This is a genomic window from Colwellia sp. MB02u-10, from assembly GCF_014077185.1.
In the GTDB taxonomy this organism is placed as follows: Bacteria; Pseudomonadota; Gammaproteobacteria; order Enterobacterales; family Alteromonadaceae; genus Cognaticolwellia.
The window spans coordinates 1-57671 of record NZ_JACGVK010000133.1 but is presented as its reverse complement, the minus strand read 5'-3'; the positions used below and the strand labels follow the sequence as shown (position 1 = coordinate 57671).

Below are 57671 nucleotides of genomic sequence, written 5' to 3'. Positions count from 1 at the left end.
GTCATTATTAAAAGATGACAAAAGACATGTGCTATTACAGACATATGATTACAGAGATGAAGGGCAAGCCGTATATAAAGTTAACGTTTATGAAAATGATTTTGATAAGCTATTTGTTAATAAATATAATGTGCATGCTTGGATAACTAATGACAAGGGCCAAGTTCTATTTGGCTACGGCACAGAGAAAAGTAAGAAAGTCACTGATGTAAATACCATTTGGCATAGAAAAGACGAACAATCTGAATGGCAGCTTCTTCATAAACAAAAAGCCTACAGTGGCGAAACTTTTACACCTATTATGGTTGAGAATGATAAATTACTAGTTATAAGTGATTACCAAACTCGCCGACAAGCATTGTGGTCTTACGATATTAAAGCCGGTAAATTTATCAATAAATTGTACGGACATGATAAATATGACATAGCTGGCGTAATATATAACCCTGATAGAAGCCGTGTTATTGGTGTGCGCTATTTTGATGATTATTTACGTGAGCATTACTTTCAGGATGAAGATAATAAAATAGCCTTATTAGTAAAAAATAGCTTTAAAGGCTACCAAGCAACTATATATAGTCGAAGTGAAGATAAAACCAAAATGCTGGTATATGCGACTAAAGATAATAGTCCACAAAAGTTTTTTTGGTTAGACATCAAGAACAACAAAGGTGGCTTGTGGTTTAGTACTTATCCATTTTTAGAAGCCCAAGCAATGCCCAATGTATTACCAATAAGCTTTAAAGCAGATGATGGTGTTGAGCTTACCGGTTATTTGACCTTGCCCGTTACCGGTGACAGTAATAAAAAACCACCACTTGTAGTATGGCCGCATGGCGGGCCTATTGGAATAAGAGACTACCAAACTTTTGATCCATACGTACAATTCTTTGCAAGCCAAGGCTATGCCGTATTGCAAGTAAATTACAGAGGCTCTGGAGGCTTTGGTTCAAACTTTGAGGCAGCAGGTCATCGTGAATGGGGAAAACGTATGCAACAAGATGTTTATAATGGTTTTGATTGGTTGAAATCAAAAAACCTTGTTGACACTAATAAGACTTGTTTTGCCGGTTATAGTTATGGCGGGTATGCGGCTCTTACAGCAGCATTTCAAAAGCCCGAGCAATTTCGATGTGTTGTCAGTATTGCCGGTATTAGTGATTTATATACCTTGGCAGAAAAAGACTATAGATGGCAAGGAAATATTCGAGCACATATTGTTAATGAAGTTGGTGATCCAACGGATGATCGAATCGCTGGAGAGTTACAAAGTTTGTCAGCGAGTAACAATATTGAAAAAATTAAGGCACCAATTTTGTTAATGCATGGTCGTTTCGATACACAGGTTCGTGTCGAACAGTCTGCCGACTTTTATGATAAGGCTAAAGATGCTGGTTTAGATATTGGTTATGTAGAGTTTAAATATGGCACTCACTATTTGGATGAAGCTGATAATCGACTTGAGGCATTCAAACAGCTTAGTGACTTCCTTGAAAAGCATTTAAAGTAATAACAACAAAAGTTTGATGAAAAAGCCAGCAACTCTGCTGGTTTTTTTGTATTTCAATTATGACTATAGCCATAGGTTATTGGCACGACTATACTGAGTGTAGCTCTTATCCTAGACTTAACTTTGATTTATAAGGAAATGTAGATGATGAAAAATTCAATCTGGCTATTGTTAGCGCTTTTGTTAACGGCATGTGCGAACAATATTAATACCCCCAACGGCGCCTCTCAATGGGATTTTGACCATCAAGTACAATTTAAACAAACTGATTTAAAAAATGGTAAATACCATCTACAAGTCATTACAAAACAAAGTACAGAATTTAGTAAATTAGCCACTTTTCTTATGCGACAATCATTACGACTATGCAAAAGTTATGGTTTTAAAATTGAAGTGCTAGAAGGTGTTGAGCGCTTTGATGATAAATTGTCATTTCCTAATATGATCATGCCGTCTTTATCAGCTAATATTGAATGTCCTGCTTCATAATATAGTGTTACCAATCTCACTGGTTTCATGATCATTTTACCGGGTTAAAATAACGCACGACTGCGTTATTTCTTTAATAATTAGAACAACTCGTGAGTACCGTAAATAGCTTATATTGGGTTTTTTTTGCTGTGTATAAAGTAGACCAGATAATTAATGAAACAGGTATGAGCAAATAATAATTACCGAATAGGCATAAAAAAGGGCGACTTTACCGCATGGTAAAGTCGCCCTTTTGCTTAATCGTTTTTAGCTATTTGCTTTCAGCTCTTAAAAGGTATGAGCCTAGCTAGGATCAGCAATGTTAACAGCAACTGATGCTGGTGTTGTTAATGCTTCAAGCGGCGGAGCAAAGTCTGTTAGGTTAATACCGTCTACAGCGCTTTTGTACTCGGCCAAGGTAGGGAAACGACCCAGCATAGACGATAGTACAACTAACGGCGTAGAGCCTAATAATGACTCACCTTTCTTCTCAGTGGTATCGGCTACAACACGACCTTGGAACAAACGTGTTGACGTTGCAATAACGGTATCACCAGGTTCAGCTTTCTCTTGGTTACCCATGCATAAGTTACAACCAGGACGTTCTAAGTACATAATATTTTCATACTTAGTACGGGCGGTGTTTTTAGGCACAGCATCGTCAAATTCGAAACCAGAATACTTCTGTAGTATTTCCCAATCACCTTCCGCTTTAAGCTCATCAACAATGTTGTATGTTGGTGGTGCGATAACTAAGGGTACTTTGAATTCAATTTTGCCATTTTGCTTTTCAATATTACGGAACATTTGCGCGATAATTTGCATATCACCTTTATGTACCATACAAGAACCAACAAAAGCTAAATCAACCGTTTTATCCTTGTAGAACGAAACAGGGCGAATAACGTCATGCGTGTAACGCTTAGACACATCGTCGTTATTTACATCTGGATCGGCAATCATAGGCTCGTCAATCAGGTCTAAATCAACAACAACTTCGGCGTAGTATTTAGCATTTTCATCTGGTGTTAATGCCGGTGTTTCGCCTGACTTTATGCCGGCAATACGTTGGTCAGCTAAAGCGATTAAACCGTTAAGGGTTTTCGCTGCGTTTTCCATACCTTTGTCGATCATGATTTGGATGCGTTTTTTCGCTAATTCAAGTGAACCAATTAAGGTGTCATCTTGAGAAATACAGATTGAAGCTTTTGCTTTCATTTCTGCAGTCCAATCGGTAAAAGTAAAAGCTTGGTCAGCTAATAAAGTACCAATATGTACTTCAATAACACGGCCTTGGAAAACGTTGTCGCCAAATTGCTTAAGCATTTGCGCTTGCGTTGAATGCACAACGTCACGGAAATCCATGTATTTTTTCATGTGACCTTTAAAAGTCACTTTTACTGACTCAGGGATTGGCATAGACGCTTCACCTGTAGCAAGTGCCAGTGCAACAGTACCTGAATCGGCACCGAAGGCTACACCTTTTGACATACGCGTATGTGAGTCACCACCAATGATAATGGCGCGGTCATCAACTGTGATATCATTTAACACTTTGTGAATAACGTCAGTCATTGCATGGTATTCACCTTTCGGGTCACGCGCAGTGATAAGGCCAAAAGCATTCATAAAGCTCATCAGCTTAGGAATGTTAGCTTTTGCTTTACTATCCCAAACAGACGCTGTGTGACAACCTGATTGGTAAGCACCATCAACGATTGGAGAAATAGTTGACGCTGCCATTGCTTCTAGCTCTTGGCATGTCATTGGGCCTGTTGTGTCTTGAGAGCCAACAATATTGACTTTAACACGAACATCAGAACCTGCATGTAAAGCATTTTTAGAGGTTACACCGACCGCGTTTCTATTGAATATTTTTTCAACTGCCGTTAAGCCTTGACCTTCAATTGACATTTCTTTGGCAAGTGCAAAAACTGCTGGCGCTGTAATACCTAAGGTTTCAGCGGCGAAAGTTTGAAGTTTTTTACCAAAGACAACGGCGTAAGAACCGCCTGCTTTCATAAATTCTACTTTCTGCGGTGTAAAAGCTGAAGATACATCAACAAGCTCTTTGTCGCCGTTGTATAGCTTCATCGCTTTAGTATCGATAGTTAATACCGTTCCGGTCGCTACTGAGTAAGCTTGTTCTAGTACAGAATCGCCATTTTCGTCAACAACAGCTTTGCCACTTGCATCGACTTTCTTAACCCAGTTTTTAAGATCAAGACCAATGCCGCCAGTGACATCTACTGTCGTTAAGAAAATGGGAGAAATACCATTAGTACCAGCAACCACAGGGGCAATATTAATAAAAGGTACGTATGGACTGCCTTGTTTACCTGCCAATAGTGCCACGTTGTTAACACCCGACATACGAGATGAACCAACACCCATAGTGCCTTTTTCAGCAATTAACATCACTTTCGCGTTAGGATACTTAACTTGTAATGCTTTTATTTCTTCTTGAGCTTCTGGAGTGCTCATGCATTGGCCGTGCAATTCACGGTCAGCACGAGAGTGAGCCTGATGGCCAGGAGATAATAAATCTGTTGAGATATCACCTTCACCAGCAATATAAGTCACTAGGTCAATTTTTTCTGCTATTTCTGGTAACTTTGTAAAGAACTCAGCTTTTGCATAGCTTTCAAGAATGTCTTTGGCAATGGCATTATTGGCTTTAAATGCTTCTTCAAGACGAGCAGTATCTGCTTCATATAAAAACACTTGGGTTTTTAATACTTCTGCTGCAGGTTTTGCCACTGATAAGTCGTCAGAAAATGCTAAGCTAAGTAGCACTTCTACTGAAGGACCACCTTTCATGTGAGAAAGTAATTCAAAAGCAAAGGGTACTGAGATTTCAGCAACAACACATTCACCTAGAATGATTTCTTTTAAGAACTTGGCTTTTTCACCCGCGGCACTTGTTGTACCTGGCAAGGTATTATAGATAAAGAAATTAAGTGAATCAGCTCTGTGCTCATTATCTTGATCTTTAATTTGTTCGATAATTTCAGCTAATAACTCAGCACCATCAATTGGCTTAGGTGCTAGTGCTAATTCGTTTTTACGATTTTCAATCTCTGCTATATATTCTAGATACAGGCTCATTAAATTCTCTCTTCTTTAGCGATATTATTGCTAATAACATTTGTTAATCATTGTTATTAGCGGGACAAATTATACCCCCTAGTTTACCTGATTTTATGCTGACTACGAATCATTAGATTAAATAAGCATTATTCACCGTGGCTATAGTTAATAGACAATATAGTTATATTGGTTATGTTGGTGTTATTATCAGTTATTATTCATTATTAGCAGGATAAAAAAGTACGGCAACTGCATTATTTAGTAGAAAAGTCTAATTTGCTAGCGGCTGATAATTTCCTATATTAGAGACTAGTTATAGTAAGCATCTATTGACGCTGTTTAATTTTGACCTAACAATCAATAGATAGGACATCAATAGATAAACATTAAATTTTAATCTCAGATACTTAACAACGCTGTCCTAGCCTTGATAATTAAATTATCGAGTCCAACCATAAGTCATATTAAGTATCGCTTCTCTTATTAGGTGAATATCGTGCTTCAAGAATATCGCAACCATATAGCAGAACGTGCCGTTGAAGGTCTTGTACCTAAAGCGTTAGACGCGGAACAAACCGCAGCATTAGTCGAATTAATTAAAAATCCACCCGCAGGTGAGGCCACATTTCTTATCGACTTATTAACCAACCAGATACCCGCCGGTGTTGATGACGCGGCTTATGTCAAAGCCGGTTTTTTAGCTGCAGTTACTAGAAATGAGGCGACTTCAGCAATTTTAAACCCTGAACAAGCAACACAATTATTAGGTACTATGTTGGGCGGCTATAACATTCAACCCCTGATTGAGCTGTTAGACCATGATAAATTGTCGGCCACTGCGGCGAAAGGTTTATCCCATACCTTATTAATGTTTGATGCATTTCATGACGTGCAAGAAAAAGCTGAAGCGGGCAATGCGGCGGCCAAGCAAGTGATGCAGTCTTGGGCTGATGCCGAGTGGTTTACCAGTAAAGAAAAAGTAGCGGAAAAAATTACCGTTAAAGTTTTTAAAGTCACCGGTGAAACTAACACCGATGATTTGTCGCCGGCACCTGATGCTTGGTCTCGCCCTGACATTCCATTACACGCTAAAGCCATGCTTAAAATTGAGCGTGAAGGTATTACACCTGACGAAGATGGTGTGGTGGGTCCTATCGCGCAACTGGCAGAAATGCAAAAAGACGGCATTCAACTGGCTTATGTTGGTGATGTTGTCGGTACGGGCTCTTCACGTAAGTCTGCCGCGAACTCAGTGCTCTGGTTTATGGGCGACGATATCGCCTATATTCCAAACAAGCGCAGTGGTGGTATTTGTTTAGGCGGTAAAATTGCCCCTATTTTTTATAACACCATGGAAGACTCAGGTGCATTGCCGATTGAATTAGACGTGCAAAAAATGCATATGGGTGATGTGATAGACATTTATCCTTATGAAGGTGTAGTTAAAAATGCCGCTGGTGAGGTAATTTCAACATTTACATTAAGCGCAGTATTGTTAGATGAAGTACGCGCTGGTGGACGTATCCCTTTGATTATTGGTCGTGGTTTAACCGGTCGTGCGCGTGAAGCATTAGGTTTGGAAATAACAGATTTATTTGCCACACCCGTTGACCCTGCTGTTTCGACTAAAGGTTATACTTTAGCGCAGAAAATGGTTGGCAAAGCGTGTGGTGTTATTGGTGTGCGCGCAGGGCAATACTGTGAGCCTAAAATGACGACCGTAGGCTCGCAAGATACTACTGGGCCAATGACCCGTGATGAGTTAAAAGATTTAGCCTGTTTGGGCTTTGCTGCCGATTTAACCATGCAGTCTTTTTGTCATACCTCGGCTTACCCTAAACCTGTTGATGTGGTGACTCATCACACCTTACCTGATTTTATGATGAATCGTGGTGGTGTCTCGCTTCGCCCGGGTGACGGCGTTATTCACTCGTGGTTAAATCGTATGTTGCTACCTGATACTGTCGGTACAGGTGGTGATTCTCATACCCGTTTCCCCTTAGGTATTTCATTTCCTGCCGGCTCTGGCTTAGTGGCATTTGCGGCGGCAACCGGTGTTATGCCATTGGATATGCCTGAGTCAGTTTTAGTGCGTTTTAAAGGTGAAATGCAGCCGGGTATTACCTTACGTGACTTAGTGCATGCCATTCCTTATTACGGTATTAAAAAGGGTTTATTAACCGTTGCAAAAGCCGGTAAAGTTAATGAATTCTCTGGTCGCGTGTTAGAAATTGAAGGGCTTAAAGGCTTGTCGGTTGAGCAAGCCTTTGAATTGTCAGATGCCTCAGCTGAGCGTTCAGCGGGCGGTTGTTCAATCAAGCTAGAAGAGGCCGCGGTTAGCGAGTATTTAAACTCTAATATTGTGATGTTAAAGTGGATGATCAGTGAAGGTTACGGTGATGTTCGCACCATTACGCGCCGTATCAAAGGCATGGAAGCTTGGTTAGCTAATCCTTCATTAATGGCAGCAGATAGCGATGCGGAATATGCCCACATTATTGACATTGATTTAGCCGATATTAAAGAGCCTATTGTTTGTTGTCCCAATGATCCTGATGATGCGAAATTATTATCAGAAGTGGCGGGGGTTGCCATTGATGAAGTTTTCATCGGCTCATGTATGACCAATATTGGCCATTTTCGCGCAGCAGGTAAACTGATTGAGAAATTTGGCAAAACCTTACCGACCCGTTTATGGGTGGCCCCACCAACGAAAATGGATAGAGACCAACTTACGGCTGAAGGTTACTATAGTATTTATGGTAAAGCGGGCGCACGTATGGAAACGCCAGGCTGCTCATTGTGTATGGGTAACCAAGCACGGGTTGAAGAAAAATCAACCGTGCTTTCAACCTCGACACGTAACTTCCCTAACCGTTTAGGTAATGGCGCTAATGTTTATTTAACCTCGGCAGAATTAGCCGGTGTGGGGGCAATTTTAGGTAAGCTACCTTCAGTTGAAGAGTACATGCAATATGCGTCACAAATCGATGCAACGGCCGCTGATACTTACCGTTACTTGAACTTTCATCAAATGGAAAGTTATACGAGTAAAGCCGATAAAGTTATTTTACAAGTAGAAGCCTAATTTGATACCTGCTTGTTGTGATAGCAATAAATAACGGCGTGAGCCGTGCTTATCTCGTACCAATATAAGTACGCTAAGCTCTGCGCTTTTACTGGGTTATTTCACCCTATAGCTTATATTTCATAGTAAACAGCCTATGTAAACCCTGTTGATTATTAGAATCAACAGGCGTTTTTTTATTGATAGCTTAAGTTGATCAGTTGATAAATTTATCGCTAATCTAAGGTCTTTTTAAATCGCAGTACCGCCAGCATTAAGCCTAGTAGGGTAAAGCCCATCAGCCATAACATATCAAAAGTCATATCTACTACTGCAACATCACGTAAAACTACCCCACGAATTAATCGAATGAAGTGTGTGGCAGGTAAGCCTTCAGCGATATATTGCGCTACTTCTGGCATAGCTTCGTAAGGAAACATAAAACCAGATAATAATATCGAAGGCAGTAAAATAAACACCGTCATTTGCATCGATTGCAGTTGGTTTTTTGCCAAGGTAGAAATAACTAATCCTAACACCAAGCTAGCGCAAATAAAGAGTAAAGTAGCGAAAGTTAATTGCCATAAACTGCCATTAATAGGCACGTTAAAAAAGAAATATCCTAAGCCTAAAATAATGCTCACTTGAATAGCACCAATAAAAATATAAGGAAATATTTTCCCTATCATGAGCTCAATCGAGGCTAACGGTGTGGTAATTAACAGCTCCATATTACCGCGCTCTCGTTCTCGTACAATCGCGGCTGAGGTGAACATGATCATGGTCATGGTGAGTATAATCGCCACCAAGCCAGGAACAGTATTGACCACACTGCGTTGTTCAGGATTATATAATAAAGTGACTTCAAAGGTTGGGACATTACGATTCACCGGCTTGTCTAATAACTCGGCTAAGGGCATGTTGCGTAAACTTTTTATGCTGCCAGCAATTGCGGTGTCAGCACCATCAACTAACCACTGCGCAATAGGGCGGCTGGTTTCTTCATCGCTTGCGGGGGGTAATCCAAAGCCAATGACAGAATGGCGTACTAAGCGCTGAGCAACATCTTTGGGGATAATTAATACCGCCCTCACATCGCCTCGGTCAATGGCTGCTTGCGCTTGGGGTAACGAATGATAATGGCGGGTAAAATTAACGATACTCGTCGCGGCAACGGTTTGTTGTAAGACACGACTTAAGGCGGTTTGGCTTTGATCGACTATGCCGACGGGGATATGGCGAATATTGGTATTAATGGCAAAAGCAAATAATAACAATTGCACTAAGGGGATCATGATCACCATGCCAAAGGTCATTCGATCACGTCTAAGTTGAATTAATTCTTTGATAACAATGGCTTGAATTCTCAATAAGGATATCATAACTGAGCCTTACGGACCTGTGATGCTGGCATAAGGTGCTTACTTGTTGATAAGACAAAAACATCTTCAAGACTGGCTCTAACGATGTTGAGTTCTGCCTTGCTAGAGATAATACGGCTATGCTTTAAAAAGGCGATAGGGTCAACAATGGTTTTATTGATTAATACCCGTAAATGGGCGCCAAGCTGTGGTGCAGACACCACCTCAGGTAAGGCGATTAATTGTTGTTTTAATTGTCTAAGATTATCGGTTGATACTTCAATAACATTAGCCGGCATGTCAGCCATTAATTGTGCCGGTGAATCATCAGCGCGTTTAATGCCATTGTCTAAAATAGCTAATTTATGGCAGCGTTCAGCTTCATCCATATAATGGGTTGATACTAAAATAGTGATGCCTTGATCGCATAAATCAAATAACTGCTCCCAAAATTCACGACGATTTTCAGGGTCTACCGCAGATGTTGGTTCATCTAAAAATAATAATTTAGGTTTATGCATTACCGCACACGCCAGTGCTAAGCGTTGTTTTTGTCCACCACTTAAGCTGCCGGCTAATTGCTTTTTAAGTTTTGCTAATTGATAAATACTGATGAGTTCATCGAGGCGAGCTTTTTGTTCTTTGGGTGTTAAACCGTAAACGCGAGCAATAAACTGCATGTTTTCCTTGATGGTTAAGTCATCATACAAAGAAAATTTTTGTGTCATGTAACCTATTTGTCTCCGTAAGCTTTCTGCATCTTGAGGTAAATGACAGCCTAAGACGTTAACTGTGCCAGCACTAGGTTTCAATAAACCGGTAAATAAACGAATTGCGGTGGTTTTTCCTGAGCCATTAGGGCCAAGAAAACCATAAATACGTTGCTTTTCTACCTGTAAATTCAATGAAGAAACCGCGGTCACTGAGCCAAATTTACGGGTTAAATTATTGGCATCAATCGCTAACTCAGTCATTAGCGCTCACTTAGGGAGGTTTTTTGTCGTGAATCTTTACTGGGTAAGACGACTTGTGCAGGAATGCCACTAGGTAAGTCAGCGGCATTGTCAGGCAGTATAATTTCAGCCAAGTACATTAAGTTAGCGCGCTCGGTTTGATTAAGTGCGTAATAAGGGGTGAATGCTGGCTCGGTAGCTACCCAGCGAACGTGACCCAGTAGCGGGTGCGCTAAACCGTCAACGTAGACAGTTAATTGATCACCAATATGGACATGAACGCGGTAAGGCTCAGGAATATAAACGCGCGCAAAAGGTGCTTTACCCGCAAGCACAATAGCCACTGGGCTACCTGCAGTGACTCGTTCACCTAGGTTCCACGGTAAGTTATCTAAAATACCATCACGTTTTGCGGTAATGGTTAAATTACTGAGATTTTTTTGCTCACGGGTTAACATCGCAATATTGGTTGCTAAAACAGCTTCAGCAATGGCTAAATCTTCAATGCGAGTACCATTAACTAATTGTCGCAATAGCTCTTTGGCACGGTTAAGCCTAGCTACACTTTCATCGCGCAGCGCTAGGTCATTATCAAGCGTGGCTTGACTGGTTAAATTAGACTTTATCAGGCTTAGTGTTCTGGTGTAATTTGCCTTACTTTGTATCAATGCCGCTTTAGCGCCAGCCACATTAGCTTGTGCCGCAGCAACTTCTTCTGCACGAGCACCATTATGCGCTTTGTTTAAATTTGCTTGTGCTTGTTGTACCTGTGCTTGTGCTTTGGCGACTAAGGCTTTTTGTAAGTCATTATCAAGCTTTACCAGTATCATGCCTTTAGTGACCTGACTACCTGCGCTAACAGGTAAGTCGGTGATCACTTCACTAACGGTGGCGGTATGAGCAATGCGGTCGCGCTCTAATGTGCCTAATGCGACATTTTTTTGATCCTTGTTACATGCGATTAAAAGTAAAAAAACAAAGCAGACTACTATTTTATTAGACATGGCTATTATCTTCCTGAAACAGCTGATAAATTTGATGATGAATATTTAGTATACGCTGTAACCTGCTAAGTTTAAGAACTTATTGTTTAAGGACTTATTCTGCAGCTACTTCTGAGTGTCACTGTGATTGAAAATTGTGCACCATAAAAGTCTGGTTTGATGTTTACTGGCGCTGAAAAGTTTTACTTGAGGGTTAATGCGATTATTGCAGCTAAGTTGACAGAATTATCTCGCTGTTTATCTACCTAGCTTATTTCTTATTTAACTTAGTCCTTAGTTAGTCTAGCCCTTAGTTAGCCTAGTTTTTACCTAGTTTAACCTTGACTTTTTTCATGTGCTCGCGAAAGCTTTTATCAAATTTTGACTCCCCACAGCTAAAAAACTGTGTTGATGAGCCTTCGCTTAGGCCGTAGGCGCTCAAATCCTGAGTTATCGAGCATCTGCCGTCGTCACCCTTGGTAATGGCTATACCTGCGCCCATATTTTTAGTGTTTTTTTCACGTGTTTGTGCTTCATTTTTTAACGGTACTGAATGAGGCACCGTCTTTACGTCGGTATTAAATATAGAAGGCGGTTGATCGCTTTGATAAGGATTATTAGTATTGGATACTGAATTTTGATTAAGTTTACTGCGCAGCCTTTGTAATTGCATGAAACTATCTAGTTTTCTTGGCGTTGGCTCTGGTAACGGCTTTGGTTGTGACGTTTTAGGCCGCACTTTAGGTAATTCGATTACCTTGCTTATTGTATCGTTAAAGGGTTTTTCGAGTGCTTTATCAAGTGTTTTATCGATAAATTTTTCTGTGTTTTTAGGCTTTGATGCATGTTTCGTTTTCGCATTTTTATGGTCTTTTTTGGCCGCAGGCAGGTCCTCAATGAGTATTTCTTTTTCTAGCGGTTTTGTTTTAATGGCCTTTAGCTCGGTTTTATCTAACTTGGCTGCATAATAGATAAAGCTTTTTATTGGCACATGCTTCGATGGTGATTTTACTATTTTTTGTTTGCCCAACGGGGTTACGAACATAACAAAAAGTATTAGGCTATGCACAATTAGTGATAATAAAACGGCGGTGAAAGTTCCTTTTTGCACAACAATATGAATATCAGATAAATAAACGGGTAATTTATAGACGTTGTAACCCAATTTAAGTTCAATGGTCATTTACCCTAGTGACTGGTTTCTAATATAGGGGCTAGGTGTATCCGATTGAACCATAGATGATAAAAAATATCATTGCTAGCACATGTGTTTTAGCTCATGGCGGCTTTACCAACGAGATATAGTCGTCTATAGCACTCATAGGTACTAATTATACTGAGTTGAGGTTGGTTGAATTGCCATTTTTAATGTGATGACAAAAAATAGTAAACAAGTGCGCGTAATCTCGTGTTAAAAACTATGATTTTGCTACAATTAAGCTGCGACAGTTATTGGCTAAACATCGTAAAGTTAAGGTGTAGATTTTCTTGAAAATATGGTGACTATTATATTAATAGCTCTGGTGTTTTTAAGCCTAACTTAAAGCACTGCTGCTGGCGCAAAATAACCATTACCCGTCTTAATACTAAATTGGCTTTAATCATTCTTGCTAAGTGGCCAGTGATATAATCCGTTTGTTATAAATAGGGCTTTCCCAAAGATTTTTCAAAATGAGGTATGTATGGAATATCAATTTATAAAGGATCCAATAACCGGTGGCGCCATGGCTAAGTTTTCACTTGAGCATGAAGTCATCGGACCTTGGTTAGAGGTTGAAGTGGGTGCTGACCCGGTAAAGTTGGCAAATTTATTATCTGTCATTGCCGACATTGAACAAGAGAAAAAATTGGAGGTCACCATAGCCGGTAGTGAATATACCGTGGTTTTTAATCGTGGCGATGTCACAGTGCAAACCAATGCCAGCATGAATGGGGTTGAGGTGTTGCCAGAGGATCTAATGGAAGAAGACATTGATTTTGATCAACATGACTCATCGTCTTGTGGGCTTGAAGATTTTCGGGATATATTATTGTCTTGGGCAAAGTTTCTTAATAAATAGTTATAACGTATAGCCTGGTTGACTTATCAGGCTGAGTTATTATTATTACTATCTTATTAAGATAGTAATAATAAAGATATAAACGTCCTTGGCATAGTCTTTATTAAGCTTTAATTGAGAATTGATGATGAACTCTGCGCTTGAAAATAACCACAAAAAAAACCAACGCATGATCCCACTGCGCTTCGTATTAGCCCCCATCGCTATCATTTTAGTCGCTGTTATCGGCTTAATTATTTTTACCGTCTTGTCACCTAAACCGGCGAAAAAACCTGTCATTATCAAAGCGCCGCTGGTGGAAGTTAAAAATATTGCCAGACAAGATGTTGGTTTTGTTATTGCTAGCCAAGGTAGTGTTTTACCTAGCACACAAACCCAGCTAATTTCAGAGGTTTCTGGACAAATAACCTTCGTCAACGAGAAGTTTAATATCGGTGGGTTTTTTACTCAAGGTGAAGTGTTATTGAGTATTGATGACATTAATTATCAAGTGGCATTATTACAAGCACAGTCGCAATTAGATGCCGCTAAAGCGCTGTTGATTGAAGAGCAAGCGAAAAAAGATCAGGCAGAAGAGCAATGGTTGTTAACCAAAAGAGCTTTGTCTGAAGCGCCAGTACTTGCTTTACGCTTACCACAATTACAAAAAGCGAAAGCTGATATTAAAGCAGCAAAAGCCAATGTTATTAGTGCAGAAGTCAAGCTAGCGCGTACTAAAATAATCATACCTTATGATGCAATAGTAAAAGAAAAACAAGTAGATATAGGTCAATATGTCTCTATGGGTTCGGCCTTAACAACCATATTTGCCGTTGATTATGCTGAAGTTAGGTTACCTATCAAGCCGCGTGATGTCGGCTTTTTGAATTTACCAAAAATTAATGCCAAGCAAAGCAGTCGCTCAACCGTTGATATTTACACTAAAGTTAATGGCACTGAGCATCGTTGGGCGTCAAACTTAACGCGTTATGAAGGCGAGGTGGATAGCCGAAGTCGGGTGCATTATGTCATTGCTCAAATTGATGACCCCTATAGTGTTTTATCATCGAGTAAACACCAAGAACTGCGCATTGGCAGCTTTGTTAATGCCAACATTGCAGGCAAAGAAGTGAAAGATATTGTCACTATTCCCCGTGATGCCTTACATGGCGCCAATAGAATTTACTTAGTAGACGAAGACAATAAACTGCATATTCAAGAAATTAATATCTTACGCAACGATGCTACTTATGTTTATAGCCATGACAGCTTTGGCGCCGGCTTTCGATTGGTCACCACTCAAATGCAAGCGCCTGTCGAGGGCATGGCGCTACGTGTATTAGGAGAGCTAAAAGATACCCCAAAAGCCCCAAGCGAAGATAGCGTTACCAAGGTGGAAGGTGACGACGAATGAGCGAGTTGACTCAAGCCCATAACGACGAAACACACACAGGTATTATTGCTTGGTTTGCGCACAATAGTGTCGCGGCTAATCTCTTGATGGTGTTTATTTTAGTGGCAGGCTACTTTTCTTATCAGGGCATTAATAAAAAAATGTTTCCTGAGTTTAACGCTAATAGTATTCAGGTCATGGTGCCTCATTTAGGTGCCGCACCAGAAGAAGTTGAACAATCAGTCATTTTAAAAGTTGAAGAAGCATTAGAAGATATTGAAGGTATAAAGCGTATTACAGCAACGGCTAGAGAAGGTGTGGGTATTGTCACTATTGAATTGCAATCAGGCTATTCAATGTCAGAAAAACTTGATGAAGTGCAAATGCAAGTTGACGCCATTACCACTTTCCCCGAGCAAGCTGAAAAACCGATAGTGACTAAACAAGAGTTTAAAGGTCAGGTGATGTGGTTGTCGGTTAGCGGCTCAATGGAGCGACGCGCCCGACAAGTGATGGCGCAAAATATTCGTGATGAAATCATGGCATTGCCCAGTGTGAACAGTGCTGAAATTGTTGGCAACCGTGACTATGAAATTAGCATTGAAGTGTCTGAAGAAAAACTACAAGAGTACCAACTGACCTTTGACGACATTACTCAGGCGGTGCGTCTTTCATCGTTAGACATGCCCGGTGGCACAATTAAAGCGCGCGGTGGTGATATTTTGCTGCGCACAGAAGGTCAAGCCTACACAGGAGATGAATATGGCGACTTAGTGTTGCGTACCGATGTTGATGGTACGCGCTTAGTGCTGTCAGACATTGCTAACATTAACGATGGCTTTGTTGAGCAAGCAGACTTTGCCACCTTTGATGATGAAAACACGTCAAGCATTATGGTGCAGTCAACCGGTGATCAAAATGATTTAGAGATTGCTGCCCAAGTGCGAGGCTACGTTGATGAAAAAAATCAGCAATTACCTAAAGGCGCGAGATTAACCGTTTGGGGAGATAGCTCATATTATCTGTCTGAGCGCTTAGACATGATGATTGACAATATGTTGATTGGGGCGTTTTTAGTCTTTATCGTGTTAACACTGTTTTTAAGAATAAAAATCGCTTTTTGGGTGATGTTAGGCATTCCCATTAGCTTTTTTGGTGCCTTGTTAATGATGCCATTATTAGGTGAATGGTCGGTATCAATTAACATGCTGAGCTTATTCGCCTTTATCATGGTACTGGGGATTGTGGTAGACGATGCCATTGTGATTGGTGAAAGTGCTTATGCCGAAATTGAGAAATATGGCCATTCTCGCGATAATATTATTCGCGGCACCATGCGTGTAGCCATGCCAGCAACTTTTGGTGTGCTTACCACCATAGCGGCATTTACACCGTTATTGTTTATTGATGCCACTTTTGCCGCCTTTTTCCGTTCTATTTCTATTGTGGTGAGTTTTTGCTTAATATTTTCACTGATTGAATCAAAGTGGATATTGCCAGCCCATTTATCGCACATGAAATATGTCCCGTTAAGCGCTGAAAATTCAAATTTTCTTGAGCGTTTTCAAATGCGTTTTAAGGAAAAACTTGAAAACTTTATTCATACTGTTTACCAGCCTTTTCTTGAAAAGGCCTTAATTGCCCGTTACAACACCATGGCAATATTTGTGGCGACTTTAATCTTGTCCATTAGCCTTATTACCGGAGCGTTTGTTAAATTAGAAGTGTTCCCTAATATTCCAAGCGACTTTATTCAAGGCAATCTTATTATGGTGGACGGCTCTCCTGCGCATCAACGTAATAAAGCGATAGCACAAATAGAGAAAGCGGTTAAGACCATATCGAAACAAAATAAGTATAATGGCATCAGTTTTATTAAGCATAAAATGATCTTCACTAACGGTAATACCGTTGCCAATGTATTGTTAGAATTAGTCAAACCCGATCAACGTGAGCTCGACGCTTATCAAATAGAGAAACTTTGGCGAGATGAAATTGGTGAAATTCCAGGCGCTAAAGAGTTACGCTTTTTTGCTGGCACTAATGCTGGCGGTGGTGCCGCGATTGAGTTTCAGCTAACCGGTCAAAATGATACTGAACTTGAAGCGGCAGCTGAGGCTATTCAGGCGCAACTGAATAGTTATGATGGTGTTTACGATGTCCGACATTCTTTTAGCCGGGGCAGCCAAGAAATTAAACTTAGTATCAAGCCAGAAGCAGAAGTACTGGGCTTAACCTTGTCGAACTTAGCCAAACAAGTCAGGCAAGCATTTTATGGTGATGAAGCACAGCGTATTCAACGTGGCCGTGATGAGTTGAAAGTCATGGTGCGTTATCCTGAAGCTAGCCGTTTATCGGTATCTGATCTAGAAGAGATGTGGATTAGGACACCTCAAGGTGAAAAAGTGCCATTTTATCAAGTGGCTGATATTGAAATAGGCCAAGGTTTTTCCACGATTACACGTATTAACCAGAAGCGTTCAATCACCATTTCAGCAGATATTGACAGCGATAAGGTTGAATCAAGAAAAGTGGTCAGTGAAATGAATGATGATTATATTCCTGAAATTTTAGCGGACTATCCCAGTGTGGAATACGGTGTTGAAGGGGCGAGTAAAGATCAAGCTGATTTTTTATCTCAACTCGGCTTTGCTGCCATTGGTGCGATGTTTTTGATTTATGGTTTAATCGCTATTCCAACTAAATCATATAGCCAACCCTTGGTGATTATGTCGGTGATCCCTTTTGGTATTATCGGTGCCATTATCGGCCATTGGCTGCTGGGTCGTACGATCAATATGATGTCGATGTTTGGCTTTATTGCTTTAACTGGGGTTGTGGTTAACGACAGTTTAATCATGGTCGACTTTATCAATAAAGCGAAAGGCTCGGGTATGCGAATGTTCGACATTGTGAGTCAAGCGGGTACTCAACGATTTAGGGCGATATTACTCACCTCACTGACCACTTTTTTTGGTGTTTTTCCGCTATATTTTGAACAAAGCTTACAAGCCCAGTTTATTATACCGATGGCGATTTCATTAGGTTTTGGTATTGTTTTTGCGACTGTGATCACACTATTTTTGATCCCGGCGCTTTATTTGATTAAAGAAGATATCGCTAATCTCTTTAGCAAGCAGCCAGAGATCGGGGTTGAAAAAACACCGAATTAATAGTTTTTAGCGATAAGTTTAAGGCTCTCAGCTGTCAGATACTGCTAACTTGTAGTTGGTGTTTATTTTTACTGACAGCTTTCTTTAGTTTTAAGTTTAAAGCTGTCAGCTGTCAGATACTGCTAACTTGCAGGAGGCGTTTATTTCTACGGACAGCTTTTTTTAGTGCTAAGTTTAAAACTGTCAGCTGTCAGATAATGCCAACATGCAGGTGGTGTTATTTTTTACTAATGGCTTATTTTTACTGACAGCTTATAACTTCAAACTGATAGCTTCTTTTATTTACCAACCCATCGCACTAAGCCAACTGATAATAGCTTTGGTTAAGGTTTGTTTCGGATAGTAACCCGTAGCTTGATTACTTAATTGCCTTTGTCGGTAATATATTTTCATGGCTCTTTGGGCAAAATCTTTTCTCATTTTTGCGCTTGCCAGTACTAAACGGTGATCGCGCTGCAAATATAAATCGAGTATAGGATAATCGCTCAGCGCGAGTTGTTGAGCAATTTTATCGTTTTCGGGTAAGGTCGGCATATAACTACTGAGCATCACTAAAGCACTGGGTGCGGCCACCAATGCTTGTTGATAGATATTCAGTAAAACGGCGCTATGATTGCCCTCTACTACCACAATAATGACACCAGGGTAGCTTTTCGCTTTTGTAATGACTGCTTGCATAACCTCAGCAAATTTTTTCTCATAATTTGTTAAGGTCTCAATATCTTCAGTGCTACGCTCTTGCGCGGTGAAGGCTTGTGAAGGGTAGCTTTGCGGTTTATGCGGGGGATGCAAGGTAATGGTGGTCCAGCCATGTTGTGGCATATTGTTACTTAGCTGATTGAGTGCATTAGGTGTTGCTATGCTTTGTTGCCAATCCGGAATTAACACCATCACGCCTTTATTAATTGCTGTGGTGTGTTCATTAATGACCGTAAGGTAGCTGTCAGTACCTACCAGTAATGGCATTATTTTTTCTTGTGCTAAGTAGTGTTTAATATCTTGCTGCTGCTGCTCAAAAGCATCAACAGGTGCGTTGATCATCACTTTATTTGGCTGGCTATCTTCTGTGGACTTTGTTGGCGCAGTGCTAGTCTCAGTCTCAGCTTCAGTACTTTTTGGCGTTGTTGAGCTCGTGTTATCCGTTTGCTTTTCAGGCGGAGCAGTCTCCATTGCCCATGAGTGCGCGCTGTTAACTAATAGACTTAAGGTCGTTAACGCGATAAATAAAAATATTGGGCGTATGTTTAAGCACATCAAAAGCAAACTTCCTCAAATGGGTGACTGAGCAATAACTGCACATTTAGTATCAGTAACTGATGATCGATAACTGATCATTAAGCGCGACAAAATCAGCTCTAGTGATATTATCGACGCTAGTGGGGCTTTCTTTAATTAACTTTTAACTAACTTTTAACTAACTTTTAATTAGCTCTCGCCGCTCTTGGTGTTAATCAAACGGACAGGCTTTTGAAAATGTTAAGGTTTGCGCTGTCACTGGGTGGCTTATTTGTAGCATTTGGGCATGCAATTGTAAACGGCTACTCATCGCCAATGCTTGCTCGTGGGCATAAAGTCGATCACCGAGTATTGGGTGGCCAAGCCACAGCATATGCACGCGCAACTGGTGAGAGCGTCCTGTTATGGGTGTCAGCTCAACTAAGGTGCTAGTTTGACCATCAATATCTTTGCGATAACTTAAGACCTTATAATGCGTTAATGCCGCTTTACCTTGTTGATGATCTATTTTTTGTTTTGGTCTATTAGGCCAATCACCCATTAGGGGTTGCTCAACAGAGCCTTGCGCTTTTTCAATCTTACCAAAGACCCGAGCAATATAGCTTTTTTGCGTTAAGCGTTGTTCAAACTGGCGACTAATAGCCACATGCGCATGTTTATTAAGTGCCATCACCATAATGCCTGATGTCGCCATGTCTAATCTATGCACTATGGTTGCCGTGGGCAATACTTTGTGCACTCTACTTTCTAAACAGTCTTGATGCTCAGGTAAACGGCCAGATACAGTCAATAAACCGCTGGATTTATTGACGACCACAATATCATTGTCGTGATAAATAATATCAAGGTAGGGGCGCATTTGAGGCTGATAAATAAAGTCAGGGTTAGCAGCCATTTTATTTTCTTCCTTTTAAACTGTTGTACTTTTGAACGTTGTACTTTTTGGTGTTGGTAAGCTAGCCATCAGACGACAAAATATGCCCAGCCTGATGGCTTTTTTCAAGAGCTTTTAGTGTTTAGCTTTTAGTCTGTAATGACCTAGTTGCTGACCACAATTAAACGCACTGCTTCAAATTGAATTTTGGCTTTTTCAATATATTCAGCCAAGGCCTTTTTTTGCATCAGAATAAAGTCAATTTCTTGCTGACGCACACTTGGGTTGATCGCTTTTAGCGCGGTTAAGCGTTGATGCTCTTCATCCATAGCTAGGTGCATAGCTTTCAGCGCTTTTTGTTGAATCGAATCAACTTGCTGCTCGGCATGGTCTTCTGCTTTGGCGACTAACGGAGCCACTTGGCTTCTAAGTGCTTTAACTAACTGTAATGCCACTTGCTTTTTAACAGGCGATAATTGTTGATCCAATACGGTTTCGCTAACTTTATCAGCAAGGTTATTGCCGTTTTTGTCGACTAATATACGAATAGGCGTAGTGGGTAAATAACGCCCTAGTTGTAAATTGCTCGGTGCGATGGCGGCTAAGGTAAATATGCACTCTAAGAAAAATGTGCCGGTAGGTAGTGCTGGATTTTTTAAAACACCAATACTAGCGTTACCAATTTCATCACAAAGTACCAGTTCCATCGCGCCGCGCACCATAGGATGATCCCAAGTGATCAGCTGATAATTTTCAACCGCTAAGGCGGTGTCACGATTAAAGGTAATGGTGGTGCCATCTTCAGGTAAGCACGGAAAGTTGGCACATAACATATGTTCAGAAGGCTGTAGGGCAATGGCGTTATCGGCTTTATCATCTTGTTGAATACCAAAAACGTCTAGGACCTGAAACATAAATTGTGGCAAATGAATTTGCTGATCTAGTTGTGCTATTTTCTTCACTAAAGCATGCGCTTTACCTTGGCCAGAAGAATGTAACTCAAGTAGCTTATCACGACCGGTTTCTAAATCTTGTTTGATGGTCAGATGCTGTTCATGGCTTTGCTCAATCAAGCGTTGTGCCTCGTTAGAGTCCCAACTAGCACAAAGCGCAAGCTCAAATAAGCTTTCACCAAAGGCTTTAAACACCGAGTGACCGGTAATACAGGTCTGTTCAAAGGCGTTCAACGCTTGTGTATACCAATTAAACAATAAGCTCTGCGCTGACTCTTCAAAGTATGGCACATGGATACGAATAATTTCTGTTTGACCGATACGGTCTAAACGCCCGATACGTTGCTCAAGCAAATCAGGGTTACGCGGTAAATCAAATAACACTAAATGATGAGCAAATTGGAAGTTACGTCCTTCACTACCAATTTCAGAACACAGTAGCACTTGGGCGCTATCTTCATCTTGGGCAAAATAAGCGGCCGCACGATCGCGCTCAAAAATACTTAAGCCTTGATGAAATACGGCCGCACGCATACCTTCTTTAACACGTAAGGCGTTTTCCAAGTCGATTGCTGTTTGCGCATGTGCACAAATCACCACCACTTTTTCTTTTTTCAACGACTGTAATAGTGCGATTAAATAGTCAACACGTGGGTCAATATCAACCCAGTCTTCATGGCTATCTAAGCTGAACAATATTTCGGGAGTAAACAAGAGTTTTGCTTGTGCTTGCGACTTTAAATCTTCAGTCGCGCCCGACAATAATAGTTCATTGATCGAGTCTTGATAGGCTTCTGGCATCACCAGTGGCGTGGCATGTAATTCACGACCCGGAAAACCTTTAATGGTGTTGCGACTATTACGAAATAATATACGGCCAGTGCCATGACGGTCTAAAAGCTGGTCAAGAATGTGCTGGCGAGCATTTTTTTTAGCGGCTTCTTCCAGATGATTTATCGCTGCGATATGTGTGCTAACGTCAGCTTCGTGCAATAAGTTGGTCAAGGTAGTTATTTGTTCAGTCACTAATGGCTCATCGGTAACCAAGGTATTGGCCGCATTGGCGACTTCGGTGTAATGCAGCTCTTCTTCGGTGAATGTTTGATAGTCGAAAAAGCGATCAGGATCCAGTAAACGCAGACGGGCAAAGTGACCTTCATGGCCTAATTGATCAGGTGTTGCTGTTAACAATAACACCCCAGGAATAGTTTGCGCTAACTGTTCAATACATTGGTATTCGATGCTGACATTATCTTGTTGCCAGTTTAAATGGTGCGCCTCATCAACCACCATCAAGTCCCATTCTTCATCCATAATAGCTTCATACCAACGAGGGTTTTTGGTAATAAAGCCCAGATTGACCAGCACTAGTTGTTCAGAACTAAAGGGATTTTCATCTTCACTGTTAGCGGTGATTTCTTCACAGCGACTTTCATCAAAAATACTAAACGACAAATTAAAGCGGCGTAACATTTCAACCAACCATTGATGCATCAATGACTCTGGTACTATGATCAGCACACGTTTAGCGCGCCCTGTGACCAATTGTTGATGAATAATCAAGCCCGCTTCGATGGTTTTACCTAAGCCGACTTCATCGGCTAATAAAACCCGTGGCGCAAAACGGCTACCAACTTCTTCGGCAATATATAATTGGTGTGGGATCAAGCTCACACGACCACCGCTAAGGCCGGTTAAATCAGATTGTTGTTGGTTAAATTGATGTTGTAAGCAATCTTTGCGTAAGCGAAACCAATCTAGGCGATCAATTTGGCCGTTGAGCAGACGGTCATGAGGTTTATTGAATTTAATGAAATGATCAATCATCATTTCTTTTAACGAGCAGGCTTCACCTGTGTCTTGTCGCGTACCAAAATAAGTCAGTAAGTTTTTGTCTTCTTGAGAAGACTCGACATTAAGTGACCAGCCTTCATGGCTTGGAATACTATCGCCAGTATTAAAAATTACTCGCGTTAGAGGGGCATTATCTATGGCGTATTGTCTTGCATCCCCTGTAGCCGTAAACACGATAGTAACAAAACGACCTTCGACAGCGGTAACCGTACCTAGTCCTTGATCTGACTCACTATCACTAATCCAGCGTTGTCCAGGGTAAAATGACATAGAAAAAAACTCCAACTCAATAACTCGCGCAAAAAATGCACGCCAAAAAAAGGGCGCTATAGTACCGTTAATCATAGAAGTGATCATTAAATAAATCGGTAAAAGGGGATTTTTATTGCTTTAAATTTATAGAATTGAGTTTTGTCTTTAGTAATAGGGCCTTTTCAGTCCAATAATGATTGATATGACTTAGCGCTTAGCCTGCAACAAGCCGCTTGCTTGCGGGCAAGTAAGCTGTCAAAGTGGTTGTAAGCTTAATAGCATGAGCTTTATTAGAATTATTTTTATAGTGGCTTTTTATAATAGCTTTTTTACCGGGAAAGCTATGGTAAAAAGAGCAAGTAATGACATTGTTTTGGTTAGATGAATTATCAATTTTTTGGTTTCTAGCAGCAGTTTTAAGCAATAATACTGTGCAGCCTTCAACTTGTGAAAGGACTTTCATATGACAGAAAATAAAATTATTTATGTTTTAGACACCAATATATTATTACACGAACCCTTCGCTTTCCTCTCTTTTAAAGAACATGATGTGGTGGTACCGATGACGGTACTAGAAGAATTAGATTCTATCAAAGACCGCCACAAAGATGTTAGTCGTGATGCGCGAGTAGCGATTAGAGCGTTGGAAGATACCTTAGTTAATGCCACGCCAGAACAAGTGCTAGCAGGCGTTAAATTACCGCAAAACGATGACCTACACCCCAGTGGCTGTTTATCCATTTTCAACGATTATGCCTTAGACGAGAGTAAGGTGAAATTGTCTTTTAACGAAAATGATAATCGTATTATCAGTAGCGCGATTTATTTACAAGCCAAAAACCCAGATAATAAAGTGGTGCTAGTCACCAAAGATATTAACATGCGCTTAAAGGCAAAAGGCGCTGGACTTGCTTTTGTTGAAGATTACCGCACGGATCAGCTCATTGATGATATTAAGTTTTTAACCAAAGGTTATCATCAATTTCCGGGTGATTTCTGGCAACAGGTCCATGACTGTGAAAGTGAAACAGAGGGCCGTAATACCACGCACTACATCAAGCGTGATTTACTGCCTAATGGCTATATCAATGAATACCTGATTGACGAAGGCGAACACTTCGCGGGTAAAATTACCGGGTTGGACGATGAAAACTTAGCGATAACCGATTTGAGTCGTGAACGTTTAATGGCAAAACAAGCGTGGGGCATTCATCCAAAAAACATCTATCAGGGTATGGCAATGGATGCCTTGCTTGATCCCATGATAGATTTAGTCATTCTGACCGGCCCAGCCGGCTGTGGTAAAACTTTACTTGCCTTGGCAACCGCGCTAGAGCAAGTGGTTGAGCGCGGGCTCTATGATAAAATCATTGTCACCCGTAGCACCCCCGAAATAGCAGAGTCAATCGGCTTTTTACCGGGTACGGAAGAAGAAAAAATGGCACCTTGGTTAGCCGCCATCACAGACTCGTTAGAAGTGTTGCACAAACAAGATGAGAATATGAATGGTAGTCTTAACTATATTATTGATAAAGCGAACATTCAGTTTAAGTCAGTCAATTTTATGCGCGGTCGCAGCATTCAAAATACTCTGGTGCTACTTGATGAATGTCAAAACCTCACGGCTTCACAATTGAAAACCATTATTACCCGTTGTGGTGAAGGCACAAAAATAGTGTGTTCAGGCAACTTAGCGCAAATAGATAGTAACTATTTAACCGCAGTAACATCCGGTTTGACATACATTGTTGAGCGTTTTAAAAATTTTCCGGGTAGCAGTAACATCAACTTAAATGGCGTTGTGCGTAGTCGTTTAGCGTCATTTGCCGAAGAAAACTTATAAATATTTAGCGCGGCGGTGATATTATCTATTTGTTACAATATCACCGTTAACCTTTTCAGTGCTGTCCTCAGTCAGTACTTTGATTTAATATTATGTCATAAAGTTAAAGGTAACTTGCCGATGAGCTAAATTTTAGCGCACTTGCTTTTATATCATTATTAGGACTTGTTAGTGTTAGCAGAAAATTCAAAAGAGCAGCTTCTTCAACGCTACAATAAATCAGTCATTGTGGTTTTTTCCTGCATTATGTTGCTGACTTTTATTATTATCTCTTATAATTATTATCTCGCCCGCCAAGATTATCGAGACTATAAATTAGCTAAGCTGAGTCAATATAGTGTGCAGCTTAATAATAAACTGACCGGTACGGTAGAAACCCTCGCGGGCATACGTGATTTAGCCGAATATTATTTGCGTTTTCCAGCAGAATTACCTAGTCAGACGCCGTCTTTGCGACAAGAAGGTCAGTACTTTTACCTTGATAAAAATCGACAAAATTTAAACACTAATAATCATATGATGAGCGGTAATATTACCGGCGTTGGTCGTATTGACACTTTTAGCCAATCCTTGCTGTATGAGCTAACGATGGCCAATGCTTTAACGCCGGCATTTGTTACCGCAAAAAAGTCAATTAAAGAAGCTAACTGGCTGTATTACATTTCAATGCAACGCTTCGTTAATTTATATCCTTGGGTAACCAGAAGTATCTGGCAATACAATGATCAAAGCTTAAGTAATGAGTTCATGCTGAAGATAAAAACGTCAAAGCACAAGGATGAAAAGCTTTGGGCGCGGCCTTATCTTGACTCGGCGAGTAAAAGTTTAAATACCATGCTAGGTATGGGGGTGTATTTAGACCATGAGATGAAAGGGGCGGTGCTCATTGATATGAATACCGCGGGCTTATATAACTATTTGCCTGAGGTAACCGAAGTAGATCACGGCTATATTATTGTTGATAAGCAAAGTCATGTTTTGTTGCATAAAAATAACAGCAATCTTCCGCTAAATGCACAAACCGCTTTTAGTGACACTGCACCGTCGCAATTAAACCAGTTCAGTTATCAATCGTTACTCAATATTATGCCAAGTGCTGAAATTGGTGATTGGATTGTACAGCAGCAGAAGTTGGTTATTAATGACTGGGTTTTATTGGAGTATCAGCGCAAAGGAAATTTTTATACTACGATTAATCAGCGTTTTTTGTCGATACTGATCAGTATTTCTTTTGGCTTTTTCAGTCTATTAGTTGTGGTTTATTACGTTACCTATCGCTTATTCATCGGGCCCTCTAAAAAATTCATCAGACATATTGAATATTGTTCAGCGGGTGATCCCGGTAAAATAAAACCCTCTGCCGAGTGGCGCCACTGGTTTAAAATTGTTGAAGATTTATTTGGCCAAAATCGCAGTTTAATGCAGCGTTTAAAGGATCAAAACATTGAGCTAGATTTGAGGGTAAAAGAAAAAACTCAAGCGTTATTGCACAAAAGTGAGCAACATCAGCGTGACTATGCGTTGTTACGATCAGTGATGGATGCGATTCCAGACTACATTCTATTTAACGATCAACAAGGCGCTTTAATTGGCTGTAACCAGGCAATTGAACAACTGGTCTTACGAAAAGAAGTTGATATTTTAGGTGGCCAAATTAATGATTTTATTGCGGCTGATATCAGTAAAAAAGTGGCGCAGAGTCTTAGTCAAATCCAGCGAGGTCATTCATTTTTGGCGCATCATCAAACGGTGTCGACTGAGCATAATACCTATGAAATTTATCAAGCGCCGTTTTATAGTCAGTTTAATGAATTACTTGGCAGTATCATTCTAATTCGTGATGTGACTGAGCAATTCAAGATTAACCAAGCCCTGCAGCGCGCAAAAAATCAAGCCGAAGAAGCTAACCAAATTAAAAGCCAATTTTTGGCGAATATGAGTCATGAAATTCGCACGCCAATAAATGCCATGCAAGGGATGTTTTTTCTCTTACAGCAAACGTGTTTAAATAAGGCTCAGGAGCAATATTTAGGTAATGCTCAAACCGCTTCAAACACTTTGCTTTATTTAGTGAACGAATTGCTTGATTCGGCCAAGGTAGAGTCAGGAAATATGTCTGTACATAAAGAACTGACTGGACTGGAAAGTATTGTATCGCAAGCACTTAACCTTAATATTGGTGCACTAGTTGGCAAAGATTTACGTTTAAGTGTTGCCATTGATAGCCAAGTACCATTAGATATTCATACTGACACTATGCGTTTAGTGCAAGTGCTGAGTAATTTACTTAATAATGCGATTAAATTTACAGAGCGGGGCAAAGTTGCTCTTAGCGTGTCATTATCTTGCCCTATTAGTGAACCGGCTGACGCAAAAAATATCGCCGTATTATTTACCGTGAAAGATACCGGCATTGGTATAGAAAAATCAAAACAAATTGGCTTATTTAAAGCATTTAAACAAGCCGATGAGTCGATGACCCGAGTTTATGGTGGCACAGGGTTAGGGTTATCAATATGCCAACATATTGCGCATTTATTGGGAGGTAAAATTACCATTGATAGTGTTTTAGGCCAGGGCGCTGAATTTACCTTAGCTTTACCTATGAATGCAGCCAATATACTGGCTTGCGATACCGGTTACTCTGAATGTTGCTTATCTAAATTTCGACCACAATTCTCGACCAGTACTGTGCTGAATTTAGCGGTCAATATACCTGAAAAATTACGAGAGAACTTTACTGATATTGCGCAAGCTGTGATAGATATCTCAAGTTTTTCAGCGCTAAAAACGGTTAATGCTAAAGCAGATAAAATATTACTTATCGATAGTAGTAAGTATCCGCAAGATTTATTGAAAAAAGACTTGGATATAATAAAGCAAGAGGTCGCTGTACTGGCGTTATGTCAGCCCATAGCCAGTGTTATTTCAGCTGAGTTACTTGAGCAATTAAACCGCAATAGTATTAATTACTTGTTGCTTGAAATGCCGTTATACCGAAATGTTATTGCAAAGTTAGCCAAGGAGCTTAATCGGGTCTCATCAAATAGCGCCATAATGGATAATCAAATGACGACTAACCGTCATGATCTCGATGCTCTGCAACCCACAGTAAGCAGCCTAGCTGGATTGAACGTATTGTTAGTTGAAGATAATCTGGTTAATCAATTGGTGGCGGTTAAATTATTGCAGTCTTTGCAGGCGCAAGTGACTGTTGCACAAAATGGTCAAGAGGCGTTAGAAAAATTACCACTGGAAAATATTGATATTGTTTTAATGGACATTCAAATGCCCATTATGGACGGATTAACCGCTACTAAGCATATTCGCGCTCAACCACAATATAACCGCTTACCTATTATCGCCATGACAGCTCATGCCCGTGAAGAAGACAAGCAGCAATGCTTAGCGGCGGGTATGAACTTGCATATTGCTAAGCCGATTAGCCTAACGGTATTACGCGATAGTATTTTGTCGCAACTGGTCAAAACACTAAAGTAATTGAGTTTATATTAAGTGCTAGGGTCGGCAAAAAAAGCTTCGGCATAATAGCGGCCATTGCGTATGGCAAACTCAGCACTTGCTGATAATTCTCCAATGCGCATCATTGCTGGGCCAGTGGGCTCAGCTAAAATGTAGTCTAGGCCATCAATAGTGATGGTTAGTTCATCGCCTTCGCTTGGGATATTTATCGCGAGTAAGGCATGATTATCGATAAAAACCAACATCATTTTCATACGCGGCATTAGCGCTCTAAAAATAGCAGCGGTTAGGGTTACTTTACTGTCACAATCACCTTGGTTTTGCCAAAGTATTTGTAGCGGCGGATTAAACCCCGCGCCGGTTGATGTGACCCTAGATTCTAACGTAGCATAAGGAATGCTTTGGATAAATCCGAGCACATAATTACTGACTTTTCTGACATTTTCCTCACCAACACGTTCTAAAATAAGGCTTTTTAGTACGGAAAGGTCATTAAATGACTCTTGTGCGAAGCGAACATGGTCGGGCTTAATGGCTACGCTGTTATCATAAGCAACAAATTGAGTATAATAATTACGGGTTAAATGCTCATTCATAAAGTCTTTTTCAAGTTGCGCTATGCTTAGATACGCTTGGTCAAGTGCTGTTTTATTTTCACTTTTTAGTTCCATTTGTAAATTATTACCACGACCTAAAAATGTAACTTTGACATCAGTGATAGGGTGTTGTGTTAATTGTTTTCTCATCTGCTGATCAACGTATTTTCTAGCGTGGTTGGCTTTATAACTTTTAAAGTTTCTAAAGCGATCAAATAAAGATATTTTATTAATAGAAAAACTCAACGCTTGTGGTTGCTGGGCTTGGTCTAACCATTGGTAGTTAAATTGCACATGCTCATCGGTTGTTGTTTTATTAAAATCAAGCTGCTTCGCCGACGTCATAGTCGTAAAGCATAATATTAAAATAACCACTGCGCCAAAAAATCTCACCATTCACCTTTATCGCTAAATATTAACGCCTCAAGCTTATACCAATTTCACTAACTTTGTGAGTATTTTTGCTGGTTAAAATAAGCCACTATTTTGTTGTTTATTTAATAATTATAACAAGCAGTTATTAAAAAAATCTTGGTATTTAGTCATTGTGACTGGCTATAAAGTCGTTGATATAATCAATGAAAAGGCTATGAGGTTGATTTTTAATGACAGGCAAATTTATCATTTTACTTTTACTTTTACTGTCTTTGCTATATATTCAAACGAGTGTTTTAATTAATTGTTTAAATTACCTGTTTGGAGAATGTGATGGCTGACTATCAAGTACCTTTAAAAGATATGAATTTTTTGTTATATGACGTATTTAATGCTGATAAATTATGGCAGTCATTACCGGCATTAGCTGATCGGGTTGACCGAGATACTGCCGAAGCAATTTTGGAAGGTTGTGCAAAAATTGCAGAGCAAGAAATAGCACCATTGTCGCGCAATGGCGATGAAGTAGGGGTTAGTTTCGATGCGGGTAAAGTCACCACAGCACCCGGCTATAAAGAAGCATTTAAGACTTATGCTGAAGGTGGTTGGACCTCATTAGGCGGAGATCCTGACTTTGGCGGCATGGGCATGCCTAAAATGTTGACCGCATTTCATGAAGAAATGTTATGTTCGGCTGATATTTCATTCTCACTTTACCCCGGCTTAACTGCTGGCGCTGGCTTGTCGTTAGCAAAACATGGTAGTGAAGCATTAAAGAGTCGCTATTTAACCCGTATTTATGCCGGCGACTGGTGTGCAAGCATGTGCTTAACTGAAGCACATGCCGGCACCGACCTAGGCATGATCAGAACGAAAGCGGTGCCACAAGCGGATGACAGTTATTTAGTGTCAGGGACAAAAATATTTATTACCGCCGGTGAGCATGATCTGACGGAGAATATTATCCATTTAGTGTTAGCTAAATTACCTGATGCTCCCGCCGGACCTCGTGGAATTTCATTATTCTTGGTACCAAAATTTAATGTTAATGATGATGAGTCCATCGGTGAACAAAACAATGTCAGCTGTGGTTCTATCGAACATAAAATGGGTATCCATGCTTCAGCTACTTGTGTGATGAATTTTGATGGTGCTAAAGGTTATTTAGTCGGTGAGCTCAATAAAGGCTTAGCTTGCATGTTTACTATGATGAACTTTGAGCGAGTTGGTGTAGGTATCCAAGGTTTAGGTGCAGCAGAACGCTCGTATCAAAATGCTTTAGAATATGCCAAAGATAGAATTCAAGGGCGTTCTTTATCTGGTGTTAAGTCACCTGATGCCCAAGCTGATTCGTTATTAGTACATGGTGATGTTCGTCGCATGTTGTTAAACATGAAGGCGTTAAATGAAGGTTCACGTGCCTTATCAACTTATACGGCTATGCAATTAGACATTGCGACTTATGGTACGGGTGAAGCGCAAGTCAAAGCGGATCAACTTGTTGCTATAATGACCCCGATTGCTAAAGCGTTTTTTACTGATCTTGGCTTTGAAAATACCGTTGCTGGTCAACAAGTTTTCGGTGGTCATGGTTACGTTAGAGAATGGGGACAAGAGCAGTTAGTGCGAGATACCCGTATTGCACAAATTTATGAAGGCACTAACGGTATTCAAGCGATGGATTTGTTAGCCCGCAAAGTGGCCGGTAGTAAAGGCAAATTTGTGGCCGTCTTTCTTGAAGAAGTACGTGATTATATGCAAGCGGATAAAGTTGATGCTATGCAAGAGTTTACTCAACCTTTGGCTAAGGCCACAGATGAACTTGAGGAATTAACGCAATACTTATTAACCGCAGCACAGTCTTCGCCAGAAGAACTGGGTTGTGCGGCCAATGACTATTTACACATATTTGGTTATACGGCGATGGCTTATGTTTGGGCTAGAATGGCAGAAGTTTCACTGGCTGCTAGCGATGATAAAACTTTCCATGAAAGTAAAGTCCGTACCGCTCGTTACTACTTTGCCCGATTATTACCTCGCACTCAGTCGTTAATCGCCTCAGCGAAATCTGGCCAAAGTGCGATGTTTGATATCGCAGAAGAGCTTTTTTAAAGACCCGCTTTACTCGCCATTAAATACCTAATGAAAAAGCCAATTCAATCACCTTGAATTGGCTTTTAATTTTTGATGGCTTAGATTAACCATCAGTAGTTCAAATCCGCATCAGTAATGTGAGACAATAACCGACTTTATCGCTATTTGGGATATCTATCATGTAAGATATTCAGTAGCATTCAATGAGTGAATTAACTATTGATCAGTCTGCACCAAATTTCACTGAAGAGTTTACTGAAAAGTTCACTGAAAAAATGATAAGACATTTCACAGCGAATGCTCGACTTTATAGCCCATTCATTATGTTAGTAGCCACTTAGAAAACTGATTGGCATGGCTAGGTTCATGGCTAGGTTCATGGGTAGGTTATAGGTGTTTGGTAGATATCAAATTTTAAACACACAGGATTAGGGAGAAACCAGTGCGTATTTTGAGTGTTTTACTCATCATAATGTTAGCAGCATGTAGCAGTAAACAAGACGAAGTTGTTGTTAGTAAACCGGTATGTGATTTAGCCTATTCGTCTTATCAAGCCACCGTTACCGGCTACTGCCAAGAAGCGGCTGCTGACCTACCAGAGTCATTAGACATTATTAATAAAAGTATAACGATTAAACCGTTAGATGAAATTTCTGAGGTGTTTTGGTTTAACAAAAAAATGAAATACTCGTTAATAAAGCAAGAAGCGAGTGCGCCATTGATTTTTATTATTGCCGGTACTGGAGCGAGCTACGATAGTGTGAAAATGCTCAGTCTGCAAAAAAGTTTTTTTCAGCAGGGTTATCATGTCATCTCATTGTCATCGCCCACCTTTGCTAATTTTATTGTTAACTCACCTAACACTCGGTACATGCCGGGTGATTTAGCGCATGACGCAGAATATTTATATCAGGTGATGAATTTAGTCTGGACACAAGTTCAAGCTCAAGACGCAGTAGAGGCATTGTCATTTTCTCTTACGGGTTACAGCTTAGGTGGCGCGCATTCAGCATTTATATCGCTACTTGATGAAGAAAAACAGGAGTTTAACTTTGAAAAAGTGCTTCTGATTAACCCACCGGTTAGTTTATATAACTCAGTCAGTATTTTAGATAAATACTTTGATCTAGGTGAAAATAGACCAGCGGCGGTTGCTATGTTTGATGATATTTTTTCTCGCTTTTCCATTGCTTACGCAGCACAACGGTCTTCAAAATTTGATCAAGGCTCAATATTTAGTTTATTTAAAAATGTCTCGTTAACTGAAGCTGAATTAAAATTGTTAATTGGCGCCTCGTTTAGAATATCGTCATCAGATATGATATTTGCCATCGATGTTAGTTTTAACACGGGCGCAATCACCTATAAAAATCACAGGATAAGCAAACTTGAGAGTTTAACGCATTCACTGCAACGTGCCAGCGACATCACCTTTGGTGATTATTTTGACCGTGCCATGTTACCCAGAGCCCAGCGAGAAGATGCCAGTATCACCAAAGCCGATTTGATCGAACGTTACAGCTTACATGCCATTGAAGATTATTTAACTGCATCTGATAAAATTTATTTGGTCACCAATCAAGACGATATTATTTTACAGGCCGGTGAGGTGGAGTATTTACAGAGCATTTTTACCGATAGGGCAAAAATTTTTCCTCGTGGTGGACACTGTGGCAACTTCGATAGACTCAGTTTTGTTGAGCATCTGCAGACTACATTTCAAGGAGGGCTAAATTAATGTCAATGCTTGCCAATAAGTGTTCTAGGTTATTCCTTATCGCCCTGTGTTTTTTATTGTTAGCCTGTTCCTCACAGCCAAGATTAGAGAGTACGGCCATAACGCCGATCATTGCGGTACCAGATAACTTGGCAGAACTTGGTGTAATGAGTGCGTATAGCGACCCTTGGGAGGGGTTTAATCGCCGTATGTATTATTTTAATGCTAAAGCCGATGAATACGTTTTATTACCCATAGCGAGGCGCTATAAGCAAATCACCCCTGATGTTGTTGAAACCGGGCTGAGTAATTTTTTTAATAATATGGCTGAAATATCAACGTTTATCAATTCGTTATTGCAGTTTAAATTATCAGTGGCTGGCGAAACATTAGGTCGTTTCGCGGTTAATACAACCTTAGGTTTAGCAGGATTAATCGACGTTGCAACACCCATGGGTTTAGCCGCGCAAGATGAAGATTTTGGTCAAACACTAGGGTTTTGGGGCGTTAAGGCTGGACCATATCTCGTTTTACCTCTGTTGGGACCTTCGTCACTGCGTGATGCTAGCGGTTTTGTCTTTGATGGCTTAGCAGATCAACAAGTGATGGATGAGCTGAGAATGAAATCTGAAGAGGAACTTTATCTCTCACTACTGAACAGTATTGATGCGAGAGCTAGATTACCTTTTCGCTACTACGGCTCGGGTTCAGCATTTGAATATGACTACTTAAAATTACTTTATAAGAAGTATCGTGAAATTCAGGTTGCTCGTTAACCCAGTTTACATAAACTGCAGTGACCAAATTCAGCTGAATTTACCCAGTGTTAGGTATCTTAATGTAGCTTAGCGATAACAATTAATGGTAGATTTAGCTATTTTATTAATTACAGGTATAATCACGCCTGGTAAATTTTATAGGAATGTCTTTTGTTAGCAGTTATTCGTGTCATATTGATGACTTTTTCTTTAGTTATCATCTGTGTTTGTTCAATTTTATTCTGTTTGATTAGGCCATTTCATCGCGACAATGTCCATCATACAGCTAATTATCTTGGTAAAGTTGCAAAAATTTTAGGTTTAGAGGTTGAGGTTAGAATACCTGAGTCGACAAAAAATATGGGCCCTGTTGTCTATATTTGTAATCATCAAAATAGCTATGATATTTTTACCGTCAGTAATGCTGTTCAACCCGCAACGGTTAGTGTTGGCAAAAAAAGTTTAAAATGGATCCCCTTTTTTGGTCAAATGTATTGGCTAACGGGTAATATTTTAATTGATAGAAAAAATAAAAATAAAGCCATGAATACTATCGATACTACCGCTAGAAAAATTCGTGAAAAAAAGTTGTCTGTTTGGCTCTTTCCAGAAGGCACACGCAGTTATGGCCGTGGTTTATTACCTTTTAAATCAGGCGCATTTCGCACGGCGGCAAAAGCTAATGTACCTATCATTCCGGTTTGTGCAAGCAACACTCATAAAACCATAGACTTAAATCGTTGGGATAACGGTAAAATGATTATCGAATTTTTACCACCGGTATATTTATCTAGCGAAGATAAAGATAAAATTCGCAACATAACCAATAAAACCCGCAGTGACATGCTAGCGAAAATTGAACAATTGAATATTGAAACAGACCGTCAGCTACCACAAGTAGATGACCAAAATTCGCCAGATAAGCAAACAAGTGAGATAAAATAATGATTGATGAAGCATTGCAACAATGGCAAGAACATACCGAGCAATTGATCGCTACACTAGTTGAAGATGGCACAAATGAAGAAGTTCACCATACAATTGAACATCATTTTTCTAGTGGAGACTTTGATATTCTAGAAAAAGCGGCGATTACAGCATTTAAAAGCGGCTTTGAAATTGAAGAGCCAGAAGAGGCCGAATTAGAAAACGGAGATAAAGTTTTTGCTTTCGATATTGTGACCGAACAAGCTTTAGATTTTGATATTATTTTTGATGAAACAAAAACGATGTTCGAATTAGCAAAAAAATGTAACGTAGATTATGATGGCTGGGGTACATACTTCGAAGAATAAGCCAATATCGATCAGCAGGAAGGATCAGCAAGGAACGAGCTACAAGTAGAAATAAGTAACTCACGATAAAAAGGTTATCCAATGGAATGGTTAAACACGTTATTACGACCTGAAATTTTAGCGCTATTAATTGCAATTGTAGCGATTGTTGCTGTGTTTGTAGTTGCCACACGCAAGGCGCATCATCGGCATCAAGAGCGCATAGAGAATATTAAAAACGGCTTTAATCCTGATTAATAAAAAACGCAAAGTGTCACACTTTGCGTTTTTTTATTACTGATATTTATGGCCAATAAGGCTTTATTAACGATAACGCTAGCCATTTTTTAAAGTGCATTTTATCAGAGCGCATTAAGCTAATACCGGCTGTTTTGTTAATTCAAAGGCATTACGTTGACTTAATAGTGAAAACGCTGCCGGGACAAAGATAAAGGATAACAGTGTGGTTAACACTGTGCCACCGGCAACCGCGACAGCAAAAGGTGGCCAGAAGCCACCACCTGCAAGAATTAACGGCAGAAAGCCACCAACAGTAGTTATGGTCGTTGAACTAATATGACGTGCGCAACTTTGTACGCAGCGAATAATAGCTGCACGGTCACCTTGTATCGCTTGCTCATCCATTTTTAATTCAGCTATGATCACAATAGCCGCATTAATAGCCAGCCCCATTAACCCTAATAAAGCAATGATGACGGTAAAGCCAAAGGGATAATCAAAAATATAAACGCTCAGTAAGCCTAAGCCAATTGATTGAAATGCCGATAAAAATATAATCGCACTGAGTCTAAAAGAATTAAACGACAGCACCACAACTGTAAGTAGCAGGGTTAATATCAAGCCAACACTGGCCATGAGTTTACCCACCGCTTTATTGCGCTCTGCCGACTCACCGCCGAATTCTATTTGATAACCATTAGGTAATTGGTAGTCAGCCTTAGCCATACTTTCTTTAATTCGGTTAAGTACGATAGACGGTAAAACGTCGGCACGGATATAGCCCTCAATAACATTCACTCGTACGCCATTGCGATGCGGAATGGCGCCGCGACTGGGTTTAATCTCTAAATCTGCGATGGCAGTTAAGGCAATGGACTGCTTTGAGCTGGGATTAATAATGTTAATGTTGGCTAATGCCGCTAAGTCATCTCGTTGTTCGTTACCAATTCTAACCCTGACAGGAATTGATTCGGTTGCCTCAATAACCGAGCCGTTGGTTTGACCTGACAGTGTGGTATTAAGTTGCTTGGCGACCTGTACTAACGACAAGCCAGCTAAGTTAGCTTTTGCTTCGTCAATATTAACCCAAACTTTTGGCGTGCCAGGTTGTAGTGTTGAACGGCTATGGGTAATGTCTTGGGTTGCTGACATAAAAGCGCGAATATCATCACCAATTGTTTTTAAACGATCAAGGTTTGGGCCAAAAATACGCAATTCTACCGGTGCGTTAAAGGGCGGGCCTTGTTCAAGTTTTCTGACTAATATTTGCGCTTCAGGCAACATATCATCAAGTGTTTGTTGAATTTGGGGAATTAAACGATTCGCTGCCGAAAAATTTGTTGCGGTTACCATGCCTTGACCGTAATACTGCGCACCGTCTTTGGTTGGCATTAAATTATAGTAAAAAGAAGGTGCATTTTTACCGATAAACCAGCGCACCGATTCAATGCCATCGAGTGCTTCAAGGTAGTTGGTAAGTACCTTACTAACCCGCTCAGTATTGATTATGCTGCTTTGTGCGGGTAAAAAAAGTTCAACCTGAAACATGTCACGATCTGATGAGGGGAAAAATTGCTCTTGCAGCTGTTTAGCGGCAATAAAACCTAATAAAGGCAAACAAACTACCAAGGTGATCACCAGTTTTCTATGTAGTAGTGACCAGTTAAGCAAGCGCACAAAACCACGATTTAACGCCGGTAAACTAATCCCACTTTGATACCAACGAGTCGAATTTTTATGCCTGTGTCGGCTAATAAAACGACCTGATAAGCCAGCAACAATAGTGTGAGATATAATATAAGAGCCGACTAAAGAAAATATAACACTGAGCGCAATACCGCCAACAAACTCACCGGCAGGCCCTGGCATAAGCACAATCGGCATAAAGGCTAAAATGGTGGTTAATGTTGAACCCAGCAAAGGTAACCATAAGTGATTGACTGCATTGGCTATCGCGTCAAGTCTACGTTGGCCCTTTTCGATATTGGTTTTTACGGTATCAGCCATCACAATGGCATTGTCCACCATAATACCCAAAGCAACCACTAGACCCGTCACCGACATCTGGTGTATAGGGAGGCCATAAAAATTCATCACGGATAAGGTAAACAACACGGTTAATGGCAGCGATAAGGTGACAATCAAAGCGGCTTGCCAGCCTAAGGTAATCAGTAATACTGCGGCAATAATGGCAAATCCTAGTGCGATATTGCCGACTAAGTCGCTTAAACGCGCTTCGGTATAGCTGCTTTGATCGAATATCACCTCCAAAGTGACATTATTAGGTAGCGTTTGTGTAAATGCGGTTAACGCTTTTTGCACCGACCCACTCCACTGGTCGATACGCAAGTTTGGCAACATGCGGGTAGCAACAACTACCGCTTGTTGATTGTTGACCATGGCTATTTCGGTTGGCGGGTAATTGACTGTTTTTCGAATATCAGCAATGTCTCCCAAGCGTACTAAGTTGCCATTATCATCAGCTTTTATCGAGATGTTACTAATTCGGTTGGTGTCCTGTAATGCACCAACCAACTCTATTTGCATTTGATTAAATGCGTTGGTGAGCTTTCCTGCCGATACTTTAGCATCGGCATTAAGAATTTTTTCTGAAATATCATTGATCGAAAGGTTTAATTGGCTGCTAATAACGGGGTCTATCTCGACCAGCACTTCCTCTGAGCCTTGGCCGAATATAGTGACTAAATCTGTACCATAAACCAGTTTTAGCTGATTTTGTAATTCATTAGCATAGCGACCTAAAATAGCAATGTTGGGTGTCTCGCTGCCTTGCCAATTTAGGGCAATTATTTGCGTGTAAGCATAACCTCTGTCGTCTTCTAGTACCGGCGTTAGTGTGCCGTTTGGCAAGCTCGGCCTGAGATCGTTGAGTAAATCTCTAACCCGTGACCATATTGGTTTGGGATCGGTAATTTCATCTTGTAATTGCACTTGGACAATTGAAATACCCGCACGAGAATTTGACTTGAGTAGATTTATTTCTGGTAGTTTTCTAAGACTTTGTTCTATTTTCTCGCTGATCAGTACTTCAACTCGCTCAGCACTAGCACCTGGTAATTGCGTAATAACGCTAGCGATTCTATTGGTTATTCTTGGATCTTCGGTACGGGGTAAATTACTTAACGCCCCTAAACCCGCCACCACTAAAAGCGTGATCATCAACGACATTAAACGACCATTTTTAACAAATGAACGTATCATAAAATTTGTCCTGTGCTAACCACTTGCTTGATAGCTTCGCTGGCCCGTTTCACTACTTGTCTTGGCACATAGCGATGCACACCACTAGCAATGACTTCGTGTGTTACTAAGGGTAAACCAGTAATATAGGCGGCATCTAGTGTGGTGTATTTCACCTCAACTGTAGTCGCTGATATGGTCAATAAATCATGAGGGGTTGCCGTGACCTGATAAACATTCCATTGGCCACGAATACCGTCAGTTAAAGCCGACAAAGGTAGCCAGAAACCGGCTTGTTCAACACGTTGTTCAATATTGACTTGTGCTAACTGGCCATTATAGAAAGTTGATGTTTGCTTAAGGCTAAGGCGCAGTTCAATGGTGCGGCTAACTTGATGCACCTGTTTACCAATCGCTAATATTTGTCCGGTGAGCGTTTGTTTATTTAAAGTAACAGAGAGTATTTGCCCTACCACTAATTGGCTAGCTACCTTAATAGGTACGCCAACAGATACTTCGTGATCAGCCTGTTGGATAAGGTTAAATGCGTTTTGGTTGGGGCTGAAATTTTCTCCTTCGGCTACGGTACGGCTGCTGATCACTGCCGCGAAAGGAGCATGGAGTTTCGCGTGTGATATTTGATATTCAATACTGGCTATATTTGCTTGTTGACGGGAAATATCAGCATTGATGATTTTTTTTTCAGCTTCTAGCTCATCTACGGCTTGTTTAGAACTGTAACCTTTAGTCCTTAAATTATTGATACGAGATAAGTTGAGACGATTGAGTTCGGCCCGTGCACGAAACTGCTCAATGGTTGCCACTATTGCTTGGCGTTGAATGCTGAGGAGTTCAGTATCAAATTCTGCTAGCAATTGGCCTTGACTAACAAGGTCACCACTATCGACATAAACTTTAGCAACCTTACCGGCATATTCAAAACTTAATGACGTCAGCTGTTTACTGACCACTTTGCCAATATAGGCGCGTTCAATGTCGTAAGACATACTGGGTGATATGGTGCGAATGTCGGCGCTTTGGTGGTAATTAGCACTTTGTTTGTTTGCTTGTGTCCTTGTCGGCTGAGTTTCTTGACTAGGTTCAGAGCAAGCACTGAGTAAGGCGAAGAAAAAAACTAAGCCATAAACGCGAAAAAACCTTGTAGTACGCTGATCTATAAACACGGAATGCACCTTAAACGTATAACATATAAACTAGACCGGTTAGTCTAGTTTAGTCAAACTAGACTGTCTAGTCTAATTTGAGGTATGTTATGTGATATAGCAATAGTTTTACGGCCACTGAAACGAATATCTTGAGATGGCCTGTGCATAACAAGATCACAAGCCTAATGGAACTGTTATAATAGTGAAACGAACTGTATACGTTTTATGTAATTTTCATTACTAAGTATTGATCTCGTGAGCTAAGTATAAAGTAAATGTATAAAGTTAATATGAGTGATAGGGGTGTATGGCAAATATTCGAAGTAAAAGTGAAAGTAAAAGAAAAAAAATTCTTGATGCCGCTACCATGTTGTTTACTGAGCAAGGCTATAGCTCAACTAGCATGGCTGAAATTGCCCAACATGCCGGGGTTTCAAAACAAACTGTCTATAGCCATTTTGGTAATAAAGATGAATTGTTTGCCGCGTCAATAAAGCAAAAGTGTGATTCATATCATATGACTGAAATTGGCCTAAATACCGCCAATGAGCCAGCAGAAATTTTATTTGTTTTGGCGAAGCGTTTTTTGGCTATGTTGACCTCAAAGGAAGCACTGGCCATTCATAAAATTTGTGCTTATGAGTCAAAATCATACCCTCAGTTGTCAGAGCTATTTTATCAAGAAGGTCCAGAACGTATTGTTAATGACGTGGCAACACTGATGGCCGATTTCGACAGCAAGCAACAATTAACTATTCCAACACCTAAATTTGCGGCACTACAGTTTTTAAATATGGTGAAAGGAGAATGTTGGATGCGTGTGGAATTTAATACCAAAAAACAAATATCTGAAGCAGAAATTAATCGCTATTTAAAATCGAGTATTGCCATGTTCACTAAAGGCTATTCGCTTTAGTTTTTAAGGATTCATGCGTAATTTATCGTTTAGGTATTTACACGGCTAATATGGTTGGCAAAGCTAGTAGCGAAAGTAAGTAGAAAAAAATAGCAGTATTTATCAAAAAAGAAAGCGAACTTAGGATGAGTTCGCTTTCTTTGTCGTTATGCGTTTGTTTGGGCTAGTAAGTTGTTTCTAATAGATTCTTGCTATAACTGGAGTTAACCGGCTTTTCAGTCGCATCGTCAAGCAGCTCTCTAGGCATATAATTTTCATCATGCTTTGCTAATACTTCGCTCGCTTCAATAACATTACCATTGACTAAAATACCATTAGCGACAATACCTTGTCCTTCACGAAACAAATCAGGCAAAATACCGTCATAGCTAACGGTAACGGTTGGATCAGTCTCAGAGAAGCTAATAGGCATTCTCATATCAGCGAGTTTAAAGCTTACTTTTAAGCTTTCGCTATTGCGATGCACACTACCCGGCACCACTAAACCACCAATACGCAAGCGTTGGCCGTTAATGGCTTTAAGACCGGTATCTTGTTTGCCATTATATATTTCAGAAGGCTTATAGAATAAATCAATATTTTGACTTAACGCGTACAAAACAAGCCCGGCAACAACACCTAAGCCGATGATTATTGACGTGACTATCGTTAATCGCTTCTTACGACGGGGATTCATACTGTTACCTCTTAAGTTTTATGACTAATGTCAGCACGGGTTTGTGTGTTTTGTAGCTCGGCCGCTTGACGTAATTTTGCTTCGCGTTTTTGACGCTGAGCTATTTGTTGCTTAATTTTTTTATGATCTGTGATACTCGAAAAAACTAATAAGGCTAAAGCCAAAATACTAACGCCATAGGATAACCAGACATAAAAGCCATAGCCGCCCATAGCGATAAAAGCACTGAAACTATCAAATTGCATGCGCTTCCTCCTCAGTAGCCACTAATTCACGTACCCAAGGGCGCATACTGTTGCGACTGAGTATTTCGCTGCGAAAACGCAAGCAGATTAACGCTGTGACTAAAAAAGCAAAACCAATAAAACAAACCAAAAATGGCCAAAACATATCTGCAGTCATCGAAGGTTGGCCTAGCTTACTCACGGTTGCACCTTGATGCAGGGTGTTCCACCACTCGACAGAATATTTAATAATCGGTAAATTAATCACGCCCACTAAGGCAAGAATGCCGGCTGCTTTACCTGCTAAATTTTTATCTTCAAAAGCATTATGTAAAGCGATAACGCCCAAGTATAAAAATAATAATATCAGCTCAGAAGTCAGTCGTGCATCCCAAATCCACCACGTACCCCACATAGGTTTGCCCCAGGCTGCACCGGTAATGAGAGCGATAAAAGTAAAAGTCGCGCCGATAGGTGCCATGGCAGCCGCTGTGGCATCAGCAAGTCTTAATTGCCACACTAAGCTAGATAACGCGGCAATAGCCATGCCTAAGTATATGCCCATAGACAACATCGCCGCAGGTACATGTAAATAGAATATTCTAAAGGTATCACCTTGTTGATAATCAGCAGGGGCAAATAGTAAGGCCCAAGTAATACCAATGGTTAAAAAAACAAAGGCTAGGCGCGCGCACCAAGGTAATATTTTACCCGCAAAATGATAGCTAATCTCAGGATTTGCGTAAGGGTGAAGCCACTTCCACATCATATTAATTTGTACTCACTTTCAGCGCTGCACTTACAGCAAATGGGGCCAAGGTTAACGAGGCAAAAAATATTGCCGCGATTATAGCAAGTTGTCCGTTATAAGGTAAGTTCATTGCCGCAGTATCAATTGCGCTAGTGGCAAAAATAAGTACGGGAATGTACAGCGGCAGTACTAACAAGCTGAGTAATACCCCCCCTTTTTTAATGCCAACGGTTAAAGCAACACCAATAGCGCCAAGCAAGCTCAATACTGGCGTGCCCAGTAACAGTGTTAGCATTAACGCACCGTAACTGTGCTCATTTAAATGCAGTAATACTGCGAGCAGTGGCGCAATCAGTATTAATGGTAAGCCAGTAAGTAACCAATGTGCAACAATTTTAGCCAGCACTAATATAAATATTGGCTGCGGACTTAGTAACATTTGTTCTAATGAGCCGTCTGCGTAATCAGACTTAAACAATCTGTCCAGTGATAGCAAAGTGGCGAGTAAAGCCGCAACCCAAATAATGCCTGGGGCAATGCGTGATAACGTCGAACTTTCTGGGCCAACACCTAACGGAAATAGCGTGACGACAATAACAAAGAATAACAAAGGATTAATAATGTCGTCGCGATGACGAAAAGCGATCATCAGATCTCTTTTAACAATCAAACCAAAGGCCGCGCGGTAAGAAACTTGTGTCATAACTGATGACCTTAATAAAAACGATAAGCTAAAGTGACTTTCTTTACTCGCTCTGCGGGTAAGGAGATATCTTGATGAGTGGTTAATATCACACAGCCACCGTTGTCAGCATGTTGTAAAAATAATTGTTCTAATTTTTCAACGCCTAACTTATCAATAGCGGTGAAGGGTTCATCTAAAATCCAAATTTTAGCTTGGCTTTGCCATAAGCGAGCTAAAGATATTCGACGGTGCTGTCCTGCACTTAAGTGAGCAGCAAGCGCATCCTCAAAGCCAAGTAAGTTAACTTCTGTTAATGTCGCCTCGGCTGTGGCACTATTTAAGCCATGTAAAGCCAGATTAAACTCGAGATTTTCTTGTGCGGTCATCTCGTCTTTAACACCGGGTAAGTGACCTAAATAAAGTAAATCTTGATGGAATGCTTCACGTTGTTGCGTAATACTTTCATCTTGAAAATAAACCGTACCGTCATAGGGCTGAGAAAGACCAGAAAGAATGCGCAATAAACTGGTTTTTCCCGCGCCATTTGGCCCTTCAACTTGCACAATATCGCCTGCGGCAATGTTAATATCAAGCGCTTCAAACAACAAGCGATCGCCACGTATACAAGCTAAGTTACTAGCACTTAGTAAGCTATCGGTGTTCGGTGTAAATACTGTGTTTTCGCTGTGTAATCTGGACAAAATTTTTCACTTAATTGTTACGTGTAGGCACGGGTTCATGTCACTATTGAGATGATAATAACCTAATTAACCGACTAGCTTTTGATTTATGCCACTAGGTTGTAATGCGTGTTTCAGGTTTTACTTGAATCGCTGCAAATACATCGCAGGCTACTATATCGTTCAATAAAGCTGAGTAACAGGTTTTCCGCACAGCTTTGTTAATAAGGCTATTAATTTTTAATAAGTGATCAATTTATTGATCCAATTCGTATAATAGCGAATACAATACATAGCACATTATCATCAGCACGGATAATTCCTTTGCTGGGATAATTACGATAATATGTCGGCAGATATAGCCCTAAAAAGGAAGCTCATGAAAAATTTATTCTTGATTACCATCATTGCTTTAACAACCTTTACCGTCAAAGCGCAGGCTGAAGTCGATATCACTAAAAACATTAACATCGACCCTTCATCACAATGTTTAGCATTTATGCAACACAGTGAAAAAAAATTGCATGCTAAAGAACTGCTTGATCTTTGTCAGTTAACGGCGGGTAAGGCAATGTTAATTGTCAATACGGCTAGTCATTGTGGTTTTACTCCACAATTTACAGCGCTCGAAGCTTTGCATAAAGAATACCAAGAGCAAGGCTTAGTGGTTATTGGCTTTCCTTCAGATGACTTTTTTCAAGAAGAAGATGACGAAAAAGATACCGCTGATATCTGTTTTGTAAACTATGGCGTAACTTTTACTATGTTATCGCCTGTGCATGTATACGGCAGTGAGACTCATCCTATTTTTAAAGCATTAGCGGAACAAACCACTGCACCTAAATGGAATTTTTATAAGTATTTAGTTAGCGCGGATGGTAAAACGGTTAAGCACTTTAACAGCCGTGTAAAGCCTGATTCAGACATTTTTATCAATGCCATTAACGAAATATTATAGAGAGAATTATGTCAAGATATGCAGGCCAAAGTAAAAAAATTCATGATTGCACGACAAAAACGGGCGTATTACTAACTAATTTAGGCACACCCGATAGCCCAACACCAAAGGCACTTAGGCGTTATTTGGGCGAGTTTTTATCTGATCCACGAGTAGTGGAAATTCCTCGTTTGATTTGGTTTGTGATTTTACATGGTATTATTCTTCGAGTGCGGCCAAAGAAATCAGCTAAGTTATATGAAACGGTTTGGACTGAGGAAGGTTCGCCTTTATTAGTGATTAGTAAGCAACAAAAAGCTAAAGTTGAGAAAGTACTCACAGCAAAGTATGGCGATAACGTGATGGTTGATGTGGCTATGCGTTATGGTAATCCATCGATTGCTGACGCTTTAGAAAATTTTCAAAAAAACGGTGTTAACAATATTATTGTTCTCCCTTTGTATCCACAATATGCGGGTCCAACCATAGGGGCAACCTTTGATGCTGTGTTCAATAAAATTAAAAAATGGCGCTGGATCCCCAGTATCCATTTTCAAAGTGGTTATCACGACAAACCTTTATACATTAAGGCATTAGCTGCCAGCATTAATAACTATATAGCTGAACATGGTAAGCCTGATAAGTTAGTTTTTTCTTATCATGGTATGCCAAAGTATTTTTTAGAGCAGGGCGACCCATATTATTGTTTTAGCCATAAAACCACCCGTTTAGTGGTTGAAGAACTTGGCTTAAGTAAAGATGATTATGTTATGACCTTTCAATCGCGTTTTGGTAAAGCCGAGTGGCTTAAACCTTATACAGATGAAACCTTGGCAAAACTTGCTGAAGATGGCAATAAGCATGTAGCGATTATTAGCCCGGCATTTAGTGCCGACTGTTTAGAAACTTTAGAAGAATTAGTACACGAAAACAAAGACGTATTTATTGATGCGGGTGGTGAAAAATATCATTATATTCCAGCACTAAATGATGATGATGCCCACATTGACGTTATGCTTGAATTAATAGAACCACATATTAATTAAGTACTCTGCTTTAAAGAATATAGATAATAAGCCTTATCTTGCTAAAATCATATGGGTGATTTATTGCTCAGCTAGTCAGCTGTGCTTAAGTCGCTTCGCTTATTGAGCTTAATTATTCAATTTAGCTATTGAACTTAAATAGTTGTCGTTTACTTTTCGGCAATTATTTAAATTCTTGATTACAGTCGTCATTAAAATAAATAATCCATTATTCTGAGATGGCTTAAGCCGTCCATGCTCGCGTTATCTCCAATCCCAATAATTAATTAATATCGCTGGTCAATATGCGCTTGCATTATTCTACTCGCTTGCACCCATTTCATTATGTTATTACTTAGCTGTGCTGGTTAAAATACACTACGGCTGTTGTGCTCTCAATAACACACGTTAGCTATTGCTAAATCCATCGGCAAGGATTTACTCATGCTGTGAAGCGATCTGTGAAGCGATCTGTGAAGCGATCTGTGAAGCGATCTATGAAGCCATGGATAGCGAGTAACGGCCATGTAAGAATTAATCGTGTATCTTGCCTACATAGATGTAGGGACTTATGTTTAGTTTCGAACAACAACCATGTGCTATTGATTATATCTGCTCATTTACTTATTTCAATGGCTAGATCTCGTCAAGTTATAAGTCGTATTAATCAGGTTTTTCAAGTGATAAAAACAAAAAAACGAAACATAAGTTTCGTTTTTATTTAAGCGCTAGTTAATACTAAAGCTTATTATGCACTGTAGACTAAGATGCAACTACGTTTTCAGCTTCAGGACCTTTTTGGCCTTGTTTTACGCTGAAAGTTACCGATTGACCATCAGTCAATGTACGGAAACCGTCGCCAGAGATTGCACTAAAATGAACAAAAACGTCAGCGCCGTTTTCTTGCTCGATGAAACCAAATCCTTTAGATTCGTTAAAAAATTTTACTTTACCAGTTACTGTATCAGACATACCAACATTTCTCGCAGGTCAAAAATTAAAGTTTAGCCAAAATGGCCATATACGGAGTAAATGCCCTCTATCTAAAATGAAGATAGAGAAAGGTTTCCAGTAACACATATTAAAGCGTCTAGGCTGATCATAGGTCTTTTGACCAATGGATCTCTCCTTATCCCGAAACGCAAAAACTCAACGCGAATACATATTAACACATAAGAATTAAGGAATCTCTAAATAATACCAAGATTATTTTACTTTTTTAGCACAAAAAAAAGCCAGCTAAGAGGCTGGCTTTTATGCTTTATTTTGAATCAGCGATTAAATTTCTGCTATTTGGGCTTTCTGGTCAACCATTTTGGCCAGGGTAGACTCAGCATCAGCTAACTTTGCTTTTTCTTTATTGATCACAGCTTCGGGTGCTTTGCCAACAAAACTTTCATTGTTTAACTTAGCACGAACACGGTCTGCGTCTTTTGATAACTTATCAATGGCTTTGTCTAAGCGAGCTAATTCAGCGTCTTTATCGATTAAACCGGCCATAGGTATTAATATTGATAAGTCACCAACAACGGCGGTGGCAGACGCTGGACCTTTATCGTCGTCAGACAATAACGTAATACTTTCTAATTTTGCTAAGGCACTGATAAATTGTTCATTTTCAGTCAGGCGACGTTGGTCATCAGCATTAACATGTTTAAGTAGTACCGGTAATGGCTTACTTGGCGTGATATCCATTTCACCCCGAATATTACGAATGGCAACGACAAACTGTTTAACCCACTCTAAATCATCAATGGCGGTTTGGTCACATTGGCTTTGGTCAAACTGTGGAAAGCTTTGTATCATAATGCTATCGCCAGTTTTTTCAAAGTTAGTTAAGGGTACAACGCGTTGCCAAATAGTCTCAGTGATAAATGGCATTATGGGGTGCATTAAACGCAGCAAGCTTTCTAAGACATTAACTAAGGTATGACGAGTGCCACGTTGCTGTGCTTCGCTGCCTTTAAATAATATGGGTTTCGTTAATTCTAAATACCAGTCACAAAATTGATGCCAAGTAAATTCGTATAATGCTTGTGAAGCCAAGTCAAAACGAAAAGCATCAAAGGCTTCATGTACAGTTTTAACTGTTTGTTGTAATTGGCCGATAATCCAACGGTCAGCCAGTGAAAACTCCATCGCACCACTAGGCTTGTCAGGTGTAGAGCGGCCGCAATCAAATTCTTCCGTATTCATCAGTACATAACGGCTAGCATTCCATAGCTTGTTGGTAAAGTTACGGTAACCCTCAAGACGTTTCATATCCCAGCTAATATCACGGCCAGTGGTTGCCACAGACGTCAAGGTAAAGCGTAAAGCATCAGTACCGTGGGCTTCTATGCCATTAGGAAATTCTTTTTTGGTCAGCTTTTCAATCTTAGCGGCCATTTTAGGCTGCATCATATTACCGGTACGCTTTTGAAGTAAGTCTTCAAGTGAAACGCCATCGATCATGTCTAGGGGATCAATAACATTGCCTTTTGATTTACTCATTTTATCGCCATTTTCATCACGAATAAGGCCGGTCATGTAGATTTTTTTAAACGGTATTTGGGCTGTACCCTTTTCATCTTTGTTGAAATGCATGGTCATCATGATCATACGAGCAACCCAGAAGAAAATAATATCAAAACCAGTAACTAAAACATCAGTAGGATGGAAGGTTTTTAAGTCTTCGGTTTCTTTTGGCCAACCTAGGGTTGAGAAAGTCCATAAAGCTGATGAGAACCAGGTATCCAGTACATCATCATCTTGGTTTAGTTTCATGTCGTCGCCAATCGGGTTATTAGCACGTACTTCTGCTTCTGTACGACCGACATAAACTTTGCCATTTTCATCATACCAAGCGGGAATTCGATGTCCCCACCACAGTTGGCGCGAAATACACCAGTCTTGAATATTGTTCATCCAAGCAAAGTACATGTTTTCATATTGCTTAGGGACAAACTCTATTTGGCCATCTTTTACCGCGTCAACAGCAGGACCCACAAGTTTTTCTACACGTACGTACCACTGGTCGGTAAGTAATGGCTCAATAATAACGCCAGATCTATCACCGTAAGGGGCAACTAAATCATGCTCTTTTACTTCAACTAACAAACCTAATTCGTCAAACTTAGCCACGATAGCTTTACGGGCGACAAAACGGTCCATACCGGCAAATTCAGTGGGTAATTGTGCATCATATACGTCACACACTTCACCTTTAGTATCATAAACTTCAGCAGTGGCTAATATCGCGGCGTCTTTATCAAAAATATTGATTTGTGGTAATTGATGACGCTTACCGACTTCATTATCATTGAAGTCATGAGCAGGAGTGATTTTTACACAACCTGTGCCTTTGTCCATATCGGCATGGTCATCACCAACAATGGGAATTAAACGATTAACTAAGGGTAATAAAACCTGTTGACCAATTAAATCTTTATAACGAGGATCTTCTGGGTTTACCGCAATACCGGTATCGCCCAACATAGTTTCAGGTCGTGTGGTGGCAACCACTAAATAATCAAGACCTTCTGCTGTTTTTGCTCCATTAGCTAACGGGTAGCGTAAATGCCACATGTGGCCTTTTTTGTCTTTATTTTCGACTTCTAAATCAGAGATTGCCGTGTGGAATTTTGGATCCCAATTAACGAGGCGTTTACCGCGATAAATTAAGTTGTCTTCATATAAGCGAACAAATACTTCTTGTACAGCTTCAGACATGCCCTCATCCATGGTGAATCGTTCACGAGACCAGTCAATAGAGTTGCCTAAACGGCGCATTTGCTTACCGATAGTGCCGCCAGATTCTTCTTTCCATTGCCAAATTTTATCAATGAAGGCTTCGCGGCCATAGTCATGACGGGTTTTGTCTTCTTCTGCGGCAATTTTACGCTCGACCACCATTTGTGTTGCAATACCGGCATGGTCACAGCCTGTTTGCCATAAGGTATTTTTACCTTGCATGCGCTGATAACGAATTAAGGTATCCATAATGGTTTGCTGAAAAGCATGGCCCATATGCAAACTACCCGTCACATTGGGTGGTGGAATGGCAATGCTGTAGCTATCGCCTTCACCTGTCGGGCTAAAGTAACCTTGTTCTTCCCAACTTTTATAAAGGGATTGTTCAATATCAGCGGGGGTAAATGTTTTTTCCATCAGAGTTTCCGTCAGAAGAATTTTAACTTGTTGTATCGATAGTTTGCGGTGCGCTTGCCACTTGGTGAGCGACCTGAAAACCCCATTGGCGACAAGTTCGAAAACGATCTCGAGCTTGTTGTTTAAGTGTTTCATCACGGGGTACAAAATCTATCAAATGCGAAAATTGGTGAGCAAAGTTAGGCACTTTGCTGGTTAAATTGATTAAAACCGCACGCCGGTTTGTTGGGGGCTGCCAGCTAATTTCGACGGCAGCACCTTGTCTTGGACCTTCACCAATTAAATTATGTGGTACAAAACTTGTTGGATCAAAGGCCCATAACATTTCATCAATATCATGAGCACTTTGTTGATCTTGAGTATAAATAAATACTCGCTGATTTTGCCGGTAAAAGTGAGCCGCTTGCAGGCAGGCATAATGCAGGTGCAACTGTGCTTCAGTGACACCTACAATACTACTTTGTTCTTCAATACTGTAGAACATTGCTTGGGTTAGCATGACTTCATTCCGGCTATAAATTCAGTGAAAACTATTCGCCTTGCTCAGCGCCAGAACGATTTAATATGAACTGCGTTAGCATGCTTACTGGCCGGCCGGTTGAACCTTTGTTTTTACCACCGCGCCATGCTGTACCGGCAATGTCTAAATGCGCCCAATTATATTTTTTGGTAAAGCGTGATAAGAAACAGGCGGCGGTGATTGCGCCAGCTTCTTTACCACCTAAATTGGTAAAATCAGCAAATGGGCTTTCAAGTTGATCTTGATAGTCGTCCCATAAAGGCATGCGCCATGCTCTGTCACCACTTTGCTCAGAAGCGTTTAATAACTCATGCGCGAGTGGATTGTGACTACTGAATAAGGCGGTTGCATGAGCACCTAAAGCCACAACACAAGCACCTGTTAAGGTGGCAACATCAATAACCAGTTCGGGATCAAAGCGCTCAACATAGGTCAAGGCATCACATAAAACTAAACGACCTTCAGCATCAGTGTTTAATACTTCAACGGTTTGACCCGACATAGTGGTTAAGATGTCGCCTGGGCGATAAGCGTTACTGCTTGGCATGTTTTCACAACCCGCTAAAACACCAATCACGTTGATCGGTAGAGCAAGTTCTGCCAGTGCATGCATAGCACCTAAAACACCGGCTGCACCGCCCATATCATATTTCATTTCATCCATGCCTGCGCCTGGTTTTAATGAAATACCACCACTGTCAAAGGTCAAACCTTTACCGACTAACACTAGCGGCTTTGAATCATCACCAGCGCCATCATATTTAATAATGCTCATCAGTGACTCATTAACCGAACCACGACCTACGGCTAAATATGAGCCCATGCCCAATTCAGCCATCTCTTCTTCGTTAACTATTTTAGTACTGACATTGTCATAGTTGCTATCCAACATTTGAGCTTGTTCAGCCAAGTAGGCAGGATTACAAATGTTAGGTGGCATGTTAGCCACGTTTTTACAGCTTGTTATACCTTTTGCAATAGCCAAAGCATGGTTAATAGCACGTTCACCAATCGGTAACTCACGGCGAGTGGGGACGTTAAATACTATTTTACGTAAAGGGCGGCGAGGCTCTTCTTTACGGGTTTTCAAACTGTTAAAGCTGTAGAGGCAATCTTGTGTTGCTTCAATCGCTTGACGTACTTTCCAGTAGGTATCGCGGCCTTTAACATGTAATTCAGACAAAAAGCACACTGCTTCCATTGAACCGGTTTCATTTAAGGTACTGATCGTTTTGCTGATAATTTGGCGATACTGACGTTCGTCTAACTCACGTTCTTTACCACAGCCCACTAATAACACGCGTTCACTAAGAATATTTGGCACATGATGTAATAACAACATTTGCCCTGATTTTCCCTCTAGATCGCCACGGCGCAATAGATTGCTAATATAGCCTTCACTAATTTCATCTAGTTGTTCTGCGATAGCTGACAAACGACGAGGTTCGAAAACACCGACAACAATACAGGCGCTACGTTGTTTTTCCGGACTGCCACTCTTTACACTGAACTCCATGATGTCTCCTAATTTGACTCAAATGCGTATATTTTATTGAAAATATACTATTTATCTTGCTAAAAACAGTAAATAATCGCTAAGCTTGCTTTTAAATGTATTCGCCTAAAGGCTATAATTATAGCCGTATTGCACAGCGTTACCTAGCAAGCTTAAATTTAGTTTAATGCTAAAAATAACAAGTTTACTGAAAAAATGGCTGTATGTCAGAAAAAACTAAGTTTTTATAGGATCACTTTGTGATTATATTGCGTTATTTGCTCAAAGAAGTTGCCAAAACCCAACTTGCGGTATTTCTTGTCATTATGACAATATTTATCAGCAATAAATTCGTTCGTGTGCTTGATGATGCTTCAGAAGGTGGCATTCCAGGTCATTTAGTGATGACATTTATTGGCCTCAAAATCCCTGATCTTGCTGGCATGATTTTACCCTTAAGTTTTTTTCTTGGCGTTTTATTGGCTTATGGTCGTATTTACGCTGAAAATGAAATGACGGTATTGCATGCCTGTGGTGTCAGTGAGTGGTATGTAGTGCGCGTTACCTTAATTCTAGGTTTTGTTACCGCGATTATTACAGGTATATTTACGCTTTATTTGTCGCCCATGGCAGCAGAGTATGAATATCAAGTTAAAGATAAAATTGCGTCTGATTCAGGTTTAAGTTCGCTTATTGCTGGACGCTTTCAAACCACAGGCAATAACAAAGCGGTCATCTTTATTCATGATAAAAATCGTAATGACAATACTTTTGAAAAGGTTTTTGTCGCGCAGTTGCCTAATGAAAGCACACCAACCGCGAGTGTTATCGACTCTAGCCTAGTTTATGCTGCAACCGGCCAAGTTGTTGAAGAAGAAACTGGCTCGCAGCGTTTAATACTATCAGCCGGTACCCGTTATCAAAACGACATCAAAAATAAAGAGTTTCGACAAGTTTCCTTTGATAAATATTATATTCAAATTCAAGATCAAAAGGTGGCGCATAAACGCCGCAAGCTCAGTGCAATACCAACCGCAGAGCTTTATCAAACACAAACGCCAGAAACAAGTGCAGAAAGCCAATGGCGGATCGCCTTTCCATTGGCTTGTATTATTTTGACCTTGGTGGCCGTGCCATTAAGTGTCGTTAATCCGCGCCAAGGTAAATTTGGTAAAATGCTACCGGCATTGTTACTGTTTTTAAGTTACTTTTTATTACTAACCGCGATTCGTTCAGGGATAGAAAGAGGCTCAGTTCCACAATATATTGGTTTGTGGCCAGTGCACTTTACGGTGCTGGTATTAGGCTTAAGTTTATTGGTTAAAGGCCGAAAAGGTGGTAGGAAATTTAAAGTGAAGAAAGCTAAAAACAAGGTTGCTGCTTAATGCGTATTTTAGATATGTACATAGGTCGCGTTATTACCTCTACAACTTTCACCACCTTAGCGGTATTTGTCAGTTTGAGCAGCATTATTAAATTTGTTGAGCAAATGAAGTCAGTTGGCAGAGGTAATTATGATTTGGCCCACGCTGCGCTTTATGTGCTTTATGCTATTCCACAAGATGTCTCGTTATTTTTTCCTATGTCTGCATTAATCGGTGGCTTAATTGGCATGGGGATGATGGCAAGCAGTAGTGAACTTATTGTTATGCAGGCGGCAGGGCTTTCACGTCTTGATATTATTAAATCAGTGATGAAATCAGCATTGTTATTGATCATTGTTAGTATGGCGATTGGTGAATGGCTAGCACCTCAAGGCGAAGCCGCAGCTCGACAAGTGCGAGCTCAAGCCATTTCGGGGGGAAGTTTAATTTCATCAAGCGGTGGCACGTGGGCAAAAGATGGTGACTACTTTGTTCATATAGGTGAAGTACAAGATAAGGGTTCCCTAAAAAACATCCAAATATATCGCTTTAACGAGCAGCTTAAACTGTCGAGTTGGGTATCAGCCACTAGCGCCGTTTATCAAAAAGATGCTTGGCAATTACGCGATGTTATTGAAACCAAAATTGGCGCAACGGAAATTAGTAAAGAAAGCCAAGCAGTGATGTCTTGGCGTTCAACATTAACGCCCGATAAATTAGGTGTTGTAACCGTTAAGCCTGAGTCATTGTCACTAAGGGGTTTAAGTGATTACTTAGATTACCTGGAGGCCAACAAACAAGATCCCAGCCGGTATTTGCTAGCTTTTTGGCGAAAAATAGCACAACCTTTTACTTTGGCAGTCATGTTATTGGTGGCACTATCTTTTATCTTTGGTCCATTACGTTCAGTATCTATGGGGGCAAGAATTATGATGGGCGTGGCCACGGGGATTTTATTCTTTATCGTCAATGAAGTGCTGGGATCACTGAGTTTGGTTTATCAGCTACCCGCTATTTTTGGTGCTTTTATGCCTAGCTTGATTTTTGTCAGTATTGCTTTGTATTTAATGAATAAACGCGCAAGTTAGCAAGATAAAACCCAACAAAAGCTTTGAAATTTTATGCTTGAAACTTGATATTGCAAAGCTTAGGTTGGTTACCAGAGGTGAACGCTTTACTGCATTCACCTCGGTTTTTATATTAGTTACAGCCTCAAATAATTACAGCCTGCCTCTATTTGCCTCAAGCGTTAAAAGCACCACTTCCGTATCAGTTAAACGGTCTTGTAGACTCAATTTATGTTTTCTATCAAGCAAGACCGTAAAATTTCCCAAACCTAATAACGTTGGCAATAAACGTTTTAAAGCGGTGGTTTTAGTGATTAAGCTACCATCTTGATTTTGAACTTTTAAACGCCACGCCTTCATACCTAAAGTTTGGCCGCTTTTAGACCAAAACCAGATAAAGAAAAATGCCACCCAGCTCAGCTTCCAAAGTTCATTGGGCCACAGCAACCAATAAGTATTTGTGATTGTATCGCTTAAGTGCTGATAACCTTGTAAATCAAAAATGCTAAAATGAACCATTAATGAAATAATTAAAAAAGAAGCTGCACCAGCGCTCATGTAAACAGCGATGGTAATTAAAGCATCATACAACCATGAAGCCAAACGACGTCGAAAGCCTGCACGAGGAAAAGGTGAGTTAGAAGTTAAAGACATAGCCACATCAATAGAAAAATTTGTGCTAGTTTAACAAAAGGCCCATAAAAGTATAAGTAAGAGAGCGAAATTTTTAATTTCCAAGCAGAACTTAGACAATAACAGATGAAATATTAAGTGCTTAAAATATAAAACAGGAGGTTTAACAATAACCACTATTTGTACACAATAGCGCGTTGGAATTGACGATAGCAGACAACTTGATATTGGTTGCAACCCAAGGACAGTAGAATACTGAAACAATTTACACCAAGGTTTGTCTCTGGCCGTTAAAAAATTTGATCAGCGTAACTTTAGTTTTTACTCACACCTAAAAGCAAAGCGATTAGTCTTGAAACAGGTCTTGAATATCATATAAACTTTATTCGCTAGAGCAAAACTAAAGCGGTAGCGGTAAATTTAGCACATTGCACAAGATCACAGTTAAGCGAAAACCTATTTAACAAAATTTACCGAGCCGCAGGTATCAAGCATACTTTTTTTGATAATATCTTCGAGACCAGAATTTGGTTGGAAAAACAGCTAAAATTGGTACAGATTGTAGCTTGATGAACAAATAATCAGCACTTAAGTAATAATGAAAGAAAAACTATTGCTAACAGGATTATTTTTCGTATAATGCTGTTCTCTTCAATAAGGGGTTATATTATTGAAGTTATAGAAAAGAAATGCCAGCGTGATGAAATTGGTATACATGGGGGATTCAAAATCCCCTGTCGAAAGACGTGTCGGTTCGAGTCCGACCGCTGGTACCATTCTTCCCTTTTCTTAAAGGGCTATAACACAAAAAACCGACAATAGACGTCGGTTTTTTTGTGCCTAAAATTTGATGAAATTACGCTGTATTTTAGTGTTTTCTTGTCTTACCACTTCATCAAAGCTAAATGTTTTATGCGTTGAGCTTGCCTTTATCAAAATAAATAAAGCTCTATAAATTTAGCCGTCATGGTAAATTGTTATTCATACTCTGCAATTTATTGTTTGAGATACTTGAGTAAATCATGGTTGAGCTAATCTTTTCGTGACCTAGTCTAGTCATTAGTTGAATTATAATTACACTATTTTCAAATGTTATAATTGAATAAAATATGTCGGCTAGAATGGGCAGTTCAGTTTTTTCACACACTCTAGTGATAACTCGATGTAGATCTGATAAACGAAATTGTATATTAATACCTGTTTTTCTTAACATCACACTGTTCAATATCAGCACTCATAAATGAACCAATAACCATTTTATCTTTTCTATGCGTAACAAAGTGCAGAAAACAGCACTTTAGCGTTTGCCTCGTTGTAATTGGATTGTCAATTTCATAGATACTAGGTCATTACTTGTTAGCGAAAATGTTTACCACTTAAGTAGTAAACAAACGCCATACTTTATCGCAGGATAATATGCCATTTATTTCTTATTACGTATGCTGTTTTACAAAAAAAGGCTAGGTGACTCTCAGTAGCATAGTAGTAACCTAGCGTTTTCCTACGATGTATTTCTTATTCATAGCTCACCACTGTAAGGTGCTGTTATAGCGCTGAGTAATTTTTTGCTAATGGTTGTCTAATTTTTACATGATTACTGACACCATAAAGAATGAATTTTTAATAGGGCGATAATTAAAAGTTAGTGTGAACAATATGTAAGATGTTTTAACTAGGTATAGAAGGAATACCTACTATTCAGGTAATGAGTTGAACCTAATTTTATAGGTTTATGGCAGCGGTGTAGAATTAAGATAATTAAGCCAAGTAAACATAGACGATCCATAAATCTAATAAAAATTAACCGAAGTGACGCATTCAAATGAGTTTGCTTGGAAACACCACTTCATTGCTAAAACCTGCCAGGTTTAAATATGCTCTTTATCAATGCATTGATGTTTTATAGTATTCAACAGTTAATAAACTAAATTTATATCTAGCAACATGAGTTTGACGATACTGTAGATATCAGTAGGATTTAGTAGGGCTGTTAGTCCCTGTCATTGAATGGTCTATATATAAGAGTGCCGTTTCATCTTTTTAATAGATGAATATAGTGGTTTGGAACTATTTGTTGGTTAAAACAAGATAAATGGATGAAAAATATGTCTATGAAGATAAAGTTACCCTAAGGAACTTTTTAATTAAGTTGGTAGTTATATATGTTATCGATTAAAAAATAACAATAACGTTGCTTTAATAGTCAGTCACAGCAAGGGGTGCTTAATTAAAAGGCAAACAAACACTTATTTGCAATTTAATTGATATTAACTGTTGACGTGAAGCCAGAAATCTCTAGAATGCGCTCCAGTTCCAAGGGGTAACCCAAACGAACGGTTTTAATGAGTTATCTAATCTAGTCTAAGCTGATTAAGTTAACCTAACGTTTTAAAAGTGAGTTTGAATCTTCTGAAAAGAAAGTTTAAAAAAACTAAATAAAACGTTGACATTAAAACCCAGGTGCGTAAAATGCGCATCTCGCTTCAGGCAAGGCCTGCAGCAACGAATTACTTTACGGTATAGAGCGAATGAGATTCTGTATCGGTTAGTTATCTCCTTGGAGATAAACTAGCTTTCTTTAACAATTAGTTAT

General features: G+C 40.0%; 41 protein-coding genes and 1 tRNA gene (1 of these 42 running past the window's edge). 21 read left to right on the top strand and 21 right to left on the bottom strand.

Features of this window, described 5'->3' with window-relative positions; translation table 11 throughout:
- Both H4J59_RS15160 and H4J59_RS15155 read left to right on the top strand, forming a co-directional pair.
- Nucleotides 1–1510: the 3' portion of a S9 family peptidase gene (locus H4J59_RS15160; RefSeq protein ID WP_182240761.1), read on the top strand. Its footprint begins 443 nt before the window's first position; only the last 1510 of its 1953 coding nucleotides appear in the window; its start codon lies off the left edge, out of view; its stop codon occupies nucleotides 1508–1510.
- 144 nt (nucleotides 1511–1654) lie between these two features.
- Nucleotides 1655–1999, top strand: coding sequence for a hypothetical protein (locus H4J59_RS15155; RefSeq protein ID WP_182240759.1), 345 nt, complete (start codon nucleotides 1655–1657; stop codon nucleotides 1997–1999).
- Between the two features lie 285 nt (nucleotides 2000–2284).
- On the opposite strand, the gene H4J59_RS15150 is transcribed toward H4J59_RS15155, so the two are convergent.
- Complete coding sequence (locus H4J59_RS15150; RefSeq protein ID WP_182240757.1) at nucleotides 2285–5089, bottom strand: bifunctional aconitate hydratase 2/2-methylisocitrate dehydratase; 2805 nt, start codon at nucleotides 5087–5089, stop codon at nucleotides 2285–2287.
- A 478-nt stretch (nucleotides 5090–5567) separates the two neighbouring features.
- Between H4J59_RS15150 and acnB the strand changes: the two genes are divergently transcribed.
- The gene (acnB, locus tag H4J59_RS15145; RefSeq protein ID WP_182240755.1) at nucleotides 5568–8159 is read left to right on the top strand and encodes a bifunctional aconitate hydratase 2/2-methylisocitrate dehydratase; all 2592 of its coding nucleotides are present in this window, start codon (nucleotides 5568–5570) and stop codon (nucleotides 8157–8159) included.
- A gap of 215 nt (nucleotides 8160–8374) precedes the next feature.
- Here the strand turns inward: acnB and H4J59_RS15140 are convergent, their stop codons facing one another.
- From H4J59_RS15140 to H4J59_RS15125, 4 genes are all read right to left on the bottom strand, one after another.
- Nucleotides 8375–9520, bottom strand: coding sequence for an ABC transporter permease (locus tag H4J59_RS15140; protein ID WP_182240753.1), 1146 nt, complete (start codon nucleotides 9518–9520; stop codon nucleotides 8375–8377).
- Nucleotides 9517–10473, bottom strand: coding sequence for an ABC transporter ATP-binding protein (locus H4J59_RS15135; protein WP_182240751.1), 957 nt, complete (start codon nucleotides 10471–10473; stop codon nucleotides 9517–9519). The genes H4J59_RS15140 and H4J59_RS15135 overlap by 4 nt, the downstream gene beginning before the upstream one ends.
- Entirely contained in the window at nucleotides 10473–11456 is a 984-nt protein-coding gene (locus H4J59_RS15130; RefSeq protein ID WP_182240749.1) for an HlyD family secretion protein, read from the bottom strand. Before H4J59_RS15130 ends, H4J59_RS15135 begins: the two co-directional genes overlap by 1 nt.
- Before the next feature lie 298 nt (nucleotides 11457–11754).
- Complete coding sequence (locus tag H4J59_RS15125; RefSeq protein WP_182240747.1) at nucleotides 11755–12618, bottom strand: hypothetical protein; 864 nt, start codon at nucleotides 12616–12618, stop codon at nucleotides 11755–11757.
- A gap of 499 nt (nucleotides 12619–13117) precedes the next feature.
- On the opposite strand from H4J59_RS15125, the gene H4J59_RS15120 reads away from it, so the two are divergent.
- From H4J59_RS15120 to H4J59_RS15110, 3 genes are all read left to right on the top strand, one after another.
- Complete coding sequence (locus tag H4J59_RS15120; protein ID WP_182240745.1) at nucleotides 13118–13495, top strand: YacL family protein; 378 nt, start codon at nucleotides 13118–13120, stop codon at nucleotides 13493–13495.
- Nucleotides 13496–13619: 124 nt separating this feature from the next.
- On the top strand, nucleotides 13620–14888 hold the full coding sequence (locus H4J59_RS15115) for an efflux RND transporter periplasmic adaptor subunit (RefSeq protein WP_182240743.1): 1269 nt from the start codon (nucleotides 13620–13622) through the stop codon (nucleotides 14886–14888).
- Entirely contained in the window at nucleotides 14885–18040 is a 3156-nt protein-coding gene (locus tag H4J59_RS15110; protein WP_182240741.1) for an efflux RND transporter permease subunit, read from the top strand. Before H4J59_RS15115 ends, H4J59_RS15110 begins: the two co-directional genes overlap by 4 nt.
- Before the next feature lie 282 nt (nucleotides 18041–18322).
- On the opposite strand, the gene H4J59_RS15105 is transcribed toward H4J59_RS15110, so the two are convergent.
- The 3 genes from H4J59_RS15105 to rapA form a co-directional block, all read right to left on the bottom strand.
- Nucleotides 18323–19294 (bottom strand): DUF3530 family protein, encoded by a 972-nt coding sequence (locus tag H4J59_RS15105; RefSeq protein ID WP_182240739.1) that lies wholly within the window; start codon nucleotides 19292–19294, stop codon nucleotides 18323–18325.
- Nucleotides 19295–19487: 193 nt separating this feature from the next.
- Nucleotides 19488–20171 carry a pseudouridine synthase gene (locus H4J59_RS15100; protein ID WP_182240737.1) on the bottom strand — a complete coding sequence of 228 codons (684 nt, stop codon included), beginning with the start codon at nucleotides 20169–20171 and terminating at the stop codon, nucleotides 19488–19490.
- A gap of 143 nt (nucleotides 20172–20314) precedes the next feature.
- Nucleotides 20315–23227 (bottom strand): RNA polymerase-associated protein RapA, encoded by a 2913-nt coding sequence (gene rapA, locus H4J59_RS15095; protein ID WP_182240735.1) that lies wholly within the window; start codon nucleotides 23225–23227, stop codon nucleotides 20315–20317.
- Nucleotides 23228–23672: 445 nt separating this feature from the next.
- Here rapA and H4J59_RS15090 point away from each other — a divergent pair, with 445 nt between their 5' ends.
- Nucleotides 23673–25052 (top strand): PhoH family protein, encoded by a 1380-nt coding sequence (locus tag H4J59_RS15090; RefSeq protein ID WP_182240733.1) that lies wholly within the window; start codon nucleotides 23673–23675, stop codon nucleotides 25050–25052.
- Between the two features lie 171 nt (nucleotides 25053–25223).
- On the top strand, nucleotides 25224–28553 hold the full coding sequence (locus H4J59_RS19680; protein WP_182240731.1) for a response regulator: 3330 nt from the start codon (nucleotides 25224–25226) through the stop codon (nucleotides 28551–28553).
- 11 nt (nucleotides 28554–28564) lie between these two features.
- Here the strand turns inward: H4J59_RS19680 and H4J59_RS15080 are convergent, their stop codons facing one another.
- Entirely contained in the window at nucleotides 28565–29476 is a 912-nt protein-coding gene (locus tag H4J59_RS15080) for a hypothetical protein (RefSeq protein WP_182240730.1), read from the bottom strand.
- A 363-nt stretch (nucleotides 29477–29839) separates the two neighbouring features.
- On the opposite strand from H4J59_RS15080, the gene H4J59_RS15075 reads away from it, so the two are divergent.
- The 7 genes from H4J59_RS15075 to H4J59_RS15045 all read left to right on the top strand — a co-directional run bounded on the left by H4J59_RS15075 (nucleotide 29840) and on the right by H4J59_RS15045 (nucleotide 35607).
- A complete protein-coding gene (locus H4J59_RS15075; protein ID WP_182240728.1) occupies nucleotides 29840–31618 on the top strand; it encodes an acyl-CoA dehydrogenase C-terminal domain-containing protein in 1779 nt (592 codons plus the stop codon).
- 185 nt (nucleotides 31619–31803) lie between these two features.
- Entirely contained in the window at nucleotides 31804–31941 is a 138-nt protein-coding gene (locus H4J59_RS15070; protein WP_182240726.1) for a hypothetical protein, read from the top strand.
- 101 nt (nucleotides 31942–32042) lie between these two features.
- A complete protein-coding gene (locus H4J59_RS15065; protein ID WP_182240724.1) occupies nucleotides 32043–33338 on the top strand; it encodes an alpha/beta hydrolase in 1296 nt (431 codons plus the stop codon).
- Complete coding sequence (locus H4J59_RS15060) at nucleotides 33338–34093, top strand: VacJ family lipoprotein (protein WP_182240722.1); 756 nt, start codon at nucleotides 33338–33340, stop codon at nucleotides 34091–34093. The genes H4J59_RS15065 and H4J59_RS15060 overlap by 1 nt, the downstream gene beginning before the upstream one ends.
- A 153-nt stretch (nucleotides 34094–34246) precedes the next feature.
- Nucleotides 34247–35020 (top strand): 1-acylglycerol-3-phosphate O-acyltransferase, encoded by a 774-nt coding sequence (locus tag H4J59_RS15055; RefSeq protein WP_182240720.1) that lies wholly within the window; start codon nucleotides 34247–34249, stop codon nucleotides 35018–35020.
- Nucleotides 35020–35370, top strand: coding sequence for a ribonuclease E inhibitor RraB (rraB, locus tag H4J59_RS15050; protein WP_182136437.1), 351 nt, complete (start codon nucleotides 35020–35022; stop codon nucleotides 35368–35370). Before H4J59_RS15055 ends, rraB begins: the two co-directional genes overlap by 1 nt.
- A gap of 81 nt (nucleotides 35371–35451) precedes the next feature.
- Complete coding sequence (locus tag H4J59_RS15045) at nucleotides 35452–35607, top strand: hypothetical protein (protein WP_182136436.1); 156 nt, start codon at nucleotides 35452–35454, stop codon at nucleotides 35605–35607.
- A gap of 114 nt (nucleotides 35608–35721) precedes the next feature.
- Here H4J59_RS15045 and H4J59_RS15040 read toward each other — a convergent pair whose 3' ends face one another.
- Together H4J59_RS15040 and H4J59_RS15035 are read right to left on the bottom strand one after the other, a co-directional pair.
- Nucleotides 35722–38811: an efflux RND transporter permease subunit gene (locus H4J59_RS15040; protein ID WP_182240719.1), complete on the bottom strand. Its 3090-nt coding sequence runs from the start codon at nucleotides 38809–38811 to the stop codon at nucleotides 35722–35724.
- Nucleotides 38808–39974, bottom strand: a complete 1167-nt coding sequence (locus tag H4J59_RS15035; RefSeq protein ID WP_182240717.1) for an efflux RND transporter periplasmic adaptor subunit — start codon at nucleotides 39972–39974, stop codon at nucleotides 38808–38810. The genes H4J59_RS15040 and H4J59_RS15035 overlap by 4 nt, the downstream gene beginning before the upstream one ends.
- Before the next feature lie 289 nt (nucleotides 39975–40263).
- Here H4J59_RS15035 and H4J59_RS15030 point away from each other — a divergent pair, with 289 nt between their 5' ends.
- Nucleotides 40264–40872, top strand: coding sequence for a TetR/AcrR family transcriptional regulator (locus tag H4J59_RS15030; RefSeq protein ID WP_182240715.1), 609 nt, complete (start codon nucleotides 40264–40266; stop codon nucleotides 40870–40872).
- A gap of 163 nt (nucleotides 40873–41035) precedes the next feature.
- Here the strand turns inward: H4J59_RS15030 and ccmE are convergent, their stop codons facing one another.
- Genes ccmE through ccmA form a run of 5 tightly spaced genes read right to left on the bottom strand, consistent with a single transcriptional unit; the run spans nucleotide 41036 to nucleotide 43909 of the window.
- Nucleotides 41036–41548, bottom strand: a complete 513-nt coding sequence (ccmE, locus tag H4J59_RS15025) for a cytochrome c maturation protein CcmE (protein WP_182136432.1) — start codon at nucleotides 41546–41548, stop codon at nucleotides 41036–41038.
- Nucleotides 41549–41559: 11 nt separating this feature from the next.
- Entirely contained in the window at nucleotides 41560–41793 is a 234-nt protein-coding gene (gene ccmD, locus H4J59_RS15020; protein ID WP_182240713.1) for a heme exporter protein CcmD, read from the bottom strand.
- The gene (locus H4J59_RS15015) at nucleotides 41783–42538 is read right to left on the bottom strand and encodes a heme ABC transporter permease (protein WP_182240888.1); all 756 of its coding nucleotides are present in this window, start codon (nucleotides 42536–42538) and stop codon (nucleotides 41783–41785) included. The genes ccmD and H4J59_RS15015 overlap by 11 nt, the downstream gene beginning before the upstream one ends.
- Before the next feature lie 4 nt (nucleotides 42539–42542).
- Nucleotides 42543–43226 (bottom strand): heme exporter protein CcmB, encoded by a 684-nt coding sequence (gene ccmB, locus H4J59_RS15010; protein WP_182240711.1) that lies wholly within the window; start codon nucleotides 43224–43226, stop codon nucleotides 42543–42545.
- An 11-nt stretch (nucleotides 43227–43237) separates the two neighbouring features.
- Complete coding sequence (gene ccmA / locus H4J59_RS15005) at nucleotides 43238–43909, bottom strand: cytochrome c biogenesis heme-transporting ATPase CcmA (RefSeq protein WP_182240709.1); 672 nt, start codon at nucleotides 43907–43909, stop codon at nucleotides 43238–43240.
- Nucleotides 43910–44267: 358 nt separating this feature from the next.
- Between ccmA and H4J59_RS15000 the strand changes: the two genes are divergently transcribed.
- The gene (locus tag H4J59_RS15000; RefSeq protein WP_182240707.1) at nucleotides 44268–44846 is read left to right on the top strand and encodes a glutathione peroxidase; all 579 of its coding nucleotides are present in this window, start codon (nucleotides 44268–44270) and stop codon (nucleotides 44844–44846) included.
- Nucleotides 44847–44854: 8 nt separating this feature from the next.
- On the top strand, nucleotides 44855–45871 hold the full coding sequence (gene hemH, locus H4J59_RS14995) for a ferrochelatase (protein ID WP_182240705.1): 1017 nt from the start codon (nucleotides 44855–44857) through the stop codon (nucleotides 45869–45871).
- A 741-nt stretch (nucleotides 45872–46612) separates the two neighbouring features.
- On the opposite strand, the gene H4J59_RS14990 is transcribed toward hemH, so the two are convergent.
- The 4 genes from H4J59_RS14990 to pepA form a co-directional block, all read right to left on the bottom strand.
- Nucleotides 46613–46822, bottom strand: coding sequence for a cold-shock protein (locus H4J59_RS14990; protein ID WP_146879877.1), 210 nt, complete (start codon nucleotides 46820–46822; stop codon nucleotides 46613–46615).
- 306 nt (nucleotides 46823–47128) lie between these two features.
- Nucleotides 47129–49999, bottom strand: coding sequence for a valine--tRNA ligase (locus tag H4J59_RS14985; protein ID WP_182240703.1), 2871 nt, complete (start codon nucleotides 49997–49999; stop codon nucleotides 47129–47131).
- A gap of 22 nt (nucleotides 50000–50021) precedes the next feature.
- On the bottom strand, nucleotides 50022–50498 hold the full coding sequence (locus H4J59_RS14980; RefSeq protein WP_182240701.1) for a DNA polymerase III subunit chi: 477 nt from the start codon (nucleotides 50496–50498) through the stop codon (nucleotides 50022–50024).
- A 31-nt stretch (nucleotides 50499–50529) separates the two neighbouring features.
- Nucleotides 50530–52035, bottom strand: a complete 1506-nt coding sequence (gene pepA, locus H4J59_RS14975; RefSeq protein ID WP_182240699.1) for a leucyl aminopeptidase — start codon at nucleotides 52033–52035, stop codon at nucleotides 50530–50532.
- A gap of 239 nt (nucleotides 52036–52274) precedes the next feature.
- On the opposite strand from pepA, the gene lptF reads away from it, so the two are divergent.
- Both lptF and lptG read left to right on the top strand, forming a co-directional pair.
- Nucleotides 52275–53399 (top strand): LPS export ABC transporter permease LptF, encoded by a 1125-nt coding sequence (lptF, locus tag H4J59_RS14970; protein ID WP_182240697.1) that lies wholly within the window; start codon nucleotides 52275–52277, stop codon nucleotides 53397–53399.
- Nucleotides 53399–54466: an LPS export ABC transporter permease LptG gene (gene lptG / locus H4J59_RS14965; protein ID WP_182240695.1), complete on the top strand. Its 1068-nt coding sequence runs from the start codon at nucleotides 53399–53401 to the stop codon at nucleotides 54464–54466. The genes lptF and lptG overlap by 1 nt, the downstream gene beginning before the upstream one ends.
- 132 nt (nucleotides 54467–54598) lie before the next feature.
- Here lptG and H4J59_RS14960 read toward each other — a convergent pair whose 3' ends face one another.
- Nucleotides 54599–55099, bottom strand: a complete 501-nt coding sequence (locus H4J59_RS14960; RefSeq protein ID WP_182240886.1) for an RDD family protein — start codon at nucleotides 55097–55099, stop codon at nucleotides 54599–54601.
- Nucleotides 55100–55769: 670 nt separating this feature from the next.
- Between H4J59_RS14960 and H4J59_RS14955 the strand changes: the two genes are divergently transcribed.
- Nucleotides 55770–55854 (top strand) — tRNA-Leu (locus tag H4J59_RS14955).
- The last annotated feature ends 1817 nt before the right edge of the window (nucleotides 55855–57671 follow it).

Bases quoted from the DNA above. Each gene is read 5' to 3' on its own strand.
- H4J59_RS15140 (WP_182240753.1), bottom strand. From the start codon at position 9,520: ATGATATCCTTATTGAGAATTCAAGCCATTGTTATCAAAGAATTAATT.
- H4J59_RS14960 (WP_182240886.1), bottom strand. From the start codon at position 55,099: ATGTCTTTAACTTCTAACTCACCTTTTCCTCGTGCAGGCTTTCGACGT.
- H4J59_RS15060 (WP_182240722.1), top strand. From the start codon at position 33,338: ATGTCAATGCTTGCCAATAAGTGTTCTAGGTTATTCCTTATCGCCCTG.
- H4J59_RS15040 (WP_182240719.1), bottom strand. From the start codon at position 38,811: ATGATACGTTCATTTGTTAAAAATGGTCGTTTAATGTCGTTGATGATC.
- H4J59_RS15015 (WP_182240888.1), bottom strand. From the start codon at position 42,538: ATGTGGAAGTGGCTTCACCCTTACGCAAATCCTGAGATTAGCTATCAT.
- H4J59_RS15080 (WP_182240730.1), bottom strand. From the start codon at position 29,476: ATGACGTCGGCGAAGCAGCTTGATTTTAATAAAACAACAACCGATGAG.
- rraB (WP_182136437.1), top strand. From the start codon at position 35,020: ATGATTGATGAAGCATTGCAACAATGGCAAGAACATACCGAGCAATTG.
- H4J59_RS14980 (WP_182240701.1), bottom strand. From the start codon at position 50,498: ATGCTAACCCAAGCAATGTTCTACAGTATTGAAGAACAAAGTAGTATT.
- H4J59_RS15100 (WP_182240737.1), bottom strand. From the start codon at position 20,171: ATGGCTGCTAACCCTGACTTTATTTATCAGCCTCAAATGCGCCCCTAC.
- H4J59_RS15075 (WP_182240728.1), top strand. From the start codon at position 29,840: ATGGCTGACTATCAAGTACCTTTAAAAGATATGAATTTTTTGTTATAT.
- H4J59_RS15115 (WP_182240743.1), top strand. From the start codon at position 13,620: ATGATGAACTCTGCGCTTGAAAATAACCACAAAAAAAACCAACGCATG.
- H4J59_RS15125 (WP_182240747.1), bottom strand. From the start codon at position 12,618: ATGACCATTGAACTTAAATTGGGTTACAACGTCTATAAATTACCCGTT.
- H4J59_RS15135 (WP_182240751.1), bottom strand. From the start codon at position 10,473: ATGACTGAGTTAGCGATTGATGCCAATAATTTAACCCGTAAATTTGGC.
- ccmB (WP_182240711.1), bottom strand. From the start codon at position 43,226: ATGACACAAGTTTCTTACCGCGCGGCCTTTGGTTTGATTGTTAAAAGA.
- lptG (WP_182240695.1), top strand. From the start codon at position 53,399: ATGCGTATTTTAGATATGTACATAGGTCGCGTTATTACCTCTACAACT.
- H4J59_RS15120 (WP_182240745.1), top strand. From the start codon at position 13,118: ATGGAATATCAATTTATAAAGGATCCAATAACCGGTGGCGCCATGGCT.
- H4J59_RS15150 (WP_182240757.1), bottom strand. From the start codon at position 5,089: ATGAGCCTGTATCTAGAATATATAGCAGAGATTGAAAATCGTAAAAAC.
- H4J59_RS15105 (WP_182240739.1), bottom strand. From the start codon at position 19,294: ATGTGCTTAAACATACGCCCAATATTTTTATTTATCGCGTTAACGACC.
- H4J59_RS15130 (WP_182240749.1), bottom strand. From the start codon at position 11,456: ATGTCTAATAAAATAGTAGTCTGCTTTGTTTTTTTACTTTTAATCGCA.
- H4J59_RS15110 (WP_182240741.1), top strand. From the start codon at position 14,885: ATGAGCGAGTTGACTCAAGCCCATAACGACGAAACACACACAGGTATT.
- H4J59_RS15090 (WP_182240733.1), top strand. From the start codon at position 23,673: ATGACAGAAAATAAAATTATTTATGTTTTAGACACCAATATATTATTA.
- H4J59_RS14985 (WP_182240703.1), bottom strand. From the start codon at position 49,999: ATGGAAAAAACATTTACCCCCGCTGATATTGAACAATCCCTTTATAAA.
- ccmD (WP_182240713.1), bottom strand. From the start codon at position 41,793: ATGCAATTTGATAGTTTCAGTGCTTTTATCGCTATGGGCGGCTATGGC.
- hemH (WP_182240705.1), top strand. From the start codon at position 44,855: ATGTCAAGATATGCAGGCCAAAGTAAAAAAATTCATGATTGCACGACA.
- H4J59_RS15155 (WP_182240759.1), top strand. From the start codon at position 1,655: ATGATGAAAAATTCAATCTGGCTATTGTTAGCGCTTTTGTTAACGGCA.
- H4J59_RS15000 (WP_182240707.1), top strand. From the start codon at position 44,268: ATGAAAAATTTATTCTTGATTACCATCATTGCTTTAACAACCTTTACC.
- H4J59_RS14990 (WP_146879877.1), bottom strand. From the start codon at position 46,822: ATGTCTGATACAGTAACTGGTAAAGTAAAATTTTTTAACGAATCTAAA.
- H4J59_RS15045 (WP_182136436.1), top strand. From the start codon at position 35,452: ATGGAATGGTTAAACACGTTATTACGACCTGAAATTTTAGCGCTATTA.
- H4J59_RS15030 (WP_182240715.1), top strand. From the start codon at position 40,264: ATGGCAAATATTCGAAGTAAAAGTGAAAGTAAAAGAAAAAAAATTCTT.
- pepA (WP_182240699.1), bottom strand. From the start codon at position 52,035: ATGGAGTTCAGTGTAAAGAGTGGCAGTCCGGAAAAACAACGTAGCGCC.
- ccmE (WP_182136432.1), bottom strand. From the start codon at position 41,548: ATGAATCCCCGTCGTAAGAAGCGATTAACGATAGTCACGTCAATAATC.
- H4J59_RS15070 (WP_182240726.1), top strand. From the start codon at position 31,804: ATGAGTGAATTAACTATTGATCAGTCTGCACCAAATTTCACTGAAGAG.
- rapA (WP_182240735.1), bottom strand. From the start codon at position 23,227: ATGTCATTTTACCCTGGACAACGCTGGATTAGTGATAGTGAGTCAGAT.